52 protein-coding genes and 3 pseudogenes (2 of these 55 running past the window's edge) are annotated in these 56628 nt (G+C 64.2%); 22 read left to right on the top strand and 33 right to left on the bottom strand.

Features of this window, described 5'->3' with window-relative positions; all coding sequences use genetic code 11:
• Both QCE83_RS31540 and QCE83_RS31545 read left to right on the top strand, forming a co-directional pair.
• Positions 1-2190 carry the end of a hemagglutinin repeat-containing protein gene (locus QCE83_RS31540; RefSeq protein ID WP_309820328.1) on the top strand. Its footprint begins 5718 nt before the window's first position, so the window shows 2190 of its 7908 coding nt (coding positions 5719-7908); its start codon lies off the left edge, out of view; it ends in the stop codon at positions 2188-2190.
• Entirely contained in the window at positions 2190-2390 is a 201-nt protein-coding gene (locus tag QCE83_RS31545) for a CPCC family cysteine-rich protein (protein ID WP_309820330.1), read from the top strand. Before QCE83_RS31540 ends, QCE83_RS31545 begins: the two co-directional genes overlap by 1 nt.
• Positions 2391-2434: 44 nt before the next feature.
• On the opposite strand, the gene QCE83_RS31550 is transcribed toward QCE83_RS31545, so the two are convergent.
• The 3 genes from QCE83_RS31550 to QCE83_RS31560 form a co-directional block, all read right to left on the bottom strand.
• The gene (locus QCE83_RS31550) at positions 2435-2662 is read right to left on the bottom strand and encodes a SymE family type I addiction module toxin (RefSeq protein WP_309820334.1); all 228 of its coding nucleotides are present in this window, start codon (positions 2660-2662) and stop codon (positions 2435-2437) included.
• A 73-nt stretch (positions 2663-2735) separates the two neighbouring features.
• Positions 2736-3221, bottom strand: coding sequence for a hypothetical protein (locus tag QCE83_RS31555; protein ID WP_309820336.1), 486 nt, complete (start codon positions 3219-3221; stop codon positions 2736-2738).
• Positions 3222-3235: 14 nt separating this feature from the next.
• On the bottom strand, positions 3236-3565 hold the full coding sequence (locus QCE83_RS31560; RefSeq protein ID WP_309820338.1) for a helix-turn-helix transcriptional regulator: 330 nt from the start codon (positions 3563-3565) through the stop codon (positions 3236-3238).
• A 799-nt stretch (positions 3566-4364) separates the two neighbouring features.
• Between QCE83_RS31560 and QCE83_RS35200 the strand changes: the two are divergent.
• Together QCE83_RS35200 and QCE83_RS31570 are read left to right on the top strand one after the other, a co-directional pair.
• Positions 4365-5372, top strand: a pseudogene (locus QCE83_RS35200) (hypothetical protein); the annotation flags it as partial.
• A 773-nt stretch (positions 5373-6145) separates the two neighbouring features.
• Complete coding sequence (locus tag QCE83_RS31570) at positions 6146-6412, top strand: hypothetical protein (RefSeq protein ID WP_309820342.1); 267 nt, start codon at positions 6146-6148, stop codon at positions 6410-6412.
• Between the two features lie 901 nt (positions 6413-7313).
• Here the strand turns inward: QCE83_RS31570 and QCE83_RS31575 are convergent.
• Positions 7314-7490: pseudogene (locus tag QCE83_RS31575) on the bottom strand (IS256 family transposase); the annotation flags it as partial.
• A gap of 186 nt (positions 7491-7676) precedes the next feature.
• Here QCE83_RS31575 and QCE83_RS31580 point away from each other — a divergent pair.
• Positions 7677-9480 (top strand): annotated as a pseudogene (locus QCE83_RS31580) (ShlB/FhaC/HecB family hemolysin secretion/activation protein).
• On the opposite strand, the gene QCE83_RS31585 reads toward QCE83_RS31580, so the two are convergent.
• The 7 genes from QCE83_RS31585 to norR all read right to left on the bottom strand — a co-directional run bounded on the left by QCE83_RS31585 (position 9464) and on the right by norR (position 16550).
• Positions 9464-10282 (bottom strand): c-type cytochrome, encoded by an 819-nt coding sequence (locus QCE83_RS31585; RefSeq protein ID WP_309820344.1) that lies wholly within the window; start codon positions 10280-10282, stop codon positions 9464-9466. The pseudogene QCE83_RS31580 and the gene QCE83_RS31585 sit on opposite strands and share 17 nt — an antisense overlap.
• Positions 10279-11904, bottom strand: a complete 1626-nt coding sequence (locus QCE83_RS31590; protein WP_309820346.1) for a b(o/a)3-type cytochrome-c oxidase subunit 1 — start codon at positions 11902-11904, stop codon at positions 10279-10281. Before QCE83_RS31590 ends, QCE83_RS31585 begins: the two co-directional genes overlap by 4 nt.
• Positions 11894-12460 (bottom strand): cytochrome C oxidase subunit II, encoded by a 567-nt coding sequence (locus QCE83_RS31595; RefSeq protein ID WP_309820348.1) that lies wholly within the window; start codon positions 12458-12460, stop codon positions 11894-11896. The genes QCE83_RS31590 and QCE83_RS31595 overlap by 11 nt, the downstream gene beginning before the upstream one ends.
• An 18-nt stretch (positions 12461-12478) precedes the next feature.
• Positions 12479-12643 carry a hypothetical protein gene (locus tag QCE83_RS31600; RefSeq protein WP_309820351.1) on the bottom strand — a complete coding sequence of 55 codons (165 nt, stop codon included), beginning with the start codon at positions 12641-12643 and terminating at the stop codon, positions 12479-12481.
• Between the two features lie 13 nt (positions 12644-12656).
• The gene (locus QCE83_RS31605) at positions 12657-13937 is read right to left on the bottom strand and encodes a cytochrome c (RefSeq protein WP_309820354.1); all 1281 of its coding nucleotides are present in this window, start codon (positions 13935-13937) and stop codon (positions 12657-12659) included.
• 13 nt (positions 13938-13950) lie between these two features.
• Positions 13951-14562 (bottom strand): c-type cytochrome, encoded by a 612-nt coding sequence (locus QCE83_RS31610; RefSeq protein WP_309821196.1) that lies wholly within the window; start codon positions 14560-14562, stop codon positions 13951-13953.
• A gap of 395 nt (positions 14563-14957) precedes the next feature.
• Positions 14958-16550: a nitric oxide reductase transcriptional regulator NorR gene (norR, locus tag QCE83_RS31615; RefSeq protein ID WP_309820355.1), complete on the bottom strand. Its 1593-nt coding sequence runs from the start codon at positions 16548-16550 to the stop codon at positions 14958-14960.
• A 112-nt stretch (positions 16551-16662) separates the two neighbouring features.
• Here norR and hmpA point away from each other — a divergent pair, with 112 nt between their 5' ends.
• The 4 genes from hmpA to QCE83_RS31635 all read left to right on the top strand — a co-directional run bounded on the left by hmpA (position 16663) and on the right by QCE83_RS31635 (position 18939).
• Positions 16663-17844, top strand: a complete 1182-nt coding sequence (hmpA, locus tag QCE83_RS31620; RefSeq protein ID WP_309820358.1) for an NO-inducible flavohemoprotein — start codon at positions 16663-16665, stop codon at positions 17842-17844.
• 166 nt (positions 17845-18010) lie between these two features.
• Positions 18011-18448: a carboxymuconolactone decarboxylase family protein gene (locus QCE83_RS31625; RefSeq protein ID WP_309820361.1), complete on the top strand. Its 438-nt coding sequence runs from the start codon at positions 18011-18013 to the stop codon at positions 18446-18448.
• Positions 18449-18538: 90 nt separating this feature from the next.
• Positions 18539-18679 (top strand): hypothetical protein, encoded by a 141-nt coding sequence (locus QCE83_RS31630; protein ID WP_309820363.1) that lies wholly within the window; start codon positions 18539-18541, stop codon positions 18677-18679.
• A 125-nt stretch (positions 18680-18804) separates the two neighbouring features.
• On the top strand, positions 18805-18939 hold the full coding sequence (locus QCE83_RS31635; protein ID WP_309820365.1) for a hypothetical protein: 135 nt from the start codon (positions 18805-18807) through the stop codon (positions 18937-18939).
• A 142-nt stretch (positions 18940-19081) separates the two neighbouring features.
• Here the strand turns inward: QCE83_RS31635 and oxlT are convergent, their stop codons facing one another.
• From oxlT to QCE83_RS31670, 7 genes are all read right to left on the bottom strand, one after another.
• Complete coding sequence (oxlT, locus tag QCE83_RS31640; RefSeq protein WP_309820368.1) at positions 19082-20398, bottom strand: oxalate/formate MFS antiporter; 1317 nt, start codon at positions 20396-20398, stop codon at positions 19082-19084.
• 353 nt (positions 20399-20751) lie between these two features.
• A complete protein-coding gene (locus tag QCE83_RS31645) occupies positions 20752-22152 on the bottom strand; it encodes an OprD family outer membrane porin (protein WP_309820372.1) in 1401 nt (466 codons plus the stop codon).
• Positions 22153-22384: 232 nt separating this feature from the next.
• On the bottom strand, positions 22385-23368 hold the full coding sequence (locus QCE83_RS31650) for an oligopeptide/dipeptide ABC transporter ATP-binding protein (protein WP_309820374.1): 984 nt from the start codon (positions 23366-23368) through the stop codon (positions 22385-22387).
• The gene (locus QCE83_RS31655; protein WP_309820375.1) at positions 23361-24356 is read right to left on the bottom strand and encodes an oligopeptide/dipeptide ABC transporter ATP-binding protein; all 996 of its coding nucleotides are present in this window, start codon (positions 24354-24356) and stop codon (positions 23361-23363) included. Before QCE83_RS31655 ends, QCE83_RS31650 begins: the two co-directional genes overlap by 8 nt.
• A 3-nt stretch (positions 24357-24359) precedes the next feature.
• Positions 24360-25250: an ABC transporter permease subunit gene (locus QCE83_RS31660; RefSeq protein ID WP_309820378.1), complete on the bottom strand. Its 891-nt coding sequence runs from the start codon at positions 25248-25250 to the stop codon at positions 24360-24362.
• 10 nt (positions 25251-25260) lie between these two features.
• A complete protein-coding gene (gene oppB, locus QCE83_RS31665) occupies positions 25261-26181 on the bottom strand; it encodes an oligopeptide ABC transporter permease OppB (protein WP_309820380.1) in 921 nt (306 codons plus the stop codon).
• Positions 26182-26207: 26 nt separating this feature from the next.
• A complete protein-coding gene (locus tag QCE83_RS31670; RefSeq protein WP_309820382.1) occupies positions 26208-27845 on the bottom strand; it encodes a peptide ABC transporter substrate-binding protein in 1638 nt (545 codons plus the stop codon).
• A gap of 403 nt (positions 27846-28248) precedes the next feature.
• On the opposite strand from QCE83_RS31670, the gene QCE83_RS31675 reads away from it, so the two are divergent.
• Complete coding sequence (locus QCE83_RS31675) at positions 28249-29151, top strand: LysR substrate-binding domain-containing protein (RefSeq protein ID WP_309820384.1); 903 nt, start codon at positions 28249-28251, stop codon at positions 29149-29151.
• 16 nt (positions 29152-29167) lie between these two features.
• Here QCE83_RS31675 and QCE83_RS31680 read toward each other — a convergent pair whose 3' ends face one another.
• The 3 genes from QCE83_RS31680 to QCE83_RS31690 are packed head-to-tail and all read right to left on the bottom strand — an operon-like array spanning position 29168 to position 32731.
• Positions 29168-30562 (bottom strand): cytochrome c, encoded by a 1395-nt coding sequence (locus QCE83_RS31680; RefSeq protein ID WP_309820385.1) that lies wholly within the window; start codon positions 30560-30562, stop codon positions 29168-29170.
• 14 nt (positions 30563-30576) lie between these two features.
• A complete protein-coding gene (locus tag QCE83_RS31685; protein WP_309820387.1) occupies positions 30577-32184 on the bottom strand; it encodes a GMC family oxidoreductase in 1608 nt (535 codons plus the stop codon).
• Positions 32185-32194: 10 nt separating this feature from the next.
• The gene (locus tag QCE83_RS31690; protein WP_309820390.1) at positions 32195-32731 is read right to left on the bottom strand and encodes a sugar dehydrogenase complex small subunit; all 537 of its coding nucleotides are present in this window, start codon (positions 32729-32731) and stop codon (positions 32195-32197) included.
• A gap of 343 nt (positions 32732-33074) precedes the next feature.
• On the opposite strand from QCE83_RS31690, the gene QCE83_RS31695 reads away from it, so the two are divergent.
• The 3 genes from QCE83_RS31695 to QCE83_RS31705 all read left to right on the top strand — a co-directional run bounded on the left by QCE83_RS31695 (position 33075) and on the right by QCE83_RS31705 (position 37382).
• On the top strand, positions 33075-33836 hold the full coding sequence (locus QCE83_RS31695) for an SDR family oxidoreductase (RefSeq protein ID WP_309820392.1): 762 nt from the start codon (positions 33075-33077) through the stop codon (positions 33834-33836).
• Between the two features lie 117 nt (positions 33837-33953).
• A complete protein-coding gene (gene ggt, locus QCE83_RS31700) occupies positions 33954-35660 on the top strand; it encodes a gamma-glutamyltransferase (RefSeq protein WP_404986164.1) in 1707 nt (568 codons plus the stop codon).
• Between the two features lie 315 nt (positions 35661-35975).
• A complete protein-coding gene (locus tag QCE83_RS31705; protein ID WP_404985978.1) occupies positions 35976-37382 on the top strand; it encodes an NCS2 family permease in 1407 nt (468 codons plus the stop codon).
• 96 nt (positions 37383-37478) lie between these two features.
• Here the strand turns inward: QCE83_RS31705 and QCE83_RS31710 are convergent, their stop codons facing one another.
• The 5 genes from QCE83_RS31710 to QCE83_RS31730 form a co-directional block, all read right to left on the bottom strand.
• Positions 37479-37628, bottom strand: a complete 150-nt coding sequence (locus tag QCE83_RS31710) for a hypothetical protein (RefSeq protein WP_181290817.1) — start codon at positions 37626-37628, stop codon at positions 37479-37481.
• 108 nt (positions 37629-37736) lie between these two features.
• Entirely contained in the window at positions 37737-38204 is a 468-nt protein-coding gene (locus QCE83_RS31715; protein WP_309820400.1) for an RbsD/FucU family protein, read from the bottom strand.
• Positions 38205-38268: 64 nt separating this feature from the next.
• A complete protein-coding gene (locus QCE83_RS31720; RefSeq protein WP_309820402.1) occupies positions 38269-39393 on the bottom strand; it encodes a M14 family metallopeptidase in 1125 nt (374 codons plus the stop codon).
• Positions 39394-39472: 79 nt separating this feature from the next.
• Entirely contained in the window at positions 39473-40279 is an 807-nt protein-coding gene (locus QCE83_RS31725) for an ABC transporter substrate-binding protein (RefSeq protein WP_309820405.1), read from the bottom strand.
• A gap of 122 nt (positions 40280-40401) precedes the next feature.
• Entirely contained in the window at positions 40402-41508 is a 1107-nt protein-coding gene (locus QCE83_RS31730) for an ionic transporter y4hA (RefSeq protein ID WP_309820407.1), read from the bottom strand.
• Positions 41509-41766: 258 nt separating this feature from the next.
• On the opposite strand from QCE83_RS31730, the gene QCE83_RS31735 reads away from it, so the two are divergent.
• Positions 41767-42741 (top strand): sensor domain-containing diguanylate cyclase, encoded by a 975-nt coding sequence (locus QCE83_RS31735; protein WP_309820409.1) that lies wholly within the window; start codon positions 41767-41769, stop codon positions 42739-42741.
• A 153-nt stretch (positions 42742-42894) separates the two neighbouring features.
• On the opposite strand, the gene QCE83_RS31740 is transcribed toward QCE83_RS31735, so the two are convergent.
• Positions 42895-43326 (bottom strand): OsmC family protein, encoded by a 432-nt coding sequence (locus QCE83_RS31740; RefSeq protein WP_309820410.1) that lies wholly within the window; start codon positions 43324-43326, stop codon positions 42895-42897.
• A gap of 447 nt (positions 43327-43773) precedes the next feature.
• Here QCE83_RS31740 and QCE83_RS31745 point away from each other — a divergent pair, with 447 nt between their 5' ends.
• The 4 genes from QCE83_RS31745 (at position 43774) to QCE83_RS31760 (ending at position 47050) form a co-directional block, all read left to right on the top strand.
• Positions 43774-44541 carry a hypothetical protein gene (locus QCE83_RS31745; RefSeq protein WP_309820411.1) on the top strand — a complete coding sequence of 256 codons (768 nt, stop codon included), beginning with the start codon at positions 43774-43776 and terminating at the stop codon, positions 44539-44541.
• Entirely contained in the window at positions 44538-44921 is a 384-nt protein-coding gene (locus tag QCE83_RS31750) for a hypothetical protein (RefSeq protein WP_309820414.1), read from the top strand. The genes QCE83_RS31745 and QCE83_RS31750 overlap by 4 nt, the downstream gene beginning before the upstream one ends.
• A 1-nt stretch (position 44922) precedes the next feature.
• On the top strand, positions 44923-46263 hold the full coding sequence (locus QCE83_RS31755) for an FAD-binding oxidoreductase (protein ID WP_309820416.1): 1341 nt from the start codon (positions 44923-44925) through the stop codon (positions 46261-46263).
• A 133-nt stretch (positions 46264-46396) separates the two neighbouring features.
• On the top strand, positions 46397-47050 hold the full coding sequence (locus QCE83_RS31760) for a DsbA family oxidoreductase (protein ID WP_309820418.1): 654 nt from the start codon (positions 46397-46399) through the stop codon (positions 47048-47050).
• Positions 47051-47091: 41 nt separating this feature from the next.
• On the opposite strand, the gene QCE83_RS31765 is transcribed toward QCE83_RS31760, so the two are convergent.
• The 3 genes from QCE83_RS31765 to QCE83_RS31775 form a co-directional block, all read right to left on the bottom strand.
• Positions 47092-47994: a flagellar brake protein gene (locus QCE83_RS31765; RefSeq protein ID WP_309820420.1), complete on the bottom strand. Its 903-nt coding sequence runs from the start codon at positions 47992-47994 to the stop codon at positions 47092-47094.
• Between the two features lie 203 nt (positions 47995-48197).
• Positions 48198-49211 carry a lipopolysaccharide heptosyltransferase I gene (gene waaC / locus QCE83_RS31770; protein WP_309820422.1) on the bottom strand — a complete coding sequence of 338 codons (1014 nt, stop codon included), beginning with the start codon at positions 49209-49211 and terminating at the stop codon, positions 48198-48200.
• A 218-nt stretch (positions 49212-49429) separates the two neighbouring features.
• Positions 49430-50308, bottom strand: a complete 879-nt coding sequence (locus tag QCE83_RS31775) for a neutral zinc metallopeptidase (protein WP_309820425.1) — start codon at positions 50306-50308, stop codon at positions 49430-49432.
• Between the two features lie 392 nt (positions 50309-50700).
• Between QCE83_RS31775 and QCE83_RS31780 the strand changes: the two genes are divergently transcribed.
• From QCE83_RS31780 to QCE83_RS31790, 3 genes are read left to right on the top strand one after another with little or no spacing between them, the layout of a single operon-like run.
• Positions 50701-52098, top strand: coding sequence for a cytochrome ubiquinol oxidase subunit I (locus QCE83_RS31780; RefSeq protein WP_309820427.1), 1398 nt, complete (start codon positions 50701-50703; stop codon positions 52096-52098).
• Between the two features lie 4 nt (positions 52099-52102).
• Complete coding sequence (gene cydB / locus QCE83_RS31785; RefSeq protein WP_309820429.1) at positions 52103-53104, top strand: cytochrome d ubiquinol oxidase subunit II; 1002 nt, start codon at positions 52103-52105, stop codon at positions 53102-53104.
• A complete protein-coding gene (locus tag QCE83_RS31790) occupies positions 53082-53219 on the top strand; it encodes a hypothetical protein (protein ID WP_309820430.1) in 138 nt (45 codons plus the stop codon). Before cydB ends, QCE83_RS31790 begins: the two co-directional genes overlap by 23 nt.
• A gap of 12 nt (positions 53220-53231) precedes the next feature.
• Here QCE83_RS31790 and QCE83_RS31795 read toward each other — a convergent pair whose 3' ends face one another.
• The 3 genes from QCE83_RS31795 to mnmH form a co-directional block, all read right to left on the bottom strand.
• The gene (locus tag QCE83_RS31795; RefSeq protein WP_309820432.1) at positions 53232-53657 is read right to left on the bottom strand and encodes a hypothetical protein; all 426 of its coding nucleotides are present in this window, start codon (positions 53655-53657) and stop codon (positions 53232-53234) included.
• A 181-nt stretch (positions 53658-53838) separates the two neighbouring features.
• Positions 53839-54888: a permease gene (locus QCE83_RS31800; protein ID WP_309820434.1), complete on the bottom strand. Its 1050-nt coding sequence runs from the start codon at positions 54886-54888 to the stop codon at positions 53839-53841.
• Between the two features lie 33 nt (positions 54889-54921).
• On the bottom strand, positions 54922-55986 hold the full coding sequence (mnmH, locus tag QCE83_RS31805; RefSeq protein ID WP_309820436.1) for a tRNA 2-selenouridine(34) synthase MnmH: 1065 nt from the start codon (positions 55984-55986) through the stop codon (positions 54922-54924).
• Positions 55987-56141: 155 nt separating this feature from the next.
• Here mnmH and QCE83_RS31810 point away from each other — a divergent pair, with 155 nt between their 5' ends.
• Positions 56142-56628, top strand: the start of a protein-coding gene (locus QCE83_RS31810; RefSeq protein WP_309820439.1) for an ethanolamine ammonia-lyase subunit EutB. It continues 902 nt past the right edge of the window; the window shows 487 of its 1389 coding nt (coding positions 1-487); the start codon lies at positions 56142-56144; its stop codon lies off the right edge, out of view.

Below are 56628 nucleotides of genomic sequence, written 5' to 3' on the forward strand. Positions count from 1 at the left end.
GATACGGCGCAGCGTTCGCGGACGGAAACCTCACATACGAGCGGGCTGGCGCTCGGCCTGTCGGGCTCAGTGGGCGATGCAATCAATAACGCCTACACGCAGAGCCGCGCAGCAAGTCACTCGGCTAGCACGGGCAACGACCGCGCGGCGATGCTGCACGCGATCGCGGCCGCGGGGAATGCGGCGATGGGCGTCGCCGGCGCGACCCGTGGCGCGCTGATGCAGAACCCGAGCATTGCCGTTCAATTGAGCGTCGGGTCGAGCAGCAGCCGCAGCGATTCGAGCGAGACGGAGACGATAAATCGCGGTTCGTCTGTGAACGCAGGAGGCGCGGCGGCGTTCGTGGCAACCGAGGGAAACCTGAACATCGCCGGCTCGAACATCAGCGCAAGCGACGTGTTGCTCGCCGCCAAGGATCAGGTGAACGTCGTCAACACGACCGACACGGCGTCGACGCGCAGCTCCAACAGCAGCAAGAGCGCGAGCGTCGGCGTGTCGGTCGGCACGAACGGCTTCGGCATATCGGCGGCAATGGCGAACGCGCACGGCGACGCCAACAGCGACGCGGCAATTCAGAACGCGTCGCACGTTACAGGCGCGAATGGCGTCGCGATCGTCTCGGGCGGTGATACGAACGTAATCGGCTCGCAGATCGCCGGAAGACAGATCGCGGCGGACGTCGGCGGCAATCTCAATATCGCGAGCGTGCAGGATATGACGGTGAGCGCGGCGCATCAAAGCAGCGCCGGCGGGGGCTTTGCGATCAGTCAGAGCGGTGGCGGCGGTTCGTTCAGTTCGCAGCACAGCAATACGAGCGGCAATTACGCGGCCGTCGAAGAGCAAAGCGGGATTCATGCGGGCGAAGGCGGCTTTGACATCACCGTCAAGGGCAGTACCGACCTCAAGGGCGCGGTGATCGCGGGCGACGCCGACGCAAGCAGGAACACGCTCAACACAGGCACGCTCACCTTCTCGGACCTTCAGAATCGCAGCGACTACAGCGCGAGCAGCAGCGGGTTTAGCGCGGGTGGATCGATAGGCACTGCGCAGAGCGGTATAGGCCCGTCGTCAGTGAGCGGAGCGGGCGGCGTTGTGCCGATGATGAGTCAGAGCGACAGCGGTAGCTCGAATGGCATCACGCGCAGCGCGATTAGCGCCGGGACGATCAACGTCACGGACCGCGAGCACCAGACGCAGGACGTTGCGAGCCTCAGCCGTGACACGTCGAGCACGAACGGAACCGTTTCGACGCTGCCGGACGTGAACAAACTGCTGGACAAGCAAGGCGACATGATGAACGCCGCCAGCGCGGCGGGTGAAGCGGTGGCCACGCAGATCGGCATGATCGCGAACGCGAAGCGTGACGGCGCGCTCAAGGATGCAAAAGCAGCCTACGAGCGCGGCGACCTGGATGCGATGCAAGGCTACCTCGACACGGCGGATTCGTGGAGTGAATCGGGCAGCAACAGGATTGCGCTGCACGTAGCGGGTGGCGGGCTGATCGGCGGTCTGGGCGGTGGTGGCATCGGTAGCGCGGCGCAAGGTGCGGCGGGTGCGGGCATGTCTGCTTACTTGGCCAATCGCACGCAGCAGTTCGCGGATGCGGTCGCGGAGGAAGCCGGATCCAAACTCATCGGGAACATTGCGGGCAATGTGGCCAGCACGCTCGGCGGCGGCATCATCGGCGGCACGGCAGGAGCTGCGGCCGCGTCCAATGTGAATCTGTACAACCAGAACAACAACAGGAAGGAAAGCGAAGCCGCGAAGGAAGCGAAAGAGCTTCGGCAGATTCTGGATAAAGAACGGGCTATGCTTGGGCAGAAGTCGGTGCAGACGGCGGATACGGGTGCTGCGACGGTGCGGCCGCCCACCGGGGCACTTGCTGGAAAAGACGCAAAGAGTACGTTCTGGACTTCAACAAAGGATAAGACGCCGGTTGAAAATGCTTACGGTCATTCGACCAAGCACGGCGGAGAGTTTCCGGAGTATCAGAACTCAGTGCAATATGTTCAATCAGCGCAGGACTTTGTAAACAATCCACCGGATGGAACTCTGATTAAGACTCGCCCGAATGGCGATACGCTGTTTTACGATCCGGCGACAAACACGTTTGCGTCAAAAAACAAGGATGGTGCGCCAAGAACGATGTTTAGGCCGTCGGCTGGAATGGACTATTGGAATAAACAGTGATGCAAGAAGACCTTCTCCCGTGCCCATGCTGTGATAGCGTGACCCTTAGTGACCGCGGGAACTATGAAATCTGCGCAGTATGCGGTTGGGAAGATGATCCAGTGCAATCAGATGATCCTACATTTGCGGGTGGGGCTAATCAAAGCAGTCTGAATGAGGCCCGTGCACTTTGGCAGGCAAGAAAAAATCAGGCACAGTAACAACCAACCCGGCTATTGAGCTGGGTTGGTTGTTGTAGCGCTGTTCAGGCGGGGGTGATGACGAGCCTGCCGTGCTCGACGTGAACCCTGACGTTCTGCCCTGCTTCGAAACCCGCCTGCTCAAGCCATCGCCCGGCGAGCTTGCACCACGGATAAAGCGGCGGCGGTGTCTTGTTCGGCCGCATCGAGTAAGGCCGCTCGCGCTCGGCTTGTTGAATCTTGATGAGGCGCTCGGAATGCGCGTTCAATGCTCTAAGATTGGCGTCAGCCATAGTCAACTCCCGTCATGAGTTGGTTGTGGTCAGCGGGCTGTATGGGTTGGCGCCCATGCGGCCCGCGCTTCGTTTACGCGGTGGCGCGTTCGGTACGTCTCTTCAATGGTTCGACAAGTTGCTCGGTCATGGCGAGCAGGAAAAATCCCCAGACGATGGCTGCATAGCACCAAAAGCTGTTGAGGTTCCTGAGCCAGACGAACCGTGATGAGCCGAAAATGCCGAGCAGCGCGAGTGCAAACAGGAAGGCGGAGATGTAGGGAAAAATCAGCAAGTTCCAGCGGATGTATGCTTCGAAATGCAATTCGCCGATGAGGATATAGACGAAAGCGGCGATGCCGCCTGACCAGAGGGCCTTCAGAATAAAGATAAAAAAGAAGAGCCAAGTCTGAGTGCTCATTGGCAAACCATCGGGGATATCTAGCAAGAGATCCCCATCGAATCCGATCTGCGGGCCGGTTGCAAGGAAATAAGCCACGACGAGCATCGGCCAAGCAAGGATCTTGGAGAGATCCTGGAGGCTTTTTACGTCGGTGAGTTTGGGCATCAGATCGGTCATGCGGTCTTACTTCCTTAGCGGCTGCGGGTCGTACTGTTCCGACGTGCGGCGGGTTTGGGCTCGGCAGATCGCAGCGAATCCCAGCGCCTGGTCTGGTACTTGATGATGAGACTCTCGACGACTTCCTTGATCACGGCGCGTTCCTCGTCGGAGAGTTGCTGAACGGCCTCGAACTGCAAAGCGAGGTCGTCTGAAGGGGCACGTTCGCCGTCCTCAAAAAGTAACCAGTCAGTAGAGATTGCGAAGGTTCTCGCGATCTTGCGCAGTGCTTCGGCTGAAGGCTCGGAGGAGCCAGCCTCGTAGCGCTTGATCTGCTGCACATGAATGCTGGTGGCATCGGCCAAACCCTGCTGAGTGAGGCCCTTCTTTGCGCAACGAAATCAGTCGTGCGGAAAAGCTCATCGCGGCGAACTCGATATGAAGTGACGCCATGATGGTAAGCCTCCGATTTGCTGAGTCTTGACGGTTGATACATTTTAGATACTAAAATAGTATACGTAAAGTATCTTGACAGGTTTTAGCCGAAAGGGGCAGTCATTATGTGTGTGAAATTGAGTTGCAGCACATTGAAAATCGAAGTTCTCTCGCAAGGTTTGGATAGCCGATCACCGATGGAGTTGGTCGCTACGGCAGTCAGATGTAAATCCAAACTTGAGGGTTCACATGGCCTTTTATGTAGATAAGAAAAACGTTGAATTTAGCAACAAACCTGCTAAATACGCGGTCGAGTTGAAACTTGGAGGGAAGCCGTTATCGCCTGGTATCTACAAGTGCCAAACCTGCGGGTTTGAAGAACCTATCAACAGAGAATGCACGAAACTTCCATCCTGCCGAGGGTGTACATCTTTTAGTACCGTATGGAAATTGCTAGTGACAGCTGCTGACAAATAACGTAACTCTAGTAGGTAACGGTCCGGTTCCGCCGCGTCTGCCGTCGCCCTTCGGGCGCCGTCAGCCACGGCGCGATTAATGAGACATCCTGAACGGGGCAGTTCGTCCTCTGGCAAACTCGCCTCCCAAGGCAAAAAACCGCGTCGGGGCAAAAAGTTGCTGGCAAGCAGGTGTGTCCGAGAAAACCGGGTTGTAACTCGCTGGCGCGTCGGGGAAAAACCGTATTCGCCGACGGCGCGTGCATCGGATACAGGCAATCTGAACATCGCGAGCGTGCAGGATACGACCGTCAGCGCGGCGCATCAGAGCAGCACCGGCGGCGGCTTCGCGATCAGTCAGGGTGGCGGCGGCGCGAGCTTCAGCGCACAGAACGGGCATGCGGATGGGAACTATGCGCAGGTCAAGGAACAGGCGGGGCTGGTTGCGGGAGACAGCGGTTTCGACGTCTCGGTCAAAGGCAATACGGCGCTCGCGGGCGCGGTCATTGTCGGCGCGGATGACGCGGCGAAGAACAAGCTGTCGACCGGCACGCTGACGTTCGCGGACATCGGCAACCACTCGCACTATTCGGCGAACAGTATGGGCGGATCGATAGGCCTGTCGCCGGGTCCGAGCTCCGACAAGGCTGTCGGCACTGCTTCAGTGCCGGGCTCGGGCGGCCCGGTGCCGATGATCGGTCAGCATGAGAACGGCGACCAGAGTTCGACCACGCGTAGCGCGGTGAGCGCGGGCACGGTCAATATCGCGGACAAGGATCGTCAGACGCAGGACGTGGCGAACCTGAGCCGGGACATGACGAACACGAACGGGACCTTGGACAAGACACCGGACGTGAACGCGATCCTCAATCAGCAAGCCGACACGATGCAGGCGGCGCAGGCGGCGGGCCAAGTGGTCGCGCAAGGCATTGGCGCGTACTTTGATATGAAGCACGCGCTGGCCGTCGCCGATCACGATCAGGCGACAGCCGACGCGACGGCCGAGGGCGGAAGGGACCGGGTCATTGCGCATGTTATCGGCGGCGGCTTGATTGGCGGATTGGGTGGCGGCGGCATCGACACAGCAGCCGGCGGCGCAGCGGGCGCAGGAGTGGCGGCGGGATTCGCGCCACAGCTGAGCGAAGTCGCCGAGAGTGTTGGAGACGCGACTGGCTCGAAGACGCTTGGAAACCTCGCGGCGAATGTAGTCGCGGGCGCGGGGGGCGCGTTGGCAGGTGGCGAAGCAGGCGCCGCGACCGCCAGTAACGCGGATTTGTACAATCGGCAGCTGAACCAGAAGGAGAAGAAGACGATCGCGGACCAGGCGAACGGAGACGCGGCCGAGGCCAGTCGATTGACCAAAGCGGCGTGCTATGCGGTGAAATGTTGGGTCGAATACGCGCCGGGCAGTGAGCAATACAACGCTAACTTCGTGAGTCAGCTTGAGGCGTTACAGCTCGGGCCGGAACTGGCGTGGGTGAACAATCAGAAGGAGGCGGGATTGTTCAATTACACGCCCGGGCAGAAGGTCACGGATATGGTGAAGAGTGATCCTCTGGGGGTAGGCAAAGACGCCGCCAAGATTGTCCTTGGCGGCGTAACAGCTAAGACAGGCGCCACGTTCTGCACGACTAGCGGTGCCGGCTGCGTCGCGGGTGGCATGATGCTGGCTTTCGGAATGAGTGACATCGCCGAAGGAGCCGACGGCCTTTATAACCGCTACAACGGAATACCTTCCGCTGGGACTAACCCATTGCGATATGGCCTGAACATGTTGAATCGCACATGGGGCGATGCGATATACGACGGGGTAAATCTTGCGACGGCGCTCATCGCGCTGCGCGCGCCCGTGCCCCTAAAGGTGGGTACAGCGGATGGTCTCGGTCGTCCAAGTTCTATGTTTGATGTGACCGTGCCGCGTTACAACAACAACACATTGATTCCGTTCGTCAATCGAACAGCCCCATATGGGACAACACAGGGCATCTTGATCTTTGGAGTTGGAACAAAGGGGGCGGCCGCATTCAACGACGTTCGTCAGTCGGGAGCTAACGAATGAACTGGAGACGTCTCTACGCGACGGTTCAAATTTGGTTCATGGTGATCCTAACCTCAGGTGCGACGGCCTTGTTCTGGGCGTTCGTGATTGCAGGCATTTTCCGCCTAGCGCTCGGGATAGATGAGGATCGCGCCTTGTTGTTCATTGGTGGGCCGCTCTTCCTGGCATTGCTTGTCTGGCTCATTAGATCGCTACCTAGCACCCTACGTAAAGTCGGCATGCTGAGCGATGACCCTAAAAGCTTTGGCCCTTGGCTCAAATGAACTGGAGACGTCTCTATGCGACCCTGCAGACTGCGTGCGTAGTTTGGGGATCGGCGATTGGATGCGGAATAATGCTCGCTATGCTAATTACCGGAGCATGTCGCTTTGCATTCGGTCTTGACGAAAAGGCGGCAATGCTCTTCGTGTTCAGTCCTAGCTGCCTGGGGCTGATCTTCTACTGGGTGAAAAGACTGCCGCCGCGCCTAAGAAAGGCTGGCATGCTGAGCGATGACCCGGAGAAATTTGGCCCTTGGTTCAAATGAACTGGAAACGACTTTACGCGACTCTGCAAATCTGGTTTACGGTGTGCCTAGCCTCCCTCTTTGGCGCGGGGTGTTGGTCATTTCTTATTGCAGGGCTATGCCGATTAGCTTTCAATCTCGGCGAAAATGAATCAATGTTGTTAATTGGAGTGCCGTTTTTTCTGATGCTTTTTTTTGTTTTTGCGAAGCATCTTCCGAAGCCATTACGAAAGGCTGGCATGCTGAGCGATGACCCTAAAAGCTTTGGCCCTTGGCTCAAATGAACTGGAGACGTCTCTATGCGACCCTGCAGACTGCGTGCGTAGTCTGGGGATCGGCGATTGGATGCGGAATAATGCTCGCTATGCTAATTACCGGAGCATGTCGCTTTGCATTCGGTCTTGACGAAAAGGCGGCAATGCTCTTCGTGTTCAGTCCTAGCTGCCTGGGGCTGATCTTCTACTGGGTGAAAAGACTGCCGCCGCGCCTAAGAAAGGCTGGCATGCTGAGCGATGACCCGGAGAAATTTGGCCCTTGGTTCAATGAACTGGAGACGTCTCTACGCGACGGTTCAAATTTGGACAATGGTCTCGCTTGCTTCAACGATTGGTGCTGGCTGTTGGTCCTTCCTCGTTGCGGGTCTATGTCGTCTGGCCTTCGATATGAATGAGAATCTCGGCGCCCAACGCTCGCTCGATCAGCGCCTTTTTGAAGGCCATCGAGGCCGCCTGAACGGCATCGGCTGTCATCGGACCTTTGACGAACTGATCGATCAGGTCGTCCGAAATCTTCGGCAGAAGAGACGCATCAGCCGTCGCTTTCGGTTTGCGTGGCATACATGCTCCTTTTCATACGTGTTATGCCTCGAACACGAAATTTATGACAGGCTCGCCCCCTTTCAGATTTCGCTAGTTCTCCGCACAGCCCCACTTCGCTAAATTGACCGTCAAGCGTTCCGAGGATTACGAAACCTCGGCCCCCCGCCTGACCTCGCGTAAGGCTTCCGTCCTCCGAGCAAGCCTATGAAGTTGCCCCCCCGCCTCAAAGCGCTTCCCGTAACCGCACTAACCGCAATGCTGTCCCTCGCGGCTCATGCCCAAGAAGCCCCCGCATTGAAAGAACAAGCCGCAGCCGCACGCGCCAACGCGGAGCAAACCCAGCAAGTGCAACAACAACATGAAGCACGACAACGCGAGACCACCGTCAGCGCGCCATCTGTACGCTCCTCGGAGCCAGACACAGCGACGTATCCCGAGCTGAAAGAAGAGCATCCCTGCTTCCGCATCGAATCCTTCACGCTCAACGTCCCCACCACGCTACCCGCATCACAACGCACAAACGGCGCCTCTACCCTTCCCCTGGACCCATTCTTCTTCGCCCGCGAGTGGCTGGCTCACTTCCGTGGGCGCTGCATCGGGCGCGACGGCCTCACTATCCTCACGAAGGGCCTCCAGCAAGCCCTGCTGAGTCGCGGCTATCTCACCACCCGCGTCCTGGTCCCCGAGCAGGACATCACGAGCGGAACGCTTCAATTCGTGCTCATTCCCGGCGTAATCCACGACATCCGCTTCGACCGCCCAGCCACATGGTCTTCATGGCGCTCTGCATTCCCTCGCAAGAACGCACGACCTGCTCGACGTACGCGCACTCGAGCAAGGCATCGAGCAGATGAAGCGCGCCGCGAGCCAGGACATCGACATGAAGATCGAGCCCACCGACCAACCGGGGGAAAGCGATATCGTGCTGACGTTGAAACGTGCCAAACCATGGTCCATCGTCGGGTCGATCGACAACTCAGGCACCCGCGCGACAGGCAAGCCACAGGGCAACCTCAGCCTCAGCCTCGGCCTCGGCCTCGACAATCCTCTCGGGTTAAACGACATGCTGACGCTCGGCGCAACCCAGGACCTGAAAATCGACAACAAGGCAATGGGCTCGCACGGCTTCAACGGCACGTATTCCGTCCCGTGGGGATACTGGACTGCAACGCTCTTCGGTTATACGAACAGCTACCGTCAGCAGATCGCGGGCGCGAACCAGACTTTCACATCGAGCGGCGAGTCGCGGACGGCAGGCGTCAAGCTTGCCCACGTGTTGCGACGCTCCCAGAACGATGTGCTCGGCGCTTACATCCAGCTCTCCCGGCGCTTCAACGCAAGCTTCATCGACGACACTGAAATCGACATCCAGCGTCGCAACAATACGTTCCTGGAAACCGGGTTGACAGACCGGCACTACTTCGGCGAAGCGCAGCTCGACGCCTCGCTCGCCTTCCGGCAAGGCGTGGGGGGATTCGGTTCAACGCCAGGTCCGGCTTCCGACCCAACGCGCTCATCAACAGAGCAAGCCAGGCCGACCTACCGCTACCGGATGGGCACGCTGGATTTCAACCTCTCGATGCCCTTCGCCCTCGCGCACCAGCCGCTTCGCTACGTGACCACATTTCGCGGCCAGTATTCGCCGGATCGGCTGTTCCATGTCGACGATTTCACGATCGGCAGCCGTTATACGGTGCGCGGCTTCGACGGCGAGCAGATGCTTGCAGCCGAACGCGGCTTTTACTGGCGCAACGAGGTGCAGGCACCGCTCGGGCAATCGCGCCAGTCGATCTATGCAGGCGTCGACTACGGGCGCGTGTTTGGCCCAAACACGGCCTTCCTTGCAGGCAGCCAGTTGCTGGGCGCGGTACTCGGCATCCGCGGCAGTCTTCCGCTCAAGCTCGGGGCGCTGAAGTACGACCTCTTCGCGGGCACCCCGCTCCTCAAGCCCGCCTCGCTCATTACGGCGCGCGTGACGCTCGGCTTCCAGCTCACCGCCCAGATCTGACCTTCTCCAGCTCCCGCGCGTAATACATCGCCGCCTCATCGATCTCCTCGGCGGTCATGTTGCGCGCCACGTTTCGCATCACGCCATCGATATCATTGGTCCGCGTCCCGCTCGCGAACGCCAGCAACTGCGACTTCGTATAAGCCGCCGGTAAACCATCGAGCCAGGGACTCCCCGCCTTGCTGTCGATGCCGCCATGACACACCGCGCACGGCGCCACATTCCGCATCGGCGCACCGTGCGCGACGATCGCCGGCGCTCGCGCATCGCTCACCTTGCGCTGCGCCGGCGGACGCGGCAGGCTCGCGTAATACGCCGCGAGATCGCGCATGTCCTGATCGCTCAGGTTCATCGCCATGGGCGACATCACCGCGTTGCTGCGCGCGCCCTTCTGAAAATCGATCAGCTGCTTATAGATCACCGCCGCATACTGGCCCGCCAGATTCGGCGAGTTCGCATCGCTCATGCCGCGCTCGCCATGACACATCGTGCAGCGCAAGGCCAGCGTCGCGCCTCGCCCGATGGAATTCGAACTGACCGTCGCGAGCAGTTGCGGCGTCATCTCGACGCTCGTCAGTTTCGCCTCCGGCTCGACCACCGCGTCCCCTCCCGCGTACCAGCTGCGCGGCACGCCCGCCGCGCTGCAGATGGCATTCCAGATGCCGCTGAACTGCGCATCGCGCTGCACGGAGGGCAGCCACACGAAGCCGATCAGCGCCGCCACGACGGCAATCCCGATCGTCCCCAGCACGCTGACCGTGAACCAGCGATTGCGGAAGGTGAAGAGGCGTTCGTCGCTCATCGCGCGGCTCCGATGGGCACGGCGGGCACCGACGTGTCGGAGCGCGCGAGCAGTTGCGCGATCGGATAGCCGTAGTTGACGAGCGTGAGCCCGATCATCAGCGTGAGCCACAGGGCAAAGCTGTTCAGCGCCACCGGAATGCGGCTCGGCTCATGGACCGCGCGGCTGAAGCGGAACGGCTCGATGGCCATACGCGGCGTCCGATGCGCCTTCACCAGCACGACGAAGAACAGCACGGCCGACACCAGCAGAATCAGCGCGCCCACCACCGAGATCACCACGGACAGCGCCTGCGCCGCGATCTCCGGGTCGCTGTAGTCATAGAAGGCCATGCGTCGCGGCATGCCCAGCAGGCCGACAAAATGCCACGGGAACGTCAGCACGATCATGCCGATGAACCACAGCCACAGTTGCCAGCGCATCAGCTTCGGATGCAGAAGCGGCCGCCCGGTCAGATGCGGCCACAGATCGTAGGCAATCACGAAGTACATGATGACGATCGCGCCGCCGAAAATCAGGTGGAAGTGCCCGGTCACCCACTGCGTGTTGTGGATCGTCGAATCGAGCTGGTAGCTCATGTTGATGAGGCCGCCCGCGCCGCCGAAGCCGAGCATCACGAAGGAGAACGCCACGGCGAGCATCATCGGATTGTCCCAGGGCAGCGCCTTCAGCCAGCCCAGCGGGCCGCGTCCGCCGCGCAGCCGCGCCGCGATCTCCACCGAGGCGCAGATCGTGAACACGGTCAGCAGCGTCGGCACGGCGACGAGCGCGGTGAACACCGAATGCATGAACTTGAAGCCCGAGCCCACTTGCGGGTCGGCGAACAGGTGATGGATCCCGATCGGCATCGACACCACGAGGAACAGGATGAACGAGATGCGCGCCATGGCATCGCTGTACAGACGGCCGCCGATCGCGCGCGGGATGATCGTGTAGTACGCCACGTAGGCAGGCACCAGCCAGAAATAGACGATGGCGTGCAGCGTCCACGAGAAGAAGATGCGCGCGAGGCCGGCATCGATGGTCGTCTTCCAGCCAAAGGCCACCGGCAGGATCAGGAACAACACTTCGATCGCCGCGCCCACCGCGGTCCAGCCCCACAGATAGGCGCCCGCGACGGTCGCGAACATCGCGAGCGGCACCGGCTTGCCGCGGTTCTCGCGCTTCCACGCCGCCAGGTTCACCGACATCAGCGCGACCCACACCCACGAGCCCACCACGACCAGCACCACGCCGATGTAATAGAAGACATTGCCGATCATCGGCGGATAGAAGGTGTAGAGGACCGAAGCCAGACCCATCGCCACCGGTACGGTCGCCGTGACCGCGCCCGCCGCGACCAGCCAGAAGCCCAGCCACGCCCAGCGCAGACCCGCGAGCGGCCGCTTCAGCGCCAGTTCGCTGACGGCATAGCCGAAGCCCATCGCCACGAGCGTCGGGAAGGCATAGCCCATCACGGTGCCGTGCTCCGTCACCGAGCGGTAGTACAGCTCCGGATTCTGCAGCCACGGATGCAGCGGACTGCGCACCAGCATCTGCCATGCGCCGAGCAGGAGCGCGATGCCGAAGGCGCCGAACGCCAGCCAGAAATGCGCGAGGACGAGCCGCTTGCTATTGAACACAGGACACTCTCCGCGAACGGGCCGGCAGCCTGGCGGCCCTCTCCATGAACTCGGCGCGATCGATCACCTTCACGTGCGCCCACATGTTCTGATGCCCCGTGCCGCAGTACTCGTGGCAGGGCATCAGATGATCGCCGGTCGTCTCGAAGGTCGTCTTGAAGGTCGAGACATAGCCCGGCTCCAGCATCGAATTGATGTTGGTGCCGGTGATCAGGAAACCATGGACGACGTCCGCCGCCGTCGCGCGGAACGTCACCGGCACGCCCGCCGGCACCACCAGGCATTGCGGCGTGAACGAGTACTGCTGCGCGACGATCCGCACCGTCACCGAACCATCTGCCTCCGGGGCGCTGCCCAGATTGCTCTCGATGAATTCGCCCGACACGCCGAGCGTCTCCGGCCGCACGGTCTCGACGCGCGACGGCGGCATCATCGCCCAGTGCAGGCCGGTGTAGACGACCATCCCGACCAGCAGCACGGCGATCGCGAGGACGAGGATCGCCCAGCGCCGCTCCACGCGTTCGGCGATGTCATGCGAGCTTGGATCGATGGCCATATGCGAGGTCTGGATGAATCACCGGATCACGCCGCGCGGCAGGAACACGGCGAAGTAAAAAACGAACCACATGCCGATCACGATCGCGGTCGAGATACCGGCCAGCACAATCGCGCCACTCGGGCCGCGCTTCACGATCTCGTCGAGCTTCGCGTCTTCCTCGGCGTTCGGGTCTTCGTTCATGGTCGTCAGGGTTCTAGTAAAGCGGCGCCGAGCGCAGTTCGTTCACGTCCTTCACCGTCACCGGCGCGCCCTGGTTGCCCCATGCGGTGCGGATGTAGGTCACCACCGCCGCCACCTCGACGTCGGACAGCGCTTGCGCGAACGGCGGCATGCCATACGGCTTCGGATTCTTGAACGTGCCGGGCGGATAACCGCCGTTCAGCACCATGCGGATCGGATTCACGGCCGAGTTCATCACGATCGACTGATTGTTCGCGAGCGGCGGAAAATCCGGCGGCTTGCCCTCGCCGCGCGCGGCGTGGCACTCGGCACATTGGGCGTCGTAGATTTTCTTGCCGAGCGGCGCAAGACTCGTCTGCTGCTCCATCACCGCCGGTCCGGGCGGCGCGGCCTTGTCGCCGGAACGCGCGGGCAGCGCCTTCAGATAGACGGCCATCGCGCGGACGTCGTCCTCGCTCAGATACTGGAGGCTGTCGTACACCACTTCGGCCATCGGCCCGTACACCGCGCCGCGATGACTCACGCCCGCATGCAGCAAACCGACGATGTCGTCCATGCTCCAGTCGCCGAGGCCCGCCTCGCGGTTCGAGGTCAGCGAAGGCGCGTACCAGTTCTGGATCGGGATCAGTCCGCCTTCGAACGCCTTGGAGCTCACGTTGCCGCCGAGTGCGTTGATCGCGGTGTGGCACATCGAGCAGTGTCCGAGTCCTTCGACCAGATACGCGCCGCGATTCCATTCCACCGATTGCTTCGGGTCCGGCCGATACTCGCCCTCCCTGAAGAACAGCGAGCGCCAGCCAAACAGCAGTTGCCGCTTGTTGAACGGAAAGCGCAGTTCGTGCGGCCGGTTCGGCTGGTGCACGGGCGGCGTCGACATCAGGAACGCGTAGATCGCGTCGGAATCGGCTCGCGTGACTTTCGTGTAGGACGTGTAGGGCATCGCCGGATAAAGCAGCGAGCCGTCGCGCGACTTGCCGTCGTGCATCATCCGGTAGAACTCGTCGGCGCTCCAGCCGCCGATGCCCGTCTCCCGGTCCGACGAAATGTTGGGCGTGAAGAGCGTGCCGAACGGCGTGTCCATCGGCCGGCCGCCGCCGAAGGTCCGCCCCGCGGGCAGCGTATGGCACGCGATGCAATCGCCTGCGCGCGCCAGATACTCGCCGCGCTTGATCGTCTCCGCACGGTCCTGCGCATGGGCCGGCGTCAACGGCGCCAGCAGCAACACCGCCCATGCCGCCCCTGCCGCAAGAAGAACCGCGACGGACAGCGCTCCGGAGGGTCGAAATCGGCGCACGTCGGGGTCCTCGTCAGTGGGGAACGCTGCCGCAGGCGAGCGGCATCGTGAGCGAGCCGGCCGCCACCGGCGCCGGATCCGCCGGCGCGGGCAACGAGGCCAGATAAGCGGCGATCCCGGTAATGTCGCGATCGGACAGCAGCTTGGCGACGTGGCCCATGCAATCGGGCGCGGCCGTGGTGCGGGTGCCGTAGCGCCAGGCGCCCAGTTGCGCGCTCAGGTAGTCGGCGTGCAGGCCCAGCAGGCCGGGGATGGCAGGCTCCATGCCGGTCATCGCCGGGCCATGGCAACTGATGCAGGCGGGCACGCTGCGCGCCGGATCGCCCTTCGTGACCAGCGACTTGCCCAGGTCGAGCGTTTTTGCATCGACACTGACGGGCGCCGGCGGCGGGAACGGCGGACGCTCGCCCGCGAAATACGCGGCAATCTCCTTCAGATAGGCATCCGGAAGATAGGCGAGCAGGTAATTCATCGGCGGATACTTGCGCCGGCCGTCGCGGAACGCGAGCAGCTGGTTGTACAGATAGCCGGCGGGCTTGCCGGCCAGGCGGGGGAAATAGTCGTTGTCGGTGCCCTCGCCGTGCGCGCCGTGGCAGGCGGCGCAGCCCATCACGCGGGCCTGCATGGTGTCCGGCGCGCGCTCCGTGGCCGGCGCGTCGGCGGCGAACGCCCCGCTGCCGCAACACAGCAAGAGTGCGCACACGATGAACGTGCTGAGCTTCGCCACGTCTGTCACGTTCTGCACGTAACCCCCGGTTGTCGAAATGCCGTGTTCGAAATGCCGTTGTCGATACGCCGTGCGGGACAGGCCCGCATCCGGCACGCTGCTTCAAGGCACTGCAGTGAACATGCTGTCGATGGGTTGCGTCAGGCTGTTCTGATACTAGAAGACAGCGCGCGCTTTTCCCAGCACCGGGATTGTCTCAATGCGCGCGCACCCTGCGTGGCGGGCACGAGCGCGTTTCTTGATCTAGAACAATCTATTCAATAATTTCGAGATAGGCAAAGAGCGGGGCGTGCTCACTTGAGCCCGAGGCGCTTTGCGAGACGATTCAGGTTGGCCCGGTCCAGACCCAGCTCGCGGGCCGCGGACGCCCAGTTCTGCTCATGACGCCTGAGCGTATCGAGGATCAACGAGCGTTCGTAGGCGCTCACCGCCGCGCGAAAGTCCGTGCCGCTGGCCGACAGCGGCGGCGGCGCGGCGGACGTCTGCGCCGGGGCGGCATCGCCGTTGAGCGCGAGATCGGCGGCGCTAAGCGTCAGGATGCGCGGACGCTCGCGGTGCGACGCCAGCGCCTTCAACGCGCTCCGGCCGATCAGATGCTCCAGTTCGCGCACGTTTCCCGGCCAGCGATAGGCCAGCAGCGCGGCCTGGGCGTCGGCGGCGAGGCGCAGGCTCAGCAGGCCGAGACGCGAACGGTTCTCCTCGAGGAAGAAGCCGGCCAGCAGCAGCACGTCGCGGCCGCGCTCGCGCAGCGCCGGCACGACCAGCGGATACACCGACAGCCGGTGATACAGGTCCGCGCGAAACCGACCTTCGCGCACTTCTTCGGCGAGATCGCGATTGGTCGCGGCGATCAGGCGCACATCCACCTTATGCTCGCTGTCCGAACCGATGCGCTGCAACTGCCCGTTCTGCAGCACGCGCAGCAGTTTCGCCTGCACGGGCAGCGGCAGTTCGCCGACTTCGTCGAGAAAAAGCGTGCCGCCGTCGGCGAGTTCGAACTTGCCGCGCCGGTCCGACGACGCCCCGGAAAACGCTCCCCGCACATGCCCGAAGAGCTCGCTTTCGACGAGCGTATCCGGCAGCGCGGCGCAGTTGAGGCTGACGAGCGGCTTGTCGGCGCGCGGCGACAGCGCGTGAATCTCGCTTGCGACGAGTTCCTTGCCGACGCCCGTCTCGCCGGTCACGAGCACGGTGAGATCGCTCGACGCGACGATCGCGATCTCTTCCAGCATCCGCCGATGCCGGTCGCTGCCGCCGATCATCTCGCGCCGCTTCGGGCCGCCTGCCTGCCGGTAAGCCTCGGCGCGATGACGCTCGGCCTCCCTCGAACGCGCCAGCCGGTCGATGCGCCCCGCGACGCTCACCGTCGCCGCCGCGAGACTCAGAAACGCTTGCAGCGAGGCCATGTCTATGCCGTCGAAACGGGCGGGATCGAGCGCGTCGAGGGTCAGCAGGCCCCACGCGCGGCCATCGATCCATAGCGGGCAGCCCAGGCAGTCGTGCACCTCCAGATGGCCGCTCACGCCCTTGACGAGGCCGTCATAGGGATCGGGAAGGTCGGAGCTGGCGGAGAAGCGCGTCGGCGCCTCGTGCGCGAGGATGCGCGCGAAACGCGGATGCTCGCTCACCCGGAAGCGCCGCCCGAGCGTATCGCCCGACAGACCGTCGATGGCGAGCGGCACGAGCGTATCGCCGTCGAGCCTCAGGAGCGCGGTGGCGTCGCTCGGAAAAAGTGCGCGGGACGTATGCAGCAGACGCCGGTAGCGCTCGGTATCGGGCATCTCGCTCGACAGATCCTCGATGAGCGGCACCAGCGCGTCAAGCAGAACGCGCGAAGTCATTGCGACTACGTCGGCAGTCTTTTTGACTAGAGTCGAATCGACCATATAAATCTTCAAGGCATTGATTTAAATATGATTCTACCGTGGCACGGAACCTGTATAGAGGTTTGCATAGACTTCCGATGCGCCATGCATCTACATCAACGAGGAAAGAACCATGCTGTCAGCCGAACACCGCGCCATCGTCAAGGCAACCGTTCCCCTGCTCGAAAGCGGCGGCGAAGCGCTCACCACCCATTTCTACGCCCGGATGCTCGCCGACTATCCCGAAGTCCGCCCGATGTTCAATCAGGCGCACCAGGCGAGCGGCGCGCAACAACGCGCGCTCGCCAACGGCGTGCTGATGTACGCGCGCCATATCGATGAACTGGAGAAGCTTGGCGGGCTCGTCGGCCAGATCATCAACAAGCACGTCGCGCTGAATATCCAGCCCGAGCATTATCCGATCGTCGGACGCTGCCTGCTCGCATCGATCCGCGACGTGCTCGGCGAAGAGATTGCCACCGATGCCGTCATCGACGCCTGGGCCGCCGCCTACGGGCAGCTCGCCGACCTGCTGATCGGGCTCGAGGAAGGCATCTACAGCGAACGCGAACAGGCGCCCGGCGGCTGGCGCGGCACGCGACGCTTCGTCATTGCCCGCAAGGAAAAGGAAAGCGACGAGATTACCTCGTTCTACCTGACGCCCGAAGACGGCGGCGCCCTGCTCGACTTCCGTCCGGGCCAGTACATCGGCTTGCGGGTGGTGATCGACGGCGAGGAAGTGCGTCGCAACTATTCGCTGTCGGCGGCGCCGGACGGCCGCGCATACCGCATCAGCGTGAAGCGCGAGACGAACGGCAAGGTGTCCGGCTTCCTGCACGAGCACAAGCACGCGGGCGACGTGCTCGAACTCTATCCGCCCGCCGGCCATTTCACGCTCGAACCCGGCGAGAAACCGGTCGTGCTGATCAGCGGCGGCGTCGGTATCACGCCGACGCTCGCGATGCTGCACACCGCGCTCGCGACGCAGCGTCCGGTCACGTTCATCCATTCGGCGCGGCACGGCGGCGTGCATGCGTTCCGCGAGACCATCGAGACGCTGGCGGGGCGCCATCCGCAGCTCAAGCGCTTCTATTGCTACGAGCACGCGCGCGACGGCGATCATCCGGCGGACGGGATCGGTTTCGTCGATGAAGCCCTGCTCGACAAATGGCTGCCTGCGGATCGCGACCTCGATGCGTATTTTCTTGGGCCCAAGCCCTTCATGAAGGCCGTGAAGAAGCATCTGAAGGCGCTTGGCGTGCCCGAGTCGCAGAGTCGTTATGAATTCTTCGGCCCGGCAGCGGCGCTCGACTGAATGCCTTGACGCGTGGTGTTCAAAACCGCGGCATAGCTTGCCGCGGTTTTTTTTCGTCCGGCGAAACCCCTCCACTGGTTACCTCATATTCCATCAAATCGGCTATTTGAATGGACCACCATCGAGCCTATTCTGAACCTGTCCAAACCCACCAAGGAGCAGCGCCATGGAATCCCGTCTCGACTTCTACAAGGCCAATCCCGCCGCCATCAAGGCTCTCGCCGGCGTCGAAGAGCGCATCGGCAAATCGGCGCTCGAAAAGTCCCTGACCCATCTGGTGCGCCTGCGCGCCTCGCAAATCAACGGCTGCGCGTTCTGCGTCGACATGCACACCACCGATGCCCGCAAGGGCGGCGAGACCGATCGCCGTCTTGCGACCGTCGTGGTATGGCGCGAGACGCCGTTCTTCACGGATCGCGAACGCGCCGCGTTCGAATGGACCGAAGCACTGACGCTGGTCTCGCACGATCACGTGCCCGACGCCGTCTGGCTAGCCGTGAAGCCGCATTTCAGCGACGAGGAAATCGTCGACCTGACGCTGCTCGTTACTGCGATCAATGCATGGAATCGTTTCGCCATCAGCTTCCGCAAGCTGCCCGCCTGAAGCGCCCGGCCCATTTTGGCGATCCGGGCGTCGCAATCTGACTATGATGGCAGGCACCTTCCATGAACAAGGCGCCTCGCCAAACTCATCGTGAATCTTCGTTCTCTTCGCCTCGCCGTCCTCGTCATCGCCGCTTCACTCGCGCTCGGCGGCTGCGGCCTGTTCGGCTGCGGCGGCGTGGCGACCAACGGCGGCGGCTTCGGCGGTTGCAGCGTCGGTACGCGCTTCTGATGCTTCTCCCTCATTCGGCAGGGCCCGCCACAGGCTCCCAAAGCGGCGTCCTCCCCACGGGAGCGGGGTGTTCCGGCAAGCCATTCCCGCCGACACTGTCTCCAACCACCCGTTTGGAGAAGATCATGGACGCTCACCTCGCGCTGGCACTCTTCGCATGCGCTTCGATGGCATCGGCACTGAGCTTTCCGGCGTGGATCGCCATGATCGAACGGCGCACGCCACAGCGCGTCGCGGTCACCGTCCGGCCGACAAGGTAAGAGAGCGAGGAGACCATCCGCCGGCGACTGCACATCACGCGCGATCGCGATCGGCCTGCGGGCCGCCTCGTCAGTCGCATGCCGCGAAAAGCGCGAGCTCGATAACAATAAAACGGGCGACACGCCGGGTCGCCCGTCCTGGTCACTCCTTCATCGCAGGCGCATAAGGCAGGTCGACGGCCGCCGCGCGCGCATGCCGCACGGTATGCGCCTGACGCATCGGCTTCAGCACGAAGAGCGCAAGCAGCGCCGACAGCGCCGCCATCCCCGCCGCGAGCATGAACACGGCGTGCCAGCTTCCGGTCATCGACGTGATAACGCTCGAAAACGGCACCAGCAGCGCGGCCGTACCCTTCGCCGTATAGAGCAGCCCTGCATTGGTCGCCGCGAACTTCGGCCCGAAGGTGTCGCCGCAGGTCGCCGGGAACAGGCTATAGATCTCGCCCCACGCGAAGAACACGATGCCGGTCAGCACCACGAAGGCCACCGGATTCTGCCCATAGCGCGACAACGCGACGATGCCCACCGCCTCGATGGCGAACGCGATGAACATCGTGTTCTCGCGCCCGATGCGGTCCGATACCCAGCCGAAGAAAGGTCGCGTGAGGCCGTTGAGCACGCGGTCGATGGTCAGCGCGAAAGTGAGCGCCGGCAACGTCAGACCGAGCAGCGACACGGGCGAATCATGCAGGCCGAAGTCCTTCGCGATGGGACCGAGTTGCGCGGTCGCCATCAGGCCGCCCGCTGCCATCATCACGAACATCAGGTACATGACCCAGAAGATCGGCGAGGCAAGAACCTGCTTCGGGCTGGCGTTGTAGACGGCCGCCTTGACCGCGCTTTTCATGGAGGCAAGCAGTTGAACCGGCGGTGCATAGAGCGCCATACCGAGCAGGAACACCACGAGCCCCTGTCCCAGTCCGAACCACAAGAAGGTGGCTTCATAGCCGCTCGATTTGATCATGTGCGCGATGGGCACGACAGTCGCCGCCGATCCCATGCCGAAGCCCGCCGCCGTGATGCCCGCCGCCAGCCCGCGCCGCGCCGGAAACCACTTCAGCGCATTGCCGACGCAGGTGCCGTACACCGCGCCCGCGCCCACCCCGCCGACAGCCGCCGCGAAATAAAGCAAAGGCAGCGATGACGCCACCGAGTTGAGCGCCCAGGCAATCGCGCAGAGCAGACCGCCGCCCACGACGACCGGACGCGGACCGTATTTGTCGACCAGATAGCCTTCCACCGGAACGAGCCAGGTCTCGGTCACGACGAAGATCGTGAACGCCACCTGAATGGCGGCGCGGCCCCAGTGATACTTCTCATCGATTGGATTGACGAAGAGCGTCCAGCCGTATTGCATGTTGGCGATCATCGCCATGCAGATCACGCCGAAAACCAATTGCACCCACGGCGAAGCGAGACGCGAGGCCCTGCCTTCGCGGTCCATCTGGTCCGTTCCCATGCCTGTCTCCTTGGCAATCATGCCTTGTGTATGCGTGCGCCGAACGGCGCCTCTCGCGGCATGAGCAGCGTCGCCGCATATACACAGTATTTGATATATCAAGTAAGTCAAGCGAAAGAAACGGCGGGGTTTTCACGGAGAAAACCGGGCATCGTAAGCGCTTGAAACTGAGGGAGAGGCGAAACGGATGGCAAAAAAAAGCCCGGCAGAGACAGGCCTGCCGGGCGATGAGCGTGGGCGAGACATGGCAATCCGCAACACGCCCTCTCTTTATATTGAAAGTTAAACGTAATGTAAACGGAAATTTATGTAGGGTTTACGATCCGGCCGGTTTTGCCTGTGTCCGGACGCCGTCAGAACACGTTCACCGGCACGTTCACCATCAGTCGATACACGTCGCTCGTGCCGTCCGGATAGTACGGGCTGTTGCTGTGGTGGTGCATGTAGTAGAACTTGATCGACGTGTTCTTCAGCTTGCCGCTCGGCACCGTGTAGCTCGGAATCACGCCCACTTCGTAGTGCGTGCCCTGGATCGGCGTGCCGTTGATGCGGTACGCCGCAGCCTGCGCGCTGTTGCCGTTGGCCATCGCGCTGCCGTCCGCATCCCAGCCATATGCGCCCCACACCGCGACCTTGAGACCCGGCACACCGTAGTGCTTCATGTCGAGCGTATAGGTGAGACTCAAGGACTTTTCATGCGGCTGGTTGTAGTCGACATCCAGCGAGTTCGACAGATAGTCGCCCGCGGACTGTCCCATGTAGTCGAACCTCTGATCGCTCACGATCTGCTGGTACGCCACCTGCACCGTATGCGCGCCGTGCGTGCCGGACAGCGCCAGCGAGTATGCGTTGTTGGTGATCGCGCCCTGCCGCTGGTCGCCGATCGAACCCGTGTAGTAGTAGTTCAGCGCGCCCGTCCAGCATATCGAAGCGGGATCGCCGATGCTGTGCGTCGCGTTCAGGTAGTACTGCTGCCACACGTCGTTGGCAATGCCGCCCCATAGCGAAACGGCCGTGTCGTCGCCGTGGGTCCAGTCGCCGCCGAAGAAGCTGAAGCGCGAGATATGCGTGCCGCCGTATTCGGTCGTGAGTCCAGTGACGCTCGTCATGCCGCGCGCAAGTACGGCGTCCACCGTGCCGGCCTTGAGCGTCAGGCCCTTGATCTCATCGCTTTCCAGCGAGAAGCCGCGATACGTCGGCGGCAGCGAGCGATTGTCGTGCGGCACGAGGAACGGATCGTCGAAGAGTTGCTGACCGTACTTGAGCACCGTGTTCGAGACACGCGCCTTCACGTCCCATACGCCCGGATAAGCCCACGCCAGTTGTCCCGATCCGCCGCCGTCCGTGCCGAGGTGCACGCGGTTGCCGGCGCCCTCCCCGCCATTGAGCTTGAATGCGCCAAACAGGGACACGTCGCCGCCCAGTCCGATCAGCCCCTTCGTATAGCCCGATTCGAACACGGCCTGCGCGCCCAGCACCGATGCATCCTTCTTGCCGCTGCCCTTCAGGTCGTCATGCTCGGTGTAGGACCGCAGCAGCAGGTTGAAATGCGAGTCCTCGATCAAGCCGTTCGACTTCGCCTGGCTGCTCATTGGCGCATCGGCTTCCGTATGCGGCGGCGATGCGGGCGGCGCCTCGGTGTGACGCGTCGAGGCGTCGGCATCGGTTTCATCGGCATGAGAAGTGGCGGCGGCGGCCATGAAACCGCTGAACAGCAGAATCGACAGCGCGATTGATCGCTTTTGTTTTTTCATTAGAAGGATCTCCACGAATTGATGCAACGCTCGACTGCGCGCACAGAAAAATCAGGATGCAAAAGACCCCGCCCGCAGACCGGCAAGGTCTGGGCGTACGGACAGGGTCAGGTGAAGCGGCAGGCCGGCCAGGTGGACTACGCCGGCCTTTCGCTAAAGGGCGTGGATCGGGCGACTCATGCGGTTGGACGCGTCCTCGCTATCGAAGGGTTGCAGTGAAAGCGCACGGCCGTCATGCGAACAGACAGGCCACTGAGGCATCGCCGCCGAGCGGACGCAGCGCGGGCACCTCGTGCGCGCAGCGCGCCTGCGCCACCGGGCAACGCGTGCGGAACACGCAGCCCGAAGGCGGATCGATGGGACTGGGGATATCGCCCGACAGGATCTCCACGGTCCGGGCACGCTGGATCGCCGGATCGGGCACCGGCACGGCCGAGAGCAGCGCGCGCGTATAGGGATGGCGCGGCGTCTCGTAGAGCGCGTGCTTGCTGGCCAGCTCCATCACGCGTCCGAGGTACATCACCATCACGCGATCGGAGATATGGCGCACCACGGCCAGGTCGTGCGCAATGAAGATCAGCGCGAGCTTCATCTCCTTCTGCAACGACCGGAGCAGGTTCACGATCTGCGCCTGAATGGAGACGTCGAGCGCGGACACGGGCTCGTCGCAGATCACGAGCTTCGGCTCGACCACCAGCGCCCGCGCAATGCCGATGCGCTGACACTGGCCGCCGGAGAACTCGTGCGGATAGCGGTTGATCATCTGCTCGCGCAGGCCGACGCGCGCCATCATCGCGCGCACGCGGGCGTCGATCTCGCGCTTCTGCATGCCCGGCCGATGCTCGACGAGCGGCTCGGCAATGATCTGCCCGACCGTCATGCGCGGATCGAGCGAGGCGAGCGGGTCCTGGAAGATCATCTGCACATCGGCGCGCAGCGCGTGCCACGCCCGCTTCGACGCGCTCGCGAGCGGCGCGCCCATCCAGACGATCTCGCCGCCCGTGGCCGGAATCAGGTTGAGGATCGCGCGCGACAAGGTGGACTTGCCGCAGCCCGATTCGCCGACCACGCCGAGCGTTTCGCCGGCCTTCAGGTCGAAGCTGACGCCATCGACGGCCTTCAGCGTGCGCTTCGCCGCCCACGGCAGGCGCTGCTTCGCCCCGACCTGAAAATGCACGCGCATCTCGCGCACGGAAAGCAGGCTGGCGTCAGACATGATTGATCTCCCCAAGGCGGCCATGCATCTGTTCGACAGGTCGATGGCACGCGCGCATTCCATGCAGGCCGATACGCTGGAGCACGGGCGCCACGCGCGCGCACTCATCGCTCGCGTCCGCGCAGCGCTCGTGAAACGGACAACCCGCGGGCGGATGCGCCATGTTCGGCGGATTGCCCGGAATGCCGACGAGTTCGCCGCCGTCGTGATCGAGCCTCGGCAGCGCGCGCAACAGTCCGATGGTGTACGGATGCGAAGGCCGGGCGAAGAGCGTCGGCGCATCGCACTGTTCCATCACGCGGCCGCCGTACATCACCATCACCTGATCGCACAGGCCGGCGACGACGCCCAGATCGTGCGTGATCAGCACGATCGACGTGCCGAAGTCATGCTGAAGCGTGCGCAGCAGTTGCAGAATCTGCGCTTGCACGGTGACGTCGAGCGCGGTCGTGGGTTCGTCGGCGAAGAGGATCTCGGGCTCGCACAGCAACGCCATCGCAATCATCACGCGCTGCCGCATGCCGCCCGAGAGTTCATGCGGATACTGCCCGATGCGATGCGCCGCTTCCGGAATGCGCACCGCTTCGAGCATCGCGATGGCCCGCTTGCGCGCCTCGCGGCGCGTCAGGTTCTTGTGCAGTTCGAGCACCTCGGTCATCTGCCGTTCGATGGTCAGATACGGATTGAGCGAACTCATCGGGTCCTGGAAGATCATCGAAAGGCGATTGCCGCGGATGCGGTTCAGGCGCCGCCCGCTCATGCCGATCAGATCGTCGCCGCGATACAGCGCCTGGCCCGTGGCCCGGCCGTTCGGCGCGAGCAGCCCGAGCATCGCGAGCACGCTCTGGCTCTTGCCCGAACCCGACTCGCCGACAATGCCGAGCGTCGCGCCCGCCTCCAGCGCGAAGCTCACGCCGTTGACGGCGCGCACGGCGGCGTCGGGGGTCGCGAACTCGACCTGCAAGTCCTTCACTTCGAGTAGCGGCATGGCTCACCTGTCCTTCGGATCGAGCGCGTCACGCAGCCCGTCGCCGACAAAGTTGATGCAGTAGAGCGTGACCGACAGCAGCGCCGCCGGACACAGCAGGATCCACGGCGACGCCTCCATCACGCCGACGCCGTCCTGAATGAGCACGCCCCAGCTGGTCATCGGTTCCTGCACGCCGAGGCCGAGAAACGACAGCACGGATTCCGTGAGGATCACGGCGGGCACGGTGACGGTCGTGTAGATCGCGACGATGCCGAGCAGGTTCGGCACCACGTGACGCCGGATGATGCGCGCGGTCGGCACGCCGATCGCACGCGCCGCTTCCACGTACTCCTTCGAGCGGATCGAGAGTGTCTGGCCGCGCACGACGCGCGCCATGTCCATCCACGAGAACACCGTGATGGTGATGACGACGAGATAGAACTCGCGGCCGAGCAGCGTGACCATCAGGATCGCGATCAGCAGGTACGGAATGGCGTACATCATGTCGACGATGCGCATCATCGCGTTGTCCACGCGCCCGCCGACAAAGCCCGCCACCGCGCCCCACACGATGCCGAGCGTGACCGAGGTCAGCGTGGCGAGCGCGCCGATCATCAGCGACACGCGTCCGCCGATCAGGCAGCGCACGAAGAGGTCGCGGCCGGTGTCGTCGGTGCCGAAGAAGTGCCAGTTGGCGAGCGTGGGCGGCGTGCTGGTGGCGTTCCAGTCGGTGGAATCGAAGGCGTTCGGCGACAGCCATGGCCCCGCGATGCACGCCAGCGTGATGACCGCGAGCAACACAAGACTCACGACTGCCGCCTTGTTGCGCAGGAAACGCGTGCGTGCGTCCTGCCACGGACTGCGGCCCGCGACGGCCTGTTCGAGCGTCGAACCCAGCGATGCTGTTTTCATGGCGCGCCTCTCAGTAACGGATCTTCGGGTCGAGCCACGCGTAGGCGAGGTCGGCCAGCAGGTTGAGCAGCACGGCCACCGCCGTGACGAGCACGACGAGGCCCAGCACGAGCGTGTAGTCGCGATTGGCCGCGCCGTTCACGATCAGCTTGCCGATGCCCGGCAGCGAGAACACGGACTCCGTGACGACCGCCGCCGTGATCGATGAAATCGCCAGCGGGCCGATCACCGAGACGACCGGAATCAGCGTCGGCCTGAGTGCGTGGCGCAGCACGATCACGCGCAGCGGCAGGCCTTTGGCGCGCGCGGTGCGGATGTAGTTCGTGTTGAGCACTTCGATCAGGCTGGCGCGCGTCACGCGGCCGATGGTCGCGACATTGATGGTGGCCAGCAGCGCGACCGGCAGCACCATGTAGCGCAGCTCGAAGCCGTTCCAGCCGCCGGCCGGCAGCCACTTCAGCGCGATCGCGAACACGAGGATCAGCACCGGCCCGAGCACGAACGACGGAATCACGTTGCCCGCGTTGCCGACCAGCATCAGCGCGTAGTCGGCGAGGCTGTTGCGGCGCAGCGCCGCGACGACGCCCAGCGCCACGCCTGCGACGATGGCGAGCAGCATCGACACGCCGCCGACCGCCAGCGAGACCGGCAGCGCGCGCAATACGAGGTCGTTGACGCTCCAGTCCGCGTAACGGAACGAGGCGCCGAGATCGCCGTGCAGGAGGCCGTCAAGATACAGCAGGTACTGCTTCCACAATGGCTCGCCGAGGTGATACTTCGCCCGCAGGTTGGCGAGCACGTCGGCGGACACCTTGCGCTCGCCGTCGAACGGGCCGCCGGGCGTCGCGTGCAGCAGCAGATAGCAGACCGTGATGACGATCAGAAGCGTCGGCAGCGTGAGCAGCACGCGCCGCAATGTGTATGACCACATGAGCGTTCCTCCGGTGCGTCAGGGCGTCAATGCCTGACGATGTAGAGATCCTTGCTGGCGTAATGATCCATCGGATTCTTCAGCGAGTAGCCGCCCACATAGCTCTTCACGAGGCGCGGCAGGCCGTATTGCAGCAGCGGCAGCATCGGATAGTCGTCCATCACGAGTTTCGCCGCCTGGGTCTGCAACTGCGTGCGCTTCGCGGTATCGGCGGTGGCGGCCGCTTCGCTGATGAGCGCATCGGCCTTCGGGTTGCAGTTGAAATTGTCGTTCTGCGAGGACTTGCATTGCACGAGCGTCAGGAAGGTCGTCGCGTCGTTGTAGTCGGCCACCCAGCCATTGCGGGCAATCTGATAGTCGCCGTCATGGCGCTTCTTGAGCAGCACCTTGAATTCCATCGACTCGATGTCCATCGTCAGGCCCAGCTTCGTCTTCCATTCCGACGCCACGAAGATCGCCATCTTCTTGTTGTAGTCGCTCGTGTTCATCGCGAAGCGCAGCTTCGTGCCGGGCTTCACGCCCGCCTGATCGAGCAGCTTCTTCGCTTCCTCGACGCGCTTCGCCATCGGCCAGGCGGCCCACGCGTAGTTCGACACGTCCGCGCCGCTCACGCCCTTCGGCAGCAGGCCGAGCAGCGGCGTCTGCCCGTCCGCGGTCACGCGCCGCGCCAGCAGGTCGCGGTCGATCACCATCGACAAGGCCTGGCGCACGCGCACGTCCTTCAGCAGCGGATCGCGATTGTTGAAGCTGTAGTAGCGCGTGCCGAGAATCAGCGAGTTGCGGATGTCGCCCGGAAACTGCTTGCTGTAAGTGGCGTACGTGCCGGTGGGCAACTGGTAGGTCATGTCGTTGTCGCCGGACTGGAACATCTTGACGTCGGTGTTCTCGTCCTCGATCGGCAGATAGGTGACTTGCGTCAGCTGCACGTTCGCCTTGTCCCAGTATTGCGGATTCTTCGTCAGCACGAGCTTGCTGTTCACCTGCCAGTCCTTCAGCTGGAACGCGCCGTTCGTGACGATGTTGCCGGGCTTGGTCCACTCCCGGCCATACTTCTCGATGGTCGCGCGATGCACCGGCCCGAAGTTCGGATTCGACATCAGTTCCGGCAGGAACGGCACGGGACCGGCGGTCTTCACCTCGACCGTGGCGGCATCGACGGCGCGGATGCCGAGCGTGCTCACCGGCTTCTTGCCCGCGACGATCTGCGCGCCGTTCAGGATGAACGGACCGAACACGCTCGCATACGATGAGGCGGTTTTCGGATCGAGAAAGCGCTGGCTGCCGTACACGACATCGTTTGCGCTGACGGGCTCGCCATTGGACCAGCGAGCGTTGGCGCGCAAATGAAAGAGCCACGTGGTCGCGTCCTTCTGCTCCCACTTCGCGGCGACGCCCGGCACGACTGCGCCGTCGCCGTTGGTGGCGGTCAGGCTCTCGAACAGATCGCGCGCGAGGTTCGCCGCGCCCACGGTTTCGACCAGCGCCGGATCCAGCGTCTCGACCTCCGAACCGTTGTTGCGCACCAGTTCCTGTCTGGCGGCCAGCGTCACGCCGGGCGGCACGATGGCCGCCGAGGCATTCCACGCACTGGCGGCCAGCACGAGCGCCGCGCTGGCGGCGAAGCATGTGCGCTGAAGACGGGCATGAACGGCGATCGATTTCATGGGCATTCCTGGGGTCCTTGTCTCGTGTTGTTGTGCTTGTGGTGTGTGTTGTACTGCACCGTGCGCCGGCCGGCGGATCCCGGCCGTTTATCTCTTTCGAGATAAACAATGAGGTTTCCGAATCAAGCGCATCATGCGGGCAGTGCTTCACGGGCCGCGCGGTCACACGGCGCCGGGCTCGATGCATTCCTCTGCGGTTTAAGACTGGCGGCGAGTATTTCGCATCAATAAGCCAGATGCCACTCACATGTGCTTATAGTCACTAAATTTTTCGAATAGTCGTTCGAATTGTTGCAAAGGTGTCAATGGGTACGGCGGCACAGGGTTCCGGCCGAGGCGGCGCACGATGGTTTCCGATAAGATCGGCGTCGCTTTCAACCGCCGCTTTCCAGCCGTACGCTAGATGATTCGTTTCCGCCAGATCGAGGCTTTCCGCAGCCTCATCATGACCGGCACCAGTGTCGGCGCAGCCCGCAAGCTGCATGTGACCCAGCCCGCGATCAGCCGCCTGATCGCCGATCTCGAAGCCGATCTCGGCTTCAGCCTGTTTTCCCGCATCGGTGGCCGGCTCAATCCGACCACCGCCGGCCTGCGCTTCTACAAGTCCGTCGAAGAAAACTTCCTGGGACTGGAGCGCCTCAAGCAGGTCGCCGACATGATCCGCGAGGAAGCCTCGGATGGCCTGACCGTCGCCTGCATGCCGGTGCTCGCCACGACCCTGCTGCCGCCCGTGCTGCTTGGCTTCACCGGCCAGCATCCCGGCGTGCCCATCAAGGTCGATTCCGTGAAGGTGCCCGAGGTGCTCGTCAACCTGCAGAACCACAAGGCCGATGTCGCCTTGAGCCTGGCGTTTCCCGCGGTCGCGGGCATCGAGGTGGAGAGCCTGCTGAAGGCTCCCGCGGCCTGCGCGATGCCCGCCACGCACCGGCTCGCGAAAAAGAAGCTCGTGCGCCCTGCCGATCTGCGCGGCGAGAATCTGATCGGCTGGCTGCCGAATTCACGCCAGCCCTACGAGGCCGAGCAATCGCTCATTTCCGCGACCGAAGACCGGCCGCGCTACACCGTCTTCACCGATACCGCGCACACCCGCTATGCGATGGTCGCGGGCGGACTCGGCGTGTCGATCGTCGAGCCCTTCGCGGCGAAGGTGTGGCGCGCGCACGGGGTCGTCGTGAGGCCGTTCGAGACCGACATCGAATACGAGTACGTGATGTCGTATCCGAGCAGCGGCATTCGCTCGGATCTGGTGGCCTCGTTCAGGACTGCGGTGAAACGGGTCGTCGAAGCGTATTCCTTTGACGACTGACCCGCTTCGACGTCGCTCACTGCTTCGCGCCTCGATGCGTCCGGCGCACCGCCAGCAGCACGATCAGGCTCACGAGCAATAGCACGGCAATCGCCCCCGCCGCGCGCGCGAGTCCCGCCAGCGGCGACGGTTGCGCGCCCGTCCGCAAACGCCCGACCTGCGCGACGCTCACCTTCGCCTCGACATTGCCGTACAGCCCCAGCAGATGATTGCCGAGCGTGGCGATCTGCTGGTCGGTGAGCAAGGCCGCGAAGCCGGGCATCGAGGCATCGGACGCGCGCTCGGGATGCCGCGTGCCGCCCAGCATCACGAGCACGAGGTTGTCCGTGTTGCTGCGCCCGAGCGTCGTGCTGTGGAACAGCGAAGGCAGCCGCCCGCCGTTCGCGCCTTCGCCGCTGGCCTGATGGCACGACGCGCAATAGCCGTCGTAGAGCTGCGCGCCGCTCAGACGACCGCTGTCCACGGGCCACGCCACGCCGCGCATGTCGCCCAGCCCGTTCGCCGGCTTGCCCCAGGTGCTCGCCGGCTGGAGGTCGGCTTCGGTCCGGACCGCTTCGACCGTCTTCAGATACACCGCGACCGCGCGCAGATCCTCGCCGGCGAGATGACGCAGGCTGTTGTCGACGGCTTCGGCCATCGGACCGGCGGCGTGCGCCTTGCCGCGCGCATAGCCGTCGCGCAGATAGCCGATCAGTTCCGCCTCGCTCCATGCGCCGATGCCGCTGTTGACGTCCGGCGTGATGTTCGGCGCGTGCCAGGCGCCCGCCGATCCGCCCGCGAGCGCGCGCGAGCTCGACTCGGCCAGCCACGCGTTGCGCGGCGTGTGACAGGCGCCGCAATGCGCCAGGCCTCGCACCAGATACGCTCCGCGATTCCATGCCGCGCTGCGCGATGTATCGGCGACGTAAGGCTGTTCGTCAAGGAACAACAGGTTCCAGACCGCCAGTGTCTGCCGCACGCTGAACGGAAATGGCAGCGACGTCCGGGGCGCCGCCTGATCCACCGCGCGCACGCGCTCCATGAAGTACGCGTACAGCGCCCGGGTGTCTTCATCGGTCACGCGGGCGTACGAGGGATAGGGCATCGCCGGGTACAGGTACACGCCGTCGGCGCGCATGCCCCGGCGCAGCGCGGCGGAGAACTGCTCGAACGTATAGCCGCCGATACCGTGCGTCCGCGACGGCGTGATGTTCGTCGAGACGATTTCACCCAGCGGCGTGGCCAGCGTCAGGCCGCCCGCGAACGGCTGGCCATCGGGCGCGGTGTGGCAGGCCACGCAATCGCCGGCAATCGCCAGATAGGCGCCGCGTTCGAGCAAGGCATCGTGCGCGCGGGTGTCCGCCTGCGCGGCCGCGCACAGCATCGCCGATGCGCACCCGGCAAGCACGCGCCAGCGCAGAGCTTCAAGCATGGAAAGCGCTCCGTTCACGTCGTGCTCGTTGCGTGGAGGTGCTCGGCCGTGCGCAATGCGAGCGCGACCGCGGTCAGCGTCGAGTTGACCGTCGCCGCCGTGGGCATGACGCCCGTGCCCGCGATGAACAGGTTCTCGTGGTCGTGCGCGCGTCCGAATGCATCGACGACCGAATCGCCTGGGTCCCGGCCCATGCTCAGGGTGCCGGTGATGTGCTGGTTGTTCGCGTACTGTCCTTCCGGCGTATAGCGCAAATTCGTGCCGCCCATCAGCTCGGCGATCCTCGCGAAGTGCGTCTTGCCCAACGCCGCGCCCCGATGCAGATAAGGATCCAGCCGATAATGCAGCCGCGGCTTCGGCAGTCCGAGTGCATCCTTCTGCGCGCTCAGCGTGACCCGGTTGTCCGGGTCCGGCAACAGTTCGAGCACGCTCTTCACGCTCATCTGGCGCGCCGCCCGATGACGCAGCTGCCGCTCCAGTTCCCGCCCGTACACGCCTTCTTCGATCAGCGCTTCCGTCACCGCCCGCACTTGCGACATGTTGGTGAAGTCGAGGCGGAACGCCGCTGCCTCGGCACGGAACGCGCCGTCGCGCAGCGTGTTGATCGACGACGGGCTCTGCGGTCCACGGCCCAGCCACAGGTCTTCGTCCGCTTCGAAGGTCAGCGAGCTGCTCGGGTGATCCATCAGGTTGCGGCCGACCATGCCGGAACGATTCGCGAGACCGTCGGGGAAGCGGTCGCTGGCCGACATCAGCAACAGCTTCGGACTCTCGATGCCATTGGCCGCCAGCAAAAAATGCTCGCCCGTGACGCGGTGCGTGCGACGCTCCGGATCGAAGTAATGCACGGCGGCGATCCTGCCGCTGTCCGTATGCTCGATGCGATACACGACCGCATTCGGCAACACCCGCGCGCCCGCTTTTTCCGCAGCCTGCACGGCGATGCCGCCGGTGTACTGGGCGTCGATCGGACAGATCGGCTGGCAGTTGTTGTTGCCGCAGCAGGCCGGGCGGCCGTCGTAGTGACGGCTGTTGCGCGCCGTCGTGTTGGTCACGACCGGATAGCCCGCCGGAGCCAGCCGCTCGCGCACGCGGCGCATCGCCCACGGCTCGGCGACGGGTTCCATCGGAAACGGCGCGGTGCGCGGCGAGCCGGTATTCGGCGCGCCCGACACGCCCATCTTCACTTCCGCCTCGTAGTAATACGGCTCGAGGTCCTCATACGCGATCGGCCAGTCCTTGCCCACGCCATACAGCGTCCTGAGCCGCAAGTCGTTGGGCAGCAGCCGCCATGCGTGCGCGGCCCAGTGCCAGGTCGTGCCGCCGACCACGCGCAGATATTCGGCCGGGTACGGATACGGGCCCGCCTGCACGAGATAGCCGTTGTCGCTCGGGTGATAGGTCGGATGCGGCGCCCAGGCGGTGCCCGGATGATAAGGCGCGACCCAGTCGCCCTTGCGCGGCGAGTTGCGGAAATTCGCCGTGATCCGGCCGCGATCGATGCGCGGGCCGGCTTCGAGAATCAGCACCGAACGGCCCTGCTTCGCCAGCCGCTCGGCGACGAGCGCGCCACAGATGCCCGAGCCGATCACGATGACGTCGGCGGAGTCTTGCCATGCCATGCTGTTCTCCTCAGACGGGACGGGCGGCCCAGCTGCCATAGGCGCCGTACGCATAGCTCGGCGGCTTGAGCTTGTCGGCGGTGATCACGTACAGCAGGCTCGTTTCGAAGGCGATGCATTGCGCCCGCGCGCCCTCGCCGACGATGCCCGTGTACCAGGCCTTCACGATCCTGCGCGGCACGGGGGCGAGTTGCGGCTCATCGTCGTCGAGACGCTGTTGCAGGCGAAGAGGATCGGCGTGACGGATCCGGATGAAGGCCAGCAGGCGCCGAAGCTGTTCCGGAAAGCGGCTTTCGTTGCCGAGCAAGGCCTGATAGAGGCGGTCGGCGAGCGCGAGATCGAGCGACGCCTGCCCGGTGAGAAATTTCGACAAAGCCACGAAACTCTCCGGCGCAGGCAACGCCGTGGCGAGTTCCGCCGGCATGGGGCGGCGCGTCGTGCCGGGCACCCAGGTCGTCACGCAGGACGCCACGATGCCGGCCAGGAGCGTGCGCCGGGTACGCGCCCGCACCGGCCCGCGCTGCACGGAAACACTTGGCTGATTCATGTTGATTCGATGGTTCGTTCTGACTGACGGGTGCGCCGCAGCGCGCATGACGTGCGCGACTGCTTCCCCGACCCGTTGCTCGCTCGCGGTCGGTACAGTGCTTCATGCGGCGGCGCAGCGATAGAGCCCGCGCCCGAATTCAATGAAATTGACAATTGCGGGCGACGTCGGTGGATGACATCGGCTTGCTGGAGCGCTTCGTGCTGCCTCGCGACGATGCGTCCAACGCGTGCCGGCGCGACGGCTCATACTCTCGGTCACGGCACACTGCCGATGCTTTTTCCAGCACCACCCGACGCATGTTCGGGCGAACCTGCGCGGGCCTCATCGACACGGAGCATCCATGCACGACCTGAAAGGCAAGTCGATCCTCATCACGGGCGCGAGCACCGGCATCGGCGCCGCGGCGGCACGGGCGTTCGCGCAATACGGCGCGAATGTCGCAGTTCACTACAACAGCTCGAAGGAACAGGCCGAGGCGGTCGCGCAGGACGTGCGCGCGCTCGGCGTCAGCGCGGTCACCGTCGGCGCCGACGTGCGCGACTCGAAGGCCATCGACGCGGCCGTCGCGCACGTGGTGGACAGCTTCGGCAAGATCGACGTGCTCATCAACAACGCCGGCAGCCTCGTGAAGCGCGAGCCGCTCGCCTCCGTCAGCGACGAACTCTTCGACGAGATCATGCACATCAACGCGCGTTCGGTCGTCGCGTTCACGCGCGCCGCGCTGCCTTCGCTGCGCTCGGGCGGCGGCGGCTCGATCATCAACGTGACCTCGGTGGCCGCGCGCAATGGCGGCGGCCCGGGCGCGCTGCTCTATGCGGCGTCGAAGGGCTTTGTCAGCACCATTACGCGCGGCATGGCGAAGGAACTCATGCCGGACCGCATCCGCGTGAACGCCGTCGCGCCCGGCGTGATCCAGACGCCGTTCCAGGAACGCTTCACGACGCCCGAGCAGCTCGAGTCCTTCCGCAAGTCCATTCCGATGGGCTTCATCGGCGAACCGGACGATTGCAGCGGCGCGTTCCTCTATCTCGCGTCCGAGACGATGTCGCGCTATGTCACCGGGCAGATCATCGACGTGAACGGCGGGCAACTGATGCCCTGAGTCCGGCAGGGCCGCGTGATTTCGGCGGCGCGGCCCGCATGGTATATAACGGACTGGTCTTTTGTCGCACGCAAAAAAAGGAGAATGCTGGAGATGCTCTTGAAACAAACACCGCGCATGCGGACCTTCGCACTGAGCGCCTTCGTGGCGTCCGCGCTGCTGACGGCGGGTTTCGTCGACACGACGCCCGCCCATGCAAAAACCGCGGATCAGCCGCAGGTCCTGACTTCGTCGGCTGTCGCGGTCGCCGACAAATACGCCGCCGACACCGCCGAGCAGATCTTCAAGCAAGGCGGCAATGCCGTCGATGCCGCGGTGGCCATCGCGTTCTCGCTCGCGGTCACGTATCCGGAAGCGGGCAACATCGGCGGCGGCGGCTTCATGACGCTGTACGTCGATCATCGTCCCTACTTCCTCGACTATCGCGAACGCGCGCCGCTCACCGCCACCCGCAACATGTATCTCGACGACAAGGGCGAGGTCATCAAGGGCATGAGCCTGTACGGGCATCGTGCGGTGGGCGTGCCGGGCACCGTCGAAGGCATGTGGGAAGCGCAGAAGCGCTTCGGCAAGCTCAAGTGGAAGCAGGTCCTGGCGCCGGCCATCCATTACGCGCAGGACGGCTTCGTCGTCGATGACCAGCTGGTTGCGCGGCGCGACGCCGCTGCGAAGGAGTTCGGCGGCAAGACCAACTTCGACCTCTACTTCGGCGGCATGAAGTCCGGCGAAGTGTTCAAGCAGCCGGACCTTGCAAAGACCCTGCAACGGATCTCTGACAAGGGCGCCAAGGGCTTCTATGAAGGCGAGACGGCGCAGCTGATCGCGAAGTCGATGGAAGGCCACGGTCTCATCACCGCGCGCGACCTGAAGGACTACAAGGCCGTGTGGCGCCAGCCGATCACGGCAAGCTGGAACGGCTATCGCGTGATCACCGCGCCGCCGCCGAGTTCGGGCGGCGTCGGTCTCGTGCAGCTGCTCAAGATGAAGGCGGACCTGAAGGACAAGTTCAACGACGTCCCGCTCGACTCGGCGCAGTACATCCATCTGGTGGCCGAGATCGAAAAGCGCGTGTTCGCCGACCGCGCGCAGTATCTCGGCGATCCGGACTTCTACAAGGTACCGGTCGCGCAGCTCACCAACGACGACTACATCCTGAAGCGCGCACAAGAGGTGAATCCGGACCAGCCTTCGGACACCAAGAGCGTGCAGCCGGGACTCGGCACGTCGATGCCGGAGAAGGCTGAGACCACGCATTTCTCGGTGGTCGACAAATGGGGCAACGCGGTTTCGAACACGTACACGATCAACGGCTACTTCGGCTCGGGCGTGGTCGCGGAAGGCACGGGCATCGTGCTGAACGACGAGATGGACGACTTCGCTTCGAAGCCGGGCGTGCCGAACATGTTCGGCGTGGTCGGCAGCGATGCGAACTCCATCGCGCCGAAGAAGCGTCCGCTCTCGTCGATGACGCCGACCATCCTCACGAAGGACGACAAGGTTGCGATGGTGATCGGCACGCCGGGCGGCTCGCGCATCTTCACGTCGATCTTCCAGGTGCTCTCGAACGTGTACGACTTCAACATGCCGCTGCCTGAGGCCGTCGGCGCGACGCGCTTCCATCATCAGTTGCTGCCGCCGAACACGATCTTCCAGGAGCCGTTCCATCAGCTGGATCCGGAGGTCATCAAGCAGCTCGAAGCCAAGGGCTACACGTTCCAGATGCAGGGCTTCAATGGCGACATCCAGGCCATTCGCGTCGATGGCGACACGCCTGAAGCGATGTCCGATCCGCGCGGACGCGGCGTCTCGCGCGTGATCAAATAACACGCAAGTCACACGCCGCTGATCGTCTTGCCGGACTAGGCGTTTGCCCTAGTCCGGCGGTTTCGCGGTCCAGCCGGTGCCCCGTCGCGTGGGGCGCTCGCGGCATATATGTCGCGTGGCATGACCGGCATGTTTTTCATGGGATTGGACCCCGCGTTCTGTTCCCCTAGTCTCTGTCCTGACCGAGTGCAGCCTCAGGTGCGAGGCCTCGGCATCATTCAAGACACCCTACGAGACGACCCTGATGACGGCTCCGCAGTACGCGTCGTGCGTGCACGGCCATGCCGTTTCAGCGTGCTGATAAAGGAGCAGCTCATGTTGGAATCCTCTGCCCAGCAGCTTGGCGACATCGACATTCCCCCCACCGAGCGACAGGAGAGCGGGCCATCCGGAAACGGCGGCTTTCTCGATCGCTACTTCGGCATCTCAACCACCGGCAGCACGGAGAAACGCGAAATCATCGCGGGCGTGACGACCTTCCTCGCGATGGTCTACTCCGTGTTCGTCGTGCCGGGCATGCTCGGCAAGGCCGGCTTCGATACCAGCGCGGTATTCGTCGCCGTCTGTCTGACGACGGCGTTCGGCTCGCTGCTGATGGGCGTGTGGGCACGCCTGCCAATTGCGATCGGCTGTGCAATTTCGCTCACCGCGTTCACGGCCTTCGGGCTCGTGCTCGGCAAGGGACTGACGCCCGCCATCGCGCTCGGCGCCGTGTTCCTGATGGGCATCGTCTTCACGGCGATCTCCGTCACCGGCGTGCGTTCGTGGATCCTGCGCAACCTGCCGACGGGCGTCGCGCACGGCACGGGCATCGGCATCGGGCTGTTCCTGCTGCTGATTGCGTCCAATGACGTTGGCCTCATCATCAAGAATCCCGCGCCCGGCATGCCGGTCTCGCTCGGACACATCACGGCGTTTCCGGTGCTGATGTCGGTGGTGGGGCTCGCTGCGATCTTCGGGCTGGAACGTCGGCGCGTGCCGGGCGGCATCCTGCTCGTGGTGATCGGCCTTTCGGCGATCGGCCTGATCTTCGATCCCTCCGTGCGCTTCCATGGCGTGTTCGCCTGGCCGGCCTTGTCCGCGCCCGGCCATGCCTCGCTGATCGGCGCGATGGACATCAAGGGCGCCCTCTCGATGGCCGTTCTGCCGAGCGTGCTGGCGCTCGTCATGACCGCCGTCTTCGACGCCACCGGCACGATTCGCGCGGTGGCCGGTCAGGCGGGCCAGATCGACGCCAACGGACGGATCGTCAACGGCGGCCGGGCCCTGACGGCGGACTCGCTCAGTTCGATTTTCTCGGCCTGCTTCGGCGGCGCGCCGGCGGCGGCGTACATCGAATCGTCCGTGGGTGTGGCGGCCGGCGCGAAGACCGGTCTTGCGGCCAGCGTGGTGGGCGTGCTGTTCCTGGTGGTGATGTTCCTCTCGCCGCTCGCCGCGCTCGTGCCTTCCTACGCGACGGCGCCCGCGCTCATGTACGTCGGTCTCCTGATGCTCGGCAACGTCAGCAAGCTGCATTTCGAGGATACCGTCGACACCATGTCCGGCCTCGTCTGCGCGGTGTATATCGTGCTGTCGGCGAACATCGTGACCGGCATCATGCTCGGCTTCTCGACGCTCGTGATCGGCCGGCTGGTGGCAGGCGAATGGCGCAAGCTGAATGTCGGCACGGTGGCCATCGCGGTGGTGCTCGCCGTGTTCTATCTCGGCGGCTGGGCCATCTGATCGTCCGAGGACGGCTGAATACGACGACGCCCCGCGGGCTTTCGCCTGCGGGGCGTCTCTACTTGTACGACCTGACCGGGGTACTGCGGCTGATCCTTACTTCCGGCGATACGACTCCACGAGGATTTCGCAGTTCTGCAGATGCAGTTGCAGCGCCCGGTTCCACTCACGACGCACCGCAGCCTTTGCCGCGCGCAGCCAGGAACCGAACGAAACGAGCAAGGATTGTTGTGCAGTGGTCTTCATGAGCGTCTCTCAGGGTAAGTAGCTAGGGGATAACCCTGAATATACGCTTTTCACGCTGCATTGCAACAAGTTCTTAATAAAATATAAGGGTATTCCCTAGGCGATCGGTCAATCCTTCCGGGGCGCGTCCGGCGCAAGTTGCACGCCCTTCTTGAAGATGAAACAGCCGTAGCCACGCGCTTCGCCCGTCGCGATCACGCAGTACGCCTGCCGGGCGCGCTCATAGAAGGCAAAGCGCTCGACCGGCGCCAGCGGCACCGGCCGTCCCTCGGCGGCGTCGATTTCTTTCTGCACTTCACGTTGCACGGCAGGCAGCGCGCTCGCGTCGCCCACGACTTCCATGCGTTCGGCGGGATGATCGACGAAAGTATCCAGCGGCAGCACCGACAGCACCGCCCGCGCGGCACGCGGCGCATCGACGCCGTCCAGCCGCAGCAGGCGGCCGAGCACGGTCTGGCGCGCGACGGAATCGGCGGGAAAATTGGCGTCGCAGATCACGACTTCGTCGCCGTGACCCATCGCGCAGAGCGCATGAAGGATGTCGGCATTGAGCAGCGGATCGAGATTTTTCAGCATGTCGCGGGATTCTCCATGACGGTTTGAGCAGACGGATCCATGGTAACCGGCGCCGGCGCCGCGTTCAGGGCACAAGCAGGTCGCCCGTGCGCGCTGCGTGCTCGCCCGCGATGCGCGCCACCAGCATTCCGGCCGTCGCGAAGCGTGTCCAGTGGCGCGCGTACAGCACGCCATCCGTCCCGGCGACGAGCGGCACGAGCCGGTCTTCGAGCGGATCCAGCACCTCCGCGATGGTCTCGCCCGCGCGCACCGTCTCGCCGATCTCCCGCCGATGCAGGATCACCCCCGCCAGCGGCGCGCGCAGATGCTCGCAGCCGGCAAGCGGCGTCGCGGGATGGCGCAGCGGCGGCGGCTCCGGCGCATCGCCTTCGATCATGCCGAGGTGCATCAGCGTGTCGACGATCGCCTGCGCGTCGCGCGCCGCCAGTTCGTGCGATACGTCGCGGACGCCGCGTAACTCGAGCGTAACCGGCAGCACGCCCGGCGGCAGCGGATAGCGCTCGCCGAAGACGCCGCGCAGATAGCGCCACGCCGACGCGCAAGCTTCGTCAAACGGCTCGCCGCCCGACACATCCGCCAGCAGTTGCGCCTCGCTGCCGAGATAGCGCGCCAGCGGTTCGATCGCGGGCCACGCTTCGGGCGTCGTGTAGAGATGCGGGGCGGCTTCCCAGTCGCAATGAAGGTCGATCACCAGATCGGCGTCGCAGGCGAGGCGCATCAGTTCGAGCCGTTGCGCGTCCAGTTCGGTCACAGGCTGACGGGCGGCCAGTGCATCGCGCAGCGCCGTGCGGATCAGCCGGCCGTTATGGTGTTCGTCGCCGTTCAGGCGGGATTTCAGGTGTAACGCCAGCTCCGGACCGAGCTCCGGAAAGCGCCGGTTGAAATCCTGCCCCGAGCGCAGGTCGAAACGTCCCATTTGCGCGCCGAACCAGTGCTGGTTCAGGCCGGCCGGATTGGCGACCGGCACCAGGACGATCCGCGCCGTCAGCCGTCCGTCGGCTTCCAGCGCGGCAAAGCGCTGCTTCAGGTACCACGCGACGACCATGCCCGGCAGCTCGTCCGCGTGCAGCGAGGCCTGGATATAGACCTTGCGGCTAGGGTCGCCGTCTTGAGGACCGAAGCCGTAGCTCGTGAGCACACGCCCGGTGCCGAGCGGCGCGCCCGCGAGCGGATGATGATGAACCTGCATCTGCGCAGACCTCGTGTCGAAAAGAAAAGGCACCGCGAGCGATGCCTTTCCAAACCATGCAAACCCGCGCGCGAGGCGCTTACCGGATCGAGATATCGGTCTCGAAGTACTTGGCCATGATGCGCTTGAACGTGCCGTTCTTCTTGAGTTCCGCGAACGCGTTATCGAGCCCGCTCTTCAGGTCGGTGTCGCCCTTGCGCAGCCCGATGGCCGTTCCCGGACCGATGATCGCGCGGTCTTCGACGATCGGGCCGACCAGCGCGAACGGCTTGCCCTGCGGCTTCTTCAGGAAGCCGATGGCGGCCTGCGCGGCGTCGGTGAACATCGCGTCGATGCGGCCCGCGACCAGGTCCGCTTCGACCTGTTCCTCGTCGGCATAAGGCACGACGGTCACGCCCTGCGGCTCCCACTTCGCCTTCGCGTAGCGTTCCTGCACGGTGCCCTGCTCCACGCCGACGCGCTTGCCCTTCAGCGATTGCGGCGTCGGCAGGATGCCCGAGCCGGCGCGCGCGACGAGTTGCGCATGCGTGTCGTACAGCGGCACGGTGAAGTCGATCTGCTTCAGGCGTTCGTCGGTGATGCCCATGTCGGAGAGGACGGCGTCGAACTTGCGAGCCTTCAGGCCGGGGATCATGCCGTCGAAATTGTTCTCGACCCACACGCACTTGACCTTCATCTGCGCACACAGCGCATTGCCGAGATCGATGTCGAAGCCGGCGAGCTTGCCGTCGGCCTGCTTGGATTCGAACGGCGGATAGGACGGGTCGACGGCAAAGCGGATCTGCGTGATTTCCTTGGCTTGCACGGCGGACGACACTGCGCCGAGGGCGGCGGATACAGCAAGGATGGTACAAACTGCGAGCGAGGCGGACTTCTTCGATGACATGCGTTTCCTTCGGGACTTTCGGTGTAACCAGACGGTGAAACCAGAGCGGCTGGAGCGGACTTGCGCCCGCGAAAAACCGAGCATGGTAACAAATTGGCACGATCGTCCCGAATTCGCCTGGATCAAGGCACCACGGAAAGGAACAGGAAAGCCGCAAAAATCACGAGATGCACGACGCCCTGGAGAACCGTCGAGCGGCCGGTGCCGAGCGTGATGACCGACACGATCAGCGTAAGCGCCAGCATGACGATTTCCTTCGAGGCGAGCCCGAGCGAGATCGGCTGGCCGATGACGATCGACACCACTGCCACCGTCGGAATCGTCAGCCCGATGCTGGCGAGCGCCGAGCCGAGCGCGAGATTCAGACTGGTCTGCAGGCGATTGAGCCGTGCCGCGCGCAACGCCGCGAGCCCTTCCGGCAGCAGCACGAGCGCGGCGATGACGATGCCGACCACCGCTTCGGGCGCGCCGGCGGCCGCGACGCCCGCCTCGACTGCCGGCGACAGCAGCTTCGCGAGCCCGACCACTGAAACCAGCGACAGCAGCAGGAACGCCAGCGCGATCCACGCCTCGCGGTTGCTGGGCGGCGGCGCGTGAGGCGCGCTTTCATCGTCGGGGACAGCGACGGACGCAGGCGCGGCGGCTTCGGGCGTGGGCGGCAGGAAGTAGTCGCGATGCCGGATCGTCTGCACGAACACGAAGGTCACATACAGCACTAGCGAGATCACGCCGACGAACACCAGTTGCGAAGTGGACAGCGCCGGACCTTGCACCGTGCTCGTGAAGTTGGGCAGCACGAGCGTGAGCACCGAGAGCGCGCACAGGATGGCGAGCGCCGCGCTGGCGCCCTGCAGCTGGAAGTTCTGCACGTGATGCCGCAGGCCGCCCACCAGCAGACACAGCCCGACGATCGCGCCGCTGCAGATCATGATCGCGGCGAAGACCGTGTCGCGCGGCAGGCCGGCCTTGTCGGGACCGCCGGAGAGCATCACGGAGACGATCAGCGCGACCTCGATCACCGTGACGGCGATGGCCAGCACCAGCGTGCCGAACGGCTCGCCGACCCGATGCGCGACCACTTCCGCATGATGCACCGCCGCGAACACCGCGAAAGCGAGCGCGATGGCGGCAAGCACCATCAGGACGCCACTCGGCATGAGCGCGGTCGCGGCAAGCACGACGAGCGCGAGGATCGGGGTAATGACGGTCCAGTCCAGCTTGAATTTCATCGGCGCTCCGGGCGGATCGGTTGAGGGGTCGTCGAGGTGCGGTCTCGAGCTGAACGGGTTCCATGCATGGGTCCGACCCACGGGCGCGAACAGCGTGCCGTAAGCGCGCCGTGACATGCAGCCGCAGCCCTCGGCATGATAGCGAATGTGCCGGCTGAAGCGCGGATCAACGAGCCAGATGGTCGAAGGAATGAACTCGGCGCGCGTTTGTCGGAGAATAAGGGTGGTCAGTGGCCACGTCCAGGAACCCGGAGAACCATGCTAGCTGCACCGATACCCGAGAACGAACCCATTCGCCTGTCCACGCTGCGTACGCTCAGACTGCTCGACACCCCGGCGGAAGAACGCTTCGACCGCCTGACGCGGCTGGCGCGGCGTCTGTTCGACGTACCCATTGCGCTGGTCAGCCTGATCGATGAGAACCGGCAGTGGTTCAAGTCCTGCGCCGGTCTGGGCGTGCGGGAAACCGGCCGCGACATCTCCTTCTGCGGGCACGCGATCATGCACGACGACGTGTTCATGATCCCCGATGCCCGTACCGACGCACGCTTTCACGACAACCCGCTCGTCACCGGCGACCCGGGCATCCGCTTCTATGCGGGCCAGCCCCTGACCGTGCCGAATGGCAGCAAGCTCGGCACGCTGTGTCTGATCGACACGCGTCCGCGCGAACTCGACGGCGAGGCGGTAGGACTGCTGCGCGACCTGGCGCATATCGCGGAGCAGGAGATTGCGGCGATCGAACTCGCGACCGTCGACGAACTGACGCTGATCGCCAACCGGCGCGGCTTCGAGGCACTGGCGCAGCATGCGCTGAATGTGTGCCGGCGCATGGGCCGCGACGCGTCGCTGCTGTTCTTCGATCTCGACGATTTCAAACGCATCAACGACAGCTTCGGCCATGCCGAGGGCGATCGCGCGTTGACGACCTTTGCTGCGGCCTTGCGCGCGTCGCTGCGGGACAGCGATGTGATCGGCCGGCTGGGCGGCGATGAGTTCGTCGCGCTGCTCACCGACGCCGGCGACGAGGAAACCCATCGCGCGCTCGAGCGGCTGCGGAATGCATTGGCAGCGGGCAACGCGGCGGTGGAGCGCGGCTATCAGATCCGCTTCAGCGTCGGGCAGACGCTGTTCGAGGCGGGGCAGCATGGGTCCATCATCGACTTGCTTGCTTTGAGCGATAGCCGGATGTATGCGGACAAGGTGGCGAGGAGAGGCGGAAGGGGGCGGTGAAGAGGCGTTGAGTTTTGTTATCGCTCGAAGGATCGATTGAACCTGACAAAACGACATGACTCGACCCTGTTGATTGAATAAAGGCAACCAAAAGAAAGCGCGGGAAGCATCGACTACCGATGCTTCCCGCGCGCCATCAACCAGCCGATACGCTTACGACACGAGTTCCGCGTTCAGCGTGATCTTCGCGTTACCCGCGAAGAGCTTCGACACCGGACAGCCCTCCTTCGCGGCTTGCGTGGCCTTGTCGAAGGCGGCCTTGTCGGCGCCCGGAATCTTCGCCTTGAGGTCGAGCTGGCAGGCGGTGATCGTGAAGCCTTCGCCATCCTTGTCGAGGGTGACGGTGGACTTGGTTTCGAGACTCTCGGCCTTCATGCCCGCCATTTCCAGTTGCAGCGAAAGCGCCATCGTGAAGCAGCCGGCGTGCGCCGCGCCGATCAGCTCTTCCGGATTCGTGCCCGGACCTTCCTCGAAACGCGACTTGAAGCCGTACGGCGCCTCGTTGAGCACGCCGGTCTGCGTCGAGATGAAGCCCTTGCCGTCCTTGATGCCGCCGCTCCATTTTGCCGATGCTGTCTTTTGCACGTGAGTTCTCCAGAGGATGAGAGGATGATCGAGCGGCAACGTGATCGTTGATCGCGTGCCGCATGCGTGTGGTCGGTTCGCACGCGTCGTGCCCGCTCGGACTTGAATCCATGCGCCGGATGACCTTGATTCAGCATCACGGCACGGCCGGACCGGCACGTCGTCTTGCATCGTAACGGATCGCTCCGAGGCGCGCAGCGGAGGCAAGAAGCAAGCGATGAAGCGGCCTAGGCCATTCAGACGATGATGTCCGCAAAGCCTTTCCCGGCAAGGCTTTGCGCGGCGTCTGAGGCGGTCGGGGCCGATAACTCGGAAGTATTCATATGGTCAAAGACCATTGATTCACTTAGCATGCGTTCACCCTTCGACACAAGACCGTAAAGACACCGTGCAAGCTGCCCGTGCACGGTTCCGGCCTCGCGCGTCGAGCATCACCGGCAGGAAGACATGAACGCACTACCCCAACCGAAAACCCATCAGCTGATCGATCGCATCAACGCATTGCGCGCGGCTTCGCCCCGCTTCATCGACCCCGCAGAAATCACGCCGCTTTCGCGCGAGTGGCGCGCGATCGGACATGACATCCGCCAGCTGCTGCAAGCCGATGCTCGCGCCGCATGGGAACTAACCGGCTCGTGGCGGGCGCTCGCCGGCGATGTCGAAGGCGCGGAAGGCGCATTCAGGAATGCCGTCGCGCTGGGACTGTCGGACGTCGGCCGCGAGAACTGGATGATCACGCGGCTCGGGCTCGGCATGTTCTCCGCGGCGCAGGCGCTGTATCGCGAACTGTGCGGCGCGCGGACGCGAAACCTCGCGGTCATCGCACAGTACGGGTTTCTCGCGGGGGCGGTGGGACGTACGGCGGAGTTGATCGGGGACGCGAAGATGCGGGGGGTCGAGTGGGATGAGGAGTGGGCGGAGTCCGCCTTGCTGGCCAGCAGGATCATGACCGAAGTTGAAGTCAGCGATGAAGAGATTGCACACCGCCTCGATTGCGCCGGAGTCGTGCTGCGTCGGCACGGCCTGTGCCCGTCGATCAACGTGCGCGTCTCATTCGTCGAGGCCGTCCATCGCTGCCTGATGTACACGCTCTCGCTGCCGCTCACGTGGGAGCAGACGCAAGAACTGGAGAGTGAGTTGCTGCTCGAGGAAGGCAAGCTGAGCTACTTTTGCACCGCGGCGCTTGGCATTGTTTTCGATGGGAGGATCGCATGAGCTCGAGCGCACAGGAACTGGTCGAAGACGCCGCGGCCCTATTGCGCACCGCCGTGAGCGAACCGCAGTATCGGGCTGTCTGTAGCAGGGCCTACTTCGGCGCCTGGCACGCCGCGCATGTTTTTCATCGAAGGCTTCCGGCGCCCGGCAGTGTCAGGAGCGCCAATGGACGCCATGAACAGTTGATCCAGCAGTTGTGCAACCCCATGCTCCATGTGGCCGATTCGAATTACGAGCTTTCCCGCACTATTGGAAGAAACCTTGTCAAGCTCCGGGAAGCGCGCGTCACAGCCGACTACCACCTCGAGCAGGATCTGGATCATTCGGTCGCGATGAGGTCTGCGGACCTCGCCACGGAAATCATAAGGAAAACCACCTGACATGGGCCCGCCCACCGACGCCATCCCCGAAGACCGCACCCTGCCCGACCGCGTCGACGTCGTCGTCATCGGCGGCGGCATCATCGGCGTCAGCACGGCGCGGGCGCTCGCCGACAAAGGCCTCTCCGTCGCGGTCTGTGAAAAAGGCGTAATCGCCGGCGAGCAATCGAGCCGCAACTGGGGCTGGTGCCGCGCCACGCACCGCGACTTGCGCGAGCTCGAACTGAGCCTCGAAAGCCTGAAGCTGTGGCGGCGCATCGATGCGGAACTCGGCATCGACACCGGCTTTCGCGCGAGCGGCATCCTCTATGCCGCCGACGACCCACAAGCCCTCGCCGATCACAAAGCCTGGCTCGAGCGCGCGCGGGCACTCGTCGGCCGCGATGCGCTCGACTCACGCATGGTTTCGGCGGACGAAACCGCTGCGCTGATGCCAGGCGCCGCGCGCCGCTTCGCGGGCGGCATCTACACGCCCTCGGACGGCCGCGCTGAGCCGCAACGCGCAGTGCCCGCCATGGCCGCCGCACTGCGCCAGCGCGGCGTGAAAGTGCTCACGCCATGCGCCGTGCGCGGCGTCGAAACCAGCGGCGGCGCCGTCAGCGCCGTGGTGACGGAACTTGGCCGCATCGGTTGCGCAAGCGTGGTGGTTGCCGGCGGCGCGTGGACGCGCTATTTCACCGGCAGTCTCGCCGTCGACGTTCCACAGTTGCTGGTCCGTTCCTCTGTCCTGCGCACCGCACCTGTCGAAGACGGGCCGGAGGTGAGCGCCTGCAATCGGGACGTGGGTTATCGCAAGCGGCTCGACGGCGGCTACACCATTGCCAACGCATTCCGCAGCGATCACGACATCACGCCGGACAGCTTCCGGCTGTTCTTCAAGTTCCTTCCCGCGCTGAAAAGCCAGTTCGGTTCGATCAAGCTCGGCCTGAACGCCCGCTTCGTCGACGGGCTGCGCATGCCGCGCCGCTGGCCGCTCGACCAGCCTACGATCTTCGAGCTCGTACGCACGCTCGACCCCGCGCCGAATCCGTCCTTCAACGCGAAAGCCCTCGCGGAGTTTCGCGCGATCTTCCCTGCGCTCTCGCAGGTCCGGGAAGCGCAGGCATGGGCCGGCTATATCGACGTGACGCCCGACGCCGTGCCGGTCATCTCAGGCGTAGACGGCAAGCCAGGACTCTTCATCGCGACCGGCTTTTCCGGACATGGATTCGGCATCGGGCCGGGCGCGGGGAGACTGATGGCGGATCTGGTCGCGCACGACCAGCCGATCGTCAATCCGCACGCGTTCCGGCTGTCACGATTTTTCGATGGCAGCAGGATAGAGATCGACGGGGGATTCTGACGCCACGCCCGCCATGCGTGTCGCACGTCCGCAATCGTCACGCGCTACCATATCGGTTCAACGGCCGTCGCACACGACGCCGGTCCAGGTTCACAAGACGGCGCATCCCGCGCCGTTCGCTTTTGAGGCTCACATGGCATCCACGCCTGTTCTGTATATCGACGTGTGGTCGGACTTCGTCTGCCCGTTCTGCTATCTCGAAACGCCCGTGCTCGATCAGTTCCGCAACGCCTATGGCGATGCAGTCGAAATTCGCTGGCACGCGTTCGAGCTGCGCCCCGAGCCGGCGCCCCTGCTCGATCCCAATAGCGACAAGATCGTCGAGGCATGGGAAAAATCGGTGCAGCCGCTCGCCGAAGAGCGCGGCGTCACCATGCGCATGCCGCCCGTCACGCCGCGCAGCCGCAAGGCGTTCGAAGCCGCGCTGTTCGCGCGCGAATCGGGCCGCTTCGACGTCATGCATCGCGCGATTTTCAAGGCGTACTTCGAGGAAGGCATCGACATTGGCGATACCGATGCACTGCTCGATATCGCGTCCGCATGCGGAGTCGATCCTGAACTGCTGGAAGAAGCGCTCGACGACGGTACCTACACTGATCTCGTGATCGAGGACGAAGAGTTCGCGAAGAAGCTGGGCGTGGGGGGTGTGCCGTTCGCGGTGCTGTCGCGCGAGCCGGCGCCCGGTCAGGAAGCGCCCCCGCCCATCGCGCTGCGTGGCGCCGCGCCTGTGCAGCATTTCGAAGCCGCAGTCGAGCGGCTCTTTCCCGACGGTTTCCCGGGCAACTGATCGCCGGCCGCCACGCACGAGACGCGGGCCGGGCGCGCGGTTCAGCTGTGCTCGGCCATGAACGACTTCAGCGCGATGCGCTGCGACGGCTCGAGTGATTCGAATTCCAGCCCGTAGGCCACGTGACCCGTAACGGGCTCCGGTGCGCCGACATGCCGGACGATCGCAATCGTGTCGATCTTCACGTCCACGCCATCAGTGCTGAACTGGAACGAGAGCGTCAGCTTGTCGCCGATGCGCGCAGCCGGCTTCGCCACCGTCAACGACATGCCATACGGGCTGATATCGCTGACGCGCCCCAGCTCCGGCACATCCGTCGAACCATGAGCCGAAAAGTGCGCAGCGAGACGCGTGGGCATCCGGGCGAACTTGCGGGTGCGAAGTCTGCGGATCGCGCCGGGCGCGGAAAGCACGGCATAGTTGAACGGCTCACGGCAGATCGCATCGACCGTACAGGCGAAACGGAAGACGCCGCGCCCGGTCAGCGCCACCAGATCGACTTGCTCGCCGACATTGAGGTCGAGCGGATCGAAGCCGGTCATCAACGGCTGCGTCACGAACAGCGAGCGCTCGCCGTTACGGCGCGGCGTCGAGAAGCCGATCACACGGCTCGCATACATCGCCGACCCCGTGCCGCCGGTTCCGCGCAGTCCGACTCGCGCGCCGATCGTCAGGCCGATATCGTCAAGCGACAAAGGCTGATCGCCGGACACATCCGCGTCCTGACTCACCGCACGCGCCGGTTCCTGAACCGCCCGATGCGGCTCGAACTGCTGGAACATGAAATCACGCGCCGCGACGTCCGGCACGACCGCGCCAGCATCGAACAGCACGGCCCCGTCGGCGGACACGACCGGCCAGTCCAGCGCTGCATTGAGCGGAATCTCGGCCGGCCACAAACGAACCAGGGACTGGCGCGCTTCCAGTACGGTTTCTTCGGTCATCTTTAGGACGATTCTTAAGTGTTTTCGTAATCGTCGGTCTTGAATCTTTCGCCGTCAAGAGTCAAACGGCAACTTTTACGTTGGCGCACCAATTTTTTTGGAAAAAACGCCACGTTGATGTCACAACAATTTGAGATAGAAGTTTTATGCGCATAAACACGAGCCTGGGCTAGTGCAACAAGCTTCATCACCTTGTTGCGGCTTCAGCGCAGCATCGCACCCGTTTCCGCCGAGCCGGATACCGCTTGCGGCGCGCCGTTCGTTACGCTTTCGATGGCTGCGAGCACTTGCGGCACATTGGGCGGCGCGCCGTGATTGCCGACCGACACCGAGCGCCCCGGCGCATCGATGCCGAAATGCTCGCGCGATGTCGCGGCAAACAGCATCACCGTGCGGCGCTGCATGGCGTGCGCAAGATGCACGAGGCCGGTATCCGTTCCGACCACCAGTTCCGACGCCTCGATCCAGTGCGCGCATTCCTCGACCGTCACCTTCGGCAGCACGATCGCGCCCGGCACGATGGCCGCGATCGCCTGCGCCTCGCCGCGCTCGCCCTCGGTGCCCCATGGCAAGGCGATCGTATAGCCGCGCTCGACGAGCCAGCGCCCGACTTCACCCCAATGATCCTTGGGCCACTTCTTGACGTCGGCGGAGGTGGCGTGAAACAGCATCGCGAGGCGTTTGTCGCGCGGAATATCGAGGCTGTGCTTCAACGCAGGCAGGCGCACGTTGTAGTCAGGCGTCTCGTCGAAGGTGTAGCCGAGCGCCTCCGCGACACTCACGCGCATGCCGCGCCAGGCATCCGTATGCGGACGCGGGCCGAAACGCGCGTTATAGGCGAACGCCGCGCCGCGCTCGCCGAGATCCTGATTCAGGTAGCCGAAGCGGCGCTTGCCGCGCGCGATGAACGCGATGATCGCGCTCTTGTAGACCCCGTGGATATCCACGATGGCGTCGTATTTCTCGGCGCGCAGTTCGCTGATGGATGCGCCGATTTCCTTCAGGTCGTTCCAGTTGCGGGCCTTCTTGAACTTGCGCAGCGGCGCGCTCAGCACGCGGTCCACGCCCGGATTCCAGCGAATGATGTCGGCGAAGGCGGCGTCGGCGGCCCAGTCGACTTTGGCGGAAGGAAAGGCACGCCGCAGGTCGGTGACGACAGGCAGCGTCTCGACGATGTCGCCGAGCGACGTGACTTTGACGATCAGAATTCGCTTCATGGAAGAGTCTTGAGTGCCCGGATGCCTGCGGCGCGCGGGAATGGACCGCCGCAGGCGGCGCGATGTGCCGCGCTCCGCAAAACCAGCGATTCTAATGAAATTGCGGCGTCGGCACTGTCAGCCTTTGTAAGTTCTTCCGCCTGCTCGCGCCGGGTTGCGCCGGTTTGCCTGCCTCGCGCTTATCGAGAATAGTCCAAATCGCGCAGCGTGACCGCGACTCAGAGCGAGCGCGCGGAGAAGGTATCGCACTGGCCGACATCGCCCGTCGACAGCCCGCGCCGCAACCAGCGCTGCCGCTGCTCGCTCGTGCCGTGGGTGAAGGCCTCCGGAACGACGCGTCCTTGCGACTGCTGCTGAAGCCGATCGTCGCCGATCGCACCTGCCGCATTCAATCCTTGTTCGAAATCGCCGGGCTCGATCAGTTGCGCGTTCAGCCGTTGCGCCACCGCGGCCCATACGCCCGCGAAACAATCCGCCTGCAACTCGACGCGCACGGACAGCGCATTCGCCTGCGCGCGCGACATCCGTGCGCGCGCCTGATCGACCTTGTCCGAAATGCCGAGCACGTTCTGCACGTGATGCCCGACTTCATGCGCGATCACGTACGCCTGGGCGAAGTCGCCGCCAGCGCCGAAGCGGTCGCGCAGCTCGCGATAGAACGAGAGATCGATGTAGACCTTGCGGTCCGCGGGACAGTAGAACGGTCCCATGGCGGCCTGCCCGGTGCCACATGCGGTCTGCGTGCCACCGGAGAACAGCACCAGCGTGGGCGCCGGATAGTCCTGGTTGAACTGCGTGCGGAAGATCTGCTGCCAGGTGCGCTCGGTGTTGCCGAGCACCTTGCGCACGAACACGGCGCCCGGATCGGTGGCGGGCTGTGTGCGGGCGGGCGCCGCCTGCTGCTGCGGCGCATTGCCCTGCAGGACCTGTGCGCCGTTGATGATGGTCATCGGGTTGATGCCGAAGAAGTACGAAGCTGCGAGCGCGACGATGATCGTGCCGATACCGATCGATCCTCCGCCTACCCGGAAGCCCCCGCCTCCGCCACCGCGCCGGTCTTCGACATTGCGGCTTTCTGCTTCGTCATCGAGGCGCATCGTATCTCTCCTTGTTTAACCGCGCGGCGCGCGCTCCCATAGCCATTATCGTACCCGGCGACGGTCCTGGCGGCTTGCAACAAAGCACCACAAAAAGCTCTTTCCGGCCCTTTCTCTCACGCCTGGAAAAACCGTGCGGTCGATTGTCGCGAACGCCCCTGCGCGTTCATGCCGCAGCGCACGATAAACGCGCCCGAAAAGCATCGGAGAATCAACCCGATAGCGCCTGCAAGCCCTTGAAACTGCGGCATTTGCGCGCGCAGCAGAATCGCTGACGCAACGCAACACTTTTTGCGATCGGCGCTAAGCTCCGACCCGTTACACGACTGAATCGGCAAGGACACCCACGCCCGACAATCCGGGCGCGGGTGACATTCAAGGCACAAGGCATCATGCATTCGACTCTCGAAGCACTCGATCTGGCGCGACTCCAGTTCGCGTTCACTGTCTCGTTTCACATCATTTTTCCGGCGTTGTCCATCGGGCTCGCGAGCTTCATCGCGGTGCTCGAAGGCGCCTGGCTCAAGACCGGCAAACCCGTCTACAAGGAGCTGTGTCTCTTCTGGTCGAAGGTCTTTGCCGTGGCGTTCGGCATGGGCGTCGTGTCGGGCGTCGTCATGGCCTACGAGTTCGGCACCAACTGGGGCGGCTTCTCGACCTTCGCCGGCCCGATCACCGGCCCCCTGCTCACCTACGAGGTGATGACCGCGTTCTTCCTCGAGGCCGGCTTCCTCGGCATCATGCTGTTCGGCTGGAACAAGGTCGGACCGAAGGCGCACTTCGGCGCCACATTGATGGTCGCCATCGGCACGCTCATCTCCACCTTCTGGATCCTCGCGTCGAACAGCTGGATGCAGACGCCGCAGGGCTTTCGCATCGAGGGCGATCACGTCGTGCCGGTGGACTGGTGGGCGATCATCTTCAATCCGTCGTTCCCGTACCGGCTCGCACACATGGCGATTGCGGCGTTCATCGTCGCGGCGCTGGTCGTCGCCGCGACCGGCGCATGGCATCTGCTGAAAGGCCGGCGCGATCCCGCCATCCGCAAGATGTTCTCGATGGCGCTCTGGCTGCTGCTCGCGCTGACGCCGATCCAGGCGCTCGTCGGCGACGCCCACGGCCTCAACACGCGTGAGCATCAGCCCGCGAAGATCGCGGCGATCGAAGGCATCTGGGACACGGAGAAAGGCGGCACGGCGCTGAACCTGTTCGGCATTCCCGACATGGAAGCCGAAACCACGAAGTACGCGGTGCGGATTCCGCATCTCGGCAGCCTGATTCTGACGCACAGCTGGGACGGCGAGATTCGCGGCCTGAAGGAATTTCCGAAGGCGGACCGGCCGAATTCGACGCTCGTGTTCTGGACCTTCCGCGTCATGGCGGGTCTTGGCGTGCTGATGATCCTGATGTCGTTCGCGGCGTGGTGGCTGCATCGCAAGCGCAGGCTGTTCGAGGCGCGCTGGTTCCATCGCTTCGCACTGGCGATGGGTCCGAGCGGCTTCGTCACGCTGCTGGCCGGCTGGATCACGACCGAGGCAGGCCGCCAGCCGTGGGTGGTGTACGGCGTGATGCGCACCGCCGATGCCGTCTCGCCCGTCACCGCGCAACAGGTCGGCGTGTCGCTGCTGGCGTTCGTGATCGTGTACACGATCGTCTTCGGCACCGGCATCTACTACTTGCTGAAGTTGCTTCGGCAAGGGCCCGCGCTGCCGGGCTCGCATACCGAGACGCCCGACGGCACAGCGCGCCGGCCGCTCAGCCTTCCGCATCAGTCCATCGAAGGAGCTTAAGAACATGGACCTCACGCTTGCCTGGGCCGCGATCATCGCGCTGGGACTGTTCCTCTACGTGGTGCTCGACGGCTTCGATCTCGGCATCGGCATTCTGTTTCCGTTCTTTCCCGACCAGCACGACCGCGACGTGATGATGAACACCGTCGCGCCGGTCTGGGACGGCAATGAAACCTGGCTCGTGCTCGGCGGCGCGGGACTGTTCGCCGCGTTCCCGATGGTCTATTCGACCGTGCTGTCCGCGCTCTATCTGCCGCTCGTGCTGATGCTCGTCTGCCTGATCTTTCGCGGCGTGTCGTTCGAGATTCGCGCGAAGGCGCAGCGCACGCGGCATCTGTGGGATTTGGCGTTCATCGGCGGATCGGCGGGCGCGACCTTCTTTCAAGGCGTGGCCCTCGGCGCGTTTCTCGACGGCATTCCCGTCGCCGATGGCCGCTTTGCCGGCGATCCTTTCGGCTGGTTCACGCCGTTCGCGCTCTTTACCGGCGGCGCGCTTGTCGTGACTTACGCACTGCTCGGCGCGTGCTGGCTGATCGCCAAAACCGAAGGCGACTTGCAGCGGCGGATGTATCGCGTCGTCTGGCCCTTGACGCTGCTGCAACTCGCGACCATTGCCGTCGTCAGCATCTGGACGCCGCTGCAGGACGCCGGCATTGCGTCGCGCTGGTTCGACTCGCCGCTGTTCTACCGGCTGCTGCCCGTGCCGGTGCTGGTCGCGGCGTGCGCGTGGGCCATGCGCCGTTCGATCGCATCGCGTCATGAGACACGGCCGTTTGCTGTCGCGCTGGGTTTCGTGCTGCTCGGCTATGCGGGACTTGTCGCGAGCATTTCGCCCCACGACATTTTCCCGGGTGTCTCGATCTGGGACGCGGCCGCACCGCACTCGAGCCAGCTGTTCACGATCGTCGGCGCGGCGGTGATCCTGCCGGTCATCATCGCGTACACGACGCTAAGCTATTGGGTCTTCAGAGGAAAGGTGCGCCATGGCGAACATCACTACCATTGAGCGCGCGCGCAAGCTGTTCTGGTTCGTCGCGCTGTGGGTGGCAGGGGTGGGCGGCGCGATGCTGCTCGCGCTGCCGTTCAAGCTGCTGATCAAGGCGGGGGCGGCGATTCATTGAGGGGGGCGAGCATCAAGGCTGGTCGTAGGGCGCGAAGGGATCGCGCCAGCGATTGGGCTGATAAAGCAGATACACGAACCCGCCGGCTTGCCAGTCGATCCTTGCCGAGCCGTCCGAATAGAGAATCCAGGTGCCGGAAAAGCCATCGGCGAAGGTGAGCTTGCCTGTCGACGCACAGGGGGAATAGCGGCCGTGGCTGGTCACGATCGAGGGCACCGGAACCGCATGCGCGAAATAGCGAATGACCTGGGCTCGTGTGGGGACAAACACGCTGCACGCGTCGAGCAGCGTTTTATCGTTCCGGTCGGATTCGGGCCGAACGATGCCCGTCTCTTCGATCGTCACGCGGGTCACGCCACGCGCATGCGAGAGCGCGCCGTGGGAGATGGCAAGGGACAGCAGGATCGAAGGAACGAGTGTGGGCGGGCTGAGTTTCAAAAGGCTTCGATCGCACGGGTTCCGCGCCAGCGAGAGCGCCTCTTCCGCCCGATGCCACTCAGATGCAAAAACAAGCCCTGTGGCATGTCCGACGCCGCTCCGGATCAATGACGAGGATCCAGCTTATCAAGCGGCGTCGTTCATATCACCACGACTAATCCGAATATCATCGGCTGCCCCCTCAAAACACCCCCGCCGCCACCACCCCGCCGACGATCCCGAACACCACCACCGCCACCGTCACGAACGCCAGCACGCGCGGCGGAAACGACCGCCCGAGCATCGCGAGCGACGGCACGCTCACCGGCGGCAGCGTCATCAACAACGCACCCGCAGGCCCGGTCGCCATGCCGAGCGACAACATCGCCTGGATGATCGGCACTTCCCCGGCCGTCGGAATCACGAACAGCGTGCCGGCTACCGCAAACGCCGCGATCCACAGCAAACCGTTGCCGATATCCGGCCCGATGTGCGGAAACAGCCACGCGCGCGCCGCGCCGAGCAGCAGCACGAGCACGATGTATTCGGGGATCAGCCGCAAAGTCATGCGGCCGAGAATCTTGAGCCAGCGCGAGAACGCCGTGCCGGGGTCGTCGGTTTCGACGAGCTTCGCCAGCGACTCGCGCGATGCCGCCGCCTGTTCCGGCGTCACCATCCGGTTCACCGCGTAGCCGAGCCCGAACACCATCAGCACGCCCAGCACGAGGCGCAGGCCGGTCCATTGCCAGCCGAGCACGAAGCCCATGAACACCAGCGCCGCCGGATTGAGCACGGTATTGCCGAGCCAGAACGCGATCGCCGCGCCCGGCGCCGCCTCGCGCGCACGCAGGCCCGCGACGACCGGCGCCGCGCAGCACGTGCACATCATGCCCGGCAACGACATCAGCCCGCCGTTCACCACGCTGCCGAAGTCATGCTCGCCGAGCGCCCGTGCGACCCAGCGCGGCGGAATCAGCGCCTGCACCGCCGAGCCGAGCAGGAGGCCGAGCACCATCGCCTGCCAGATGGCCTTGCCATAGGCGAGCGCGTAATCGAGCGCGGCCTGCCACGAAGGCGTCGGCGCATTCGCGGCCGTGCCCATCAAGATGGACTTGCCGATCGAATGCTGGCTCGCCGCCACAAACGCGCGGTTGTAGTACGGAAACCATTTCACATAGAACAGTCCCAATACGGCGATCAGCAGGAACACCATCCAGCCGAGCGCGACGCGAGGTTGACGGAGCGTGGTCATAGCGTGTCTTCTAGTTTCGAGTGTGGAGTTGAATCAAAGTGCGGGCGTGGTTTCGGCAAGCTGGGCAAGCAGTGCATGCGCCTGTTCGACGCTGTCTGCGTCGTTCGGCCGGAACAGCACATGGGCCGCGTTCGGCAATTCGCGGTACAGCGCCTGGCTGCTGCGCGCGTAGGCCGGATCGTAATGCCGGTCGATCAGCTCGCCGAACAGCTCCGCGCGCGCATCGGCGTCGATGAGCCCGTGCCAGTGCGCCACGCGTTCGCGGCTGTGCAGCGCGACCAGCTTCGACAACTGCGTCTTGAAGAAAGCAGGATCGTCGAACAGATGGGCGTAATCCTGCAGCAGAAACGCGATGCGGTCTTTCCGCTCCGCACGAACCTCCACGCAGGGCGACGCGTGCAGGCTGTCGAGCAGCGCATCGGGCAGCGTGATGGAACCGATGCGGCGCCCTTCCGCCTCGGCGAACACGGGCCGGTTGCGGTCGAAGCCGGACAGCACGTCGAGCAGCGCCGAATCGAAACCTTTCTGCGACGGCTGCGGCCGCCCCGGCAACGCGCCGAGCAACGATCCGCGATGCGCCGCCAGCCCTTCCAGATCGAGCGCCTGCGCGCCCGCTTCGTGCAGCGCCGTCAGGAGCCGCGTCTTGCCGCTGCCCGTATGGCCGATCAGCACCACATAGCGGAACTGGCGCGGCAGTTCGCCGAGCCGCTCCATCACGCCGCGCCGATAAGTCTTGTAGCCGCCTTCGAGCTGACGCGCCTGCCAGCCGATCAGGTTGAGCCAGGTCGTCATCGAACCGGAACGCTTGCCGCCGCGCCAGCAGTAGATGAGCGGCCGCCAGTTGCGGGGCTTGTCGGCGAAAAGCGTGTCGAGATGCTGCGCGATGTTGCGCGCGACCATCGCCGCGCCGACGCGGGTTGCCTCGAACGGCGAGACCTGCTTGTACATCGTCCCGACGATCACCCGTTCCTCATTGCTCAGCACCGGCGCGTTGATGGCGCCGGGAATGTGATCCTCGGCGAATTCGAGCGGCGTGCGGACGTCGACGATTTCGTCGAAATCGCCGAGGCGGTCGAGGGGAACAAGCAGATTTTTCACGGGAAACGGGGCGCGCGGCGACTGACTGAAGCGAAAAATTATCGCATGGGCACGGATTCGCTTCCGGCGGGCTTTTTTCTCCGCCGCCCAAGCCGGGCGCGAAGCGGCTACAGTGGCCGTATCGCAGGATCGCCCGCACCGTGCAAGGAGAAGCGATGAGCTATCACGAGACGATCGGCGTGCGCCGTTACCGTTTCGACGACCTGAAGACGCTGCTCGCCCGCGCCAGTCCGCGACGGTCCGGCGATGAGCTCGCCGGTCTCGCGGCCGCCACCGAGGAAGAGCGCGTCGCCGCCAAAATGGCGCTGGCGCAGGTCCCGCTCGCCGCCTTCCTCGACGAACCGCTGATTCCCTACGAGGACGACGAAGTCACGCGGCTGATCGTCGATACGCATTCGCGCGACGCCTTCGCGCCGCTCGCGCATCTGACGGTCGGCGCCTTCCGCGAATGGCTACTCGCCGACAGCACCGACACCGCCGCGCTCGAAGCCGTCACCATGGGCATCACGCCGGAAATGGCCGCCGCGGTGTCCAAGCTGATGCGCAACCAGGACCTGATCCTCGCCGCCAAAAAACGCCCGGTGATCACGCGCTTTCGGACGACCATCGGCCTGCCCGGCCATCTTTCGGCGCGCCTCCAGC

Origin of the sequence: Caballeronia sp. LZ034LL, assembly GCF_031451215.1 — a bacterium.
In the GTDB taxonomy this organism is placed as follows: domain Bacteria; phylum Pseudomonadota; class Gammaproteobacteria; order Burkholderiales; family Burkholderiaceae; genus Caballeronia.

Bases quoted from the DNA above. Each gene is read 5' to 3' on its own strand.
- QCE83_RS31585 (WP_309820344.1), bottom strand. From the start codon at position 10,282: ATGAGCGACGAACGCCTCTTCACCTTCCGCAATCGCTGGTTCACGGTC.
- QCE83_RS31750 (WP_309820414.1), top strand. From the start codon at position 44,538: ATGAGCTCGAGCGCACAGGAACTGGTCGAAGACGCCGCGGCCCTATTG.
- QCE83_RS31570 (WP_309820342.1), top strand. From the start codon at position 6,146: ATGAACTGGAGACGTCTCTACGCGACGGTTCAAATTTGGTTCATGGTG.
- QCE83_RS31655 (WP_309820375.1), bottom strand. From the start codon at position 24,356: ATGCCGCTACTCGAAGTGAAGGACTTGCAGGTCGAGTTCGCGACCCCC.
- QCE83_RS31745 (WP_309820411.1), top strand. From the start codon at position 43,774: ATGAACGCACTACCCCAACCGAAAACCCATCAGCTGATCGATCGCATC.
- QCE83_RS31725 (WP_309820405.1), bottom strand. From the start codon at position 40,279: ATGTCATCGAAGAAGTCCGCCTCGCTCGCAGTTTGTACCATCCTTGCT.
- QCE83_RS31720 (WP_309820402.1), bottom strand. From the start codon at position 39,393: ATGCAGGTTCATCATCATCCGCTCGCGGGCGCGCCGCTCGGCACCGGG.
- ggt (WP_404986164.1), top strand. From the start codon at position 33,954: ATGCGGACCTTCGCACTGAGCGCCTTCGTGGCGTCCGCGCTGCTGACG.
- QCE83_RS31670 (WP_309820382.1), bottom strand. From the start codon at position 27,845: ATGAAATCGATCGCCGTTCATGCCCGTCTTCAGCGCACATGCTTCGCC.
- QCE83_RS31800 (WP_309820434.1), bottom strand. From the start codon at position 54,888: ATGACCACGCTCCGTCAACCTCGCGTCGCGCTCGGCTGGATGGTGTTC.
- QCE83_RS31660 (WP_309820378.1), bottom strand. From the start codon at position 25,250: ATGAAAACAGCATCGCTGGGTTCGACGCTCGAACAGGCCGTCGCGGGC.
- QCE83_RS31600 (WP_309820351.1), bottom strand. From the start codon at position 12,643: ATGAACGAAGACCCGAACGCCGAGGAAGACGCGAAGCTCGACGAGATC.
- QCE83_RS31685 (WP_309820387.1), bottom strand. From the start codon at position 32,184: ATGGCATGGCAAGACTCCGCCGACGTCATCGTGATCGGCTCGGGCATC.
- QCE83_RS31695 (WP_309820392.1), top strand. From the start codon at position 33,075: ATGCACGACCTGAAAGGCAAGTCGATCCTCATCACGGGCGCGAGCACC.
- QCE83_RS31715 (WP_309820400.1), bottom strand. From the start codon at position 38,204: ATGCTGAAAAATCTCGATCCGCTGCTCAATGCCGACATCCTTCATGCG.
- hmpA (WP_309820358.1), top strand. From the start codon at position 16,663: ATGCTGTCAGCCGAACACCGCGCCATCGTCAAGGCAACCGTTCCCCTG.
- QCE83_RS31755 (WP_309820416.1), top strand. From the start codon at position 44,923: ATGGGCCCGCCCACCGACGCCATCCCCGAAGACCGCACCCTGCCCGAC.
- QCE83_RS31635 (WP_309820365.1), top strand. From the start codon at position 18,805: ATGGACGCTCACCTCGCGCTGGCACTCTTCGCATGCGCTTCGATGGCA.
- QCE83_RS31790 (WP_309820430.1), top strand. From the start codon at position 53,082: ATGGCGAACATCACTACCATTGAGCGCGCGCGCAAGCTGTTCTGGTTC.
- QCE83_RS31610 (WP_309821196.1), bottom strand. From the start codon at position 14,562: ATGCAGGCCCGCGTGATGGGCTGCGCCGCCTGCCACGGCGCGCACGGC.
- QCE83_RS31545 (WP_309820330.1), top strand. From the start codon at position 2,190: ATGCAAGAAGACCTTCTCCCGTGCCCATGCTGTGATAGCGTGACCCTT.
- QCE83_RS31550 (WP_309820334.1), bottom strand. From the start codon at position 2,662: ATGGCTGACGCCAATCTTAGAGCATTGAACGCGCATTCCGAGCGCCTC.
- QCE83_RS31780 (WP_309820427.1), top strand. From the start codon at position 50,701: ATGCATTCGACTCTCGAAGCACTCGATCTGGCGCGACTCCAGTTCGCG.
- waaC (WP_309820422.1), bottom strand. From the start codon at position 49,211: ATGAAGCGAATTCTGATCGTCAAAGTCACGTCGCTCGGCGACATCGTC.
- cydB (WP_309820429.1), top strand. From the start codon at position 52,103: ATGGACCTCACGCTTGCCTGGGCCGCGATCATCGCGCTGGGACTGTTC.
- QCE83_RS31555 (WP_309820336.1), bottom strand. From the start codon at position 3,221: ATGACCGATCTGATGCCCAAACTCACCGACGTAAAAAGCCTCCAGGAT.
- oppB (WP_309820380.1), bottom strand. From the start codon at position 26,181: ATGTGGTCATACACATTGCGGCGCGTGCTGCTCACGCTGCCGACGCTT.
- oxlT (WP_309820368.1), bottom strand. From the start codon at position 20,398: ATGGGAACGGACCAGATGGACCGCGAAGGCAGGGCCTCGCGTCTCGCT.
- QCE83_RS31680 (WP_309820385.1), bottom strand. From the start codon at position 30,562: ATGCTTGAAGCTCTGCGCTGGCGCGTGCTTGCCGGGTGCGCATCGGCG.
- QCE83_RS31650 (WP_309820374.1), bottom strand. From the start codon at position 23,368: ATGTCTGACGCCAGCCTGCTTTCCGTGCGCGAGATGCGCGTGCATTTT.
- QCE83_RS31710 (WP_181290817.1), bottom strand. From the start codon at position 37,628: ATGAAGACCACTGCACAACAATCCTTGCTCGTTTCGTTCGGTTCCTGG.
- QCE83_RS31595 (WP_309820348.1), bottom strand. From the start codon at position 12,460: ATGGCCATCGATCCAAGCTCGCATGACATCGCCGAACGCGTGGAGCGG.
- QCE83_RS31625 (WP_309820361.1), top strand. From the start codon at position 18,011: ATGGAATCCCGTCTCGACTTCTACAAGGCCAATCCCGCCGCCATCAAG.
- QCE83_RS31760 (WP_309820418.1), top strand. From the start codon at position 46,397: ATGGCATCCACGCCTGTTCTGTATATCGACGTGTGGTCGGACTTCGTC.
- QCE83_RS31765 (WP_309820420.1), bottom strand. From the start codon at position 47,994: ATGACCGAAGAAACCGTACTGGAAGCGCGCCAGTCCCTGGTTCGTTTG.
- QCE83_RS31645 (WP_309820372.1), bottom strand. From the start codon at position 22,152: ATGAAAAAACAAAAGCGATCAATCGCGCTGTCGATTCTGCTGTTCAGC.
- QCE83_RS31690 (WP_309820390.1), bottom strand. From the start codon at position 32,731: ATGAATCAGCCAAGTGTTTCCGTGCAGCGCGGGCCGGTGCGGGCGCGT.
- QCE83_RS31675 (WP_309820384.1), top strand. From the start codon at position 28,249: ATGATTCGTTTCCGCCAGATCGAGGCTTTCCGCAGCCTCATCATGACC.
- QCE83_RS31735 (WP_309820409.1), top strand. From the start codon at position 41,767: ATGCTAGCTGCACCGATACCCGAGAACGAACCCATTCGCCTGTCCACG.
- norR (WP_309820355.1), bottom strand. From the start codon at position 16,550: ATGGTCGATTCGACTCTAGTCAAAAAGACTGCCGACGTAGTCGCAATG.
- QCE83_RS31705 (WP_404985978.1), top strand. From the start codon at position 35,976: ATGTTGGAATCCTCTGCCCAGCAGCTTGGCGACATCGACATTCCCCCC.
- QCE83_RS31775 (WP_309820425.1), bottom strand. From the start codon at position 50,308: ATGCGCCTCGATGACGAAGCAGAAAGCCGCAATGTCGAAGACCGGCGC.
- QCE83_RS31730 (WP_309820407.1), bottom strand. From the start codon at position 41,508: ATGAAATTCAAGCTGGACTGGACCGTCATTACCCCGATCCTCGCGCTC.